The 44423-nt window shown below is 49.6% G+C and carries 47 protein-coding genes, 1 other RNA gene and 1 pseudogene; 16 read left to right on the top strand and 33 right to left on the bottom strand.

Translation table 11 applies throughout. The annotated features are described in order from the left end of the window. Positions 1–314 (top strand): DUF4870 family protein (locus MPL1_RS13675; RefSeq protein WP_009725356.1); only part of this gene is annotated, 314 nt, incomplete at its 5' end. A gap of 21 nt (positions 315–335) precedes the next feature. On the opposite strand, the gene MPL1_RS01455 is transcribed toward MPL1_RS13675, so the two are convergent. The 4 genes from MPL1_RS01455 to MPL1_RS01440 all read right to left on the bottom strand — a co-directional run bounded on the left by MPL1_RS01455 (position 336) and on the right by MPL1_RS01440 (position 3229). Continuing rightward, complete coding sequence (locus MPL1_RS01455; protein ID WP_009725355.1) at positions 336–1109, bottom strand: SDR family oxidoreductase; 774 nt, start codon at positions 1107–1109, stop codon at positions 336–338. A 39-nt stretch (positions 1110–1148) separates the two neighbouring features. Then, the gene (gene purU / locus MPL1_RS01450) at positions 1149–2006 is read right to left on the bottom strand and encodes a formyltetrahydrofolate deformylase (RefSeq protein WP_009725354.1); all 858 of its coding nucleotides are present in this window, start codon (positions 2004–2006) and stop codon (positions 1149–1151) included. A gap of 112 nt (positions 2007–2118) precedes the next feature. After that, complete coding sequence (locus tag MPL1_RS01445; RefSeq protein WP_009725353.1) at positions 2119–2469, bottom strand: nucleotide pyrophosphohydrolase; 351 nt, start codon at positions 2467–2469, stop codon at positions 2119–2121. Then, positions 2462–3229, bottom strand: coding sequence for an alpha/beta fold hydrolase (locus MPL1_RS01440; protein ID WP_009725352.1), 768 nt, complete (start codon positions 3227–3229; stop codon positions 2462–2464). Before MPL1_RS01440 ends, MPL1_RS01445 begins: the two co-directional genes overlap by 8 nt. A gap of 68 nt (positions 3230–3297) precedes the next feature. Here MPL1_RS01440 and MPL1_RS13760 point away from each other — a divergent pair, with 68 nt between their 5' ends. Next, the gene (locus MPL1_RS13760) at positions 3298–3471 is read left to right on the top strand and encodes a hypothetical protein (RefSeq protein WP_009725351.1); all 174 of its coding nucleotides are present in this window, start codon (positions 3298–3300) and stop codon (positions 3469–3471) included. 32 nt (positions 3472–3503) lie between these two features. On the opposite strand, the gene fabB is transcribed toward MPL1_RS13760, so the two are convergent. The 7 genes from fabB to MPL1_RS13995 form a co-directional block, all read right to left on the bottom strand. Beyond that, positions 3504–4727 carry a beta-ketoacyl-ACP synthase I gene (gene fabB / locus MPL1_RS01430; protein WP_009725350.1) on the bottom strand — a complete coding sequence of 408 codons (1224 nt, stop codon included), beginning with the start codon at positions 4725–4727 and terminating at the stop codon, positions 3504–3506. Between the two features lie 9 nt (positions 4728–4736). Next, the gene (fabA, locus tag MPL1_RS01425) at positions 4737–5252 is read right to left on the bottom strand and encodes a 3-hydroxyacyl-[acyl-carrier-protein] dehydratase FabA (protein ID WP_009725349.1); all 516 of its coding nucleotides are present in this window, start codon (positions 5250–5252) and stop codon (positions 4737–4739) included. 135 nt (positions 5253–5387) lie between these two features. After that, complete coding sequence (locus tag MPL1_RS01420; protein WP_009725348.1) at positions 5388–6695, bottom strand: TolC family outer membrane protein; 1308 nt, start codon at positions 6693–6695, stop codon at positions 5388–5390. 75 nt (positions 6696–6770) lie between these two features. Further along, positions 6771–7409, bottom strand: a complete 639-nt coding sequence (locus tag MPL1_RS01415; RefSeq protein WP_235045495.1) for a response regulator transcription factor — start codon at positions 7407–7409, stop codon at positions 6771–6773. A gap of 25 nt (positions 7410–7434) precedes the next feature. After that, positions 7435–8766: an HlyD family type I secretion periplasmic adaptor subunit gene (locus MPL1_RS01410; protein ID WP_009725346.1), complete on the bottom strand. Its 1332-nt coding sequence runs from the start codon at positions 8764–8766 to the stop codon at positions 7435–7437. Between the two features lie 4 nt (positions 8767–8770). Then, positions 8771–9940 carry an ATP-binding cassette domain-containing protein gene (locus MPL1_RS14000; protein WP_235045494.1) on the bottom strand — a complete coding sequence of 390 codons (1170 nt, stop codon included), beginning with the start codon at positions 9938–9940 and terminating at the stop codon, positions 8771–8773. Between the two features lie 41 nt (positions 9941–9981). After that, a complete protein-coding gene (locus MPL1_RS13995; RefSeq protein ID WP_235045493.1) occupies positions 9982–10926 on the bottom strand; it encodes a cysteine peptidase family C39 domain-containing protein in 945 nt (314 codons plus the stop codon). A gap of 145 nt (positions 10927–11071) precedes the next feature. On the opposite strand from MPL1_RS13995, the gene MPL1_RS01400 reads away from it, so the two are divergent. After that, a complete protein-coding gene (locus tag MPL1_RS01400) occupies positions 11072–11410 on the top strand; it encodes a hypothetical protein (protein ID WP_009725345.1) in 339 nt (112 codons plus the stop codon). A 13-nt stretch (positions 11411–11423) separates the two neighbouring features. Here MPL1_RS01400 and der read toward each other — a convergent pair whose 3' ends face one another. The 16 genes from der to rpsB form a co-directional block, all read right to left on the bottom strand. Continuing rightward, complete coding sequence (gene der, locus MPL1_RS01395) at positions 11424–12842, bottom strand: ribosome biogenesis GTPase Der (RefSeq protein ID WP_009725344.1); 1419 nt, start codon at positions 12840–12842, stop codon at positions 11424–11426. Between the two features lie 5 nt (positions 12843–12847). Further along, a complete protein-coding gene (gene bamB, locus MPL1_RS01390; protein WP_009725343.1) occupies positions 12848–14038 on the bottom strand; it encodes an outer membrane protein assembly factor BamB in 1191 nt (396 codons plus the stop codon). Further along, positions 14010–14651 carry a YfgM family protein gene (locus MPL1_RS01385; protein WP_009725342.1) on the bottom strand — a complete coding sequence of 214 codons (642 nt, stop codon included), beginning with the start codon at positions 14649–14651 and terminating at the stop codon, positions 14010–14012. Before MPL1_RS01385 ends, bamB begins: the two co-directional genes overlap by 29 nt. Before the next feature lie 32 nt (positions 14652–14683). Further along, positions 14684–15454 (bottom strand): acyl-ACP--UDP-N-acetylglucosamine O-acyltransferase, encoded by a 771-nt coding sequence (gene lpxA, locus MPL1_RS01380; protein ID WP_009725341.1) that lies wholly within the window; start codon positions 15452–15454, stop codon positions 14684–14686. Then, positions 15451–15900, bottom strand: a complete 450-nt coding sequence (gene fabZ, locus MPL1_RS01375) for a 3-hydroxyacyl-ACP dehydratase FabZ (RefSeq protein WP_009725340.1) — start codon at positions 15898–15900, stop codon at positions 15451–15453. Before fabZ ends, lpxA begins: the two co-directional genes overlap by 4 nt. Before the next feature lie 83 nt (positions 15901–15983). Then, positions 15984–17006 (bottom strand): UDP-3-O-(3-hydroxymyristoyl)glucosamine N-acyltransferase, encoded by a 1023-nt coding sequence (gene lpxD / locus MPL1_RS01370; protein WP_009725339.1) that lies wholly within the window; start codon positions 17004–17006, stop codon positions 15984–15986. 9 nt (positions 17007–17015) lie between these two features. Further along, entirely contained in the window at positions 17016–17528 is a 513-nt protein-coding gene (locus tag MPL1_RS01365) for an OmpH family outer membrane protein (RefSeq protein WP_009725338.1), read from the bottom strand. 21 nt (positions 17529–17549) lie between these two features. Further along, positions 17550–19850: an outer membrane protein assembly factor BamA gene (gene bamA / locus MPL1_RS01360; RefSeq protein WP_009725337.1), complete on the bottom strand. Its 2301-nt coding sequence runs from the start codon at positions 19848–19850 to the stop codon at positions 17550–17552. 58 nt (positions 19851–19908) lie between these two features. Further along, on the bottom strand, positions 19909–21246 hold the full coding sequence (rseP, locus tag MPL1_RS01355; RefSeq protein WP_009725336.1) for an RIP metalloprotease RseP: 1338 nt from the start codon (positions 21244–21246) through the stop codon (positions 19909–19911). Continuing rightward, positions 21234–22427 (bottom strand): 1-deoxy-D-xylulose-5-phosphate reductoisomerase, encoded by a 1194-nt coding sequence (ispC, locus tag MPL1_RS01350; protein ID WP_009725335.1) that lies wholly within the window; start codon positions 22425–22427, stop codon positions 21234–21236. The genes rseP and ispC overlap by 13 nt, the downstream gene beginning before the upstream one ends. Before the next feature lie 2 nt (positions 22428–22429). Continuing rightward, the gene (locus tag MPL1_RS01345; RefSeq protein WP_009725334.1) at positions 22430–23254 is read right to left on the bottom strand and encodes a phosphatidate cytidylyltransferase; all 825 of its coding nucleotides are present in this window, start codon (positions 23252–23254) and stop codon (positions 22430–22432) included. Continuing rightward, on the bottom strand, positions 23247–23990 hold the full coding sequence (locus MPL1_RS01340) for an isoprenyl transferase (protein ID WP_009725333.1): 744 nt from the start codon (positions 23988–23990) through the stop codon (positions 23247–23249). Before MPL1_RS01340 ends, MPL1_RS01345 begins: the two co-directional genes overlap by 8 nt. A gap of 27 nt (positions 23991–24017) precedes the next feature. Beyond that, the gene (gene frr, locus MPL1_RS01335; RefSeq protein ID WP_009725332.1) at positions 24018–24575 is read right to left on the bottom strand and encodes a ribosome recycling factor; all 558 of its coding nucleotides are present in this window, start codon (positions 24573–24575) and stop codon (positions 24018–24020) included. A gap of 2 nt (positions 24576–24577) precedes the next feature. After that, entirely contained in the window at positions 24578–25309 is a 732-nt protein-coding gene (gene pyrH / locus MPL1_RS01330) for a UMP kinase (RefSeq protein WP_009725331.1), read from the bottom strand. 3 nt (positions 25310–25312) lie between these two features. Continuing rightward, entirely contained in the window at positions 25313–26197 is an 885-nt protein-coding gene (tsf, locus tag MPL1_RS01325) for a translation elongation factor Ts (protein WP_009725330.1), read from the bottom strand. 107 nt (positions 26198–26304) lie between these two features. Beyond that, positions 26305–27054 (bottom strand): 30S ribosomal protein S2, encoded by a 750-nt coding sequence (rpsB, locus tag MPL1_RS01320; RefSeq protein WP_009725329.1) that lies wholly within the window; start codon positions 27052–27054, stop codon positions 26305–26307. 261 nt (positions 27055–27315) lie between these two features. Between rpsB and map the strand changes: the two are divergent. The 3 genes and pseudogenes from map to MPL1_RS01305 form a co-directional block, all read left to right on the top strand. Continuing rightward, positions 27316–28098: pseudogene (map, locus tag MPL1_RS01315) on the top strand (type I methionyl aminopeptidase); the annotation flags it as partial. Further along, positions 28099–30732, top strand: a complete 2634-nt coding sequence (gene glnD, locus MPL1_RS01310) for a [protein-PII] uridylyltransferase (RefSeq protein WP_009725327.1) — start codon at positions 28099–28101, stop codon at positions 30730–30732. 162 nt (positions 30733–30894) lie between these two features. Further along, complete coding sequence (locus MPL1_RS01305; RefSeq protein WP_009725326.1) at positions 30895–31374, top strand: BLUF domain-containing protein; 480 nt, start codon at positions 30895–30897, stop codon at positions 31372–31374. Positions 31375–31395: 21 nt separating this feature from the next. Here MPL1_RS01305 and ssrS read toward each other — a convergent pair. The 3 genes from ssrS to MPL1_RS01295 form a co-directional block, all read right to left on the bottom strand. Next, positions 31396–31576, bottom strand: a non-coding RNA gene (ssrS, locus tag MPL1_RS13355) — 6S RNA. Positions 31577–31616: 40 nt separating this feature from the next. Then, positions 31617–31922 (bottom strand): cell division protein ZapA, encoded by a 306-nt coding sequence (locus MPL1_RS01300; RefSeq protein WP_009725325.1) that lies wholly within the window; start codon positions 31920–31922, stop codon positions 31617–31619. Beyond that, entirely contained in the window at positions 31919–32128 is a 210-nt protein-coding gene (locus MPL1_RS01295) for a TIGR02449 family protein (RefSeq protein WP_009725324.1), read from the bottom strand. The genes MPL1_RS01300 and MPL1_RS01295 overlap by 4 nt, the downstream gene beginning before the upstream one ends. A 107-nt stretch (positions 32129–32235) precedes the next feature. Here MPL1_RS01295 and MPL1_RS01290 point away from each other — a divergent pair, with 107 nt between their 5' ends. Genes MPL1_RS01290 through MPL1_RS01275 form a run of 4 tightly spaced genes read left to right on the top strand, consistent with a single transcriptional unit; the run spans position 32236 to position 36489 of the window. Continuing rightward, positions 32236–32784: a UPF0149 family protein gene (locus tag MPL1_RS01290; protein WP_009725323.1), complete on the top strand. Its 549-nt coding sequence runs from the start codon at positions 32236–32238 to the stop codon at positions 32782–32784. 7 nt (positions 32785–32791) lie between these two features. After that, complete coding sequence (pepP, locus tag MPL1_RS01285) at positions 32792–34099, top strand: Xaa-Pro aminopeptidase (RefSeq protein ID WP_040576751.1); 1308 nt, start codon at positions 32792–32794, stop codon at positions 34097–34099. 9 nt (positions 34100–34108) lie between these two features. Continuing rightward, a complete protein-coding gene (gene ubiH / locus MPL1_RS01280; RefSeq protein WP_009725321.1) occupies positions 34109–35314 on the top strand; it encodes a 2-octaprenyl-6-methoxyphenyl hydroxylase in 1206 nt (401 codons plus the stop codon). Continuing rightward, on the top strand, positions 35311–36489 hold the full coding sequence (locus tag MPL1_RS01275) for a UbiH/UbiF/VisC/COQ6 family ubiquinone biosynthesis hydroxylase (RefSeq protein ID WP_009725320.1): 1179 nt from the start codon (positions 35311–35313) through the stop codon (positions 36487–36489). The genes ubiH and MPL1_RS01275 overlap by 4 nt, the downstream gene beginning before the upstream one ends. Positions 36490–36496: 7 nt before the next feature. Here MPL1_RS01275 and MPL1_RS01270 read toward each other — a convergent pair whose 3' ends face one another. Genes MPL1_RS01270 through rhlB form a run of 3 tightly spaced genes read right to left on the bottom strand, consistent with a single transcriptional unit; the run spans position 36497 to position 38814 of the window. After that, the gene (locus MPL1_RS01270) at positions 36497–37204 is read right to left on the bottom strand and encodes a hypothetical protein (protein WP_009725319.1); all 708 of its coding nucleotides are present in this window, start codon (positions 37202–37204) and stop codon (positions 36497–36499) included. Then, positions 37191–37529: a hypothetical protein gene (locus MPL1_RS01265; RefSeq protein WP_009725318.1), complete on the bottom strand. Its 339-nt coding sequence runs from the start codon at positions 37527–37529 to the stop codon at positions 37191–37193. The genes MPL1_RS01270 and MPL1_RS01265 overlap by 14 nt, the downstream gene beginning before the upstream one ends. Next, complete coding sequence (gene rhlB / locus MPL1_RS01260) at positions 37513–38814, bottom strand: ATP-dependent RNA helicase RhlB (protein ID WP_009725317.1); 1302 nt, start codon at positions 38812–38814, stop codon at positions 37513–37515. The genes MPL1_RS01265 and rhlB overlap by 17 nt, the downstream gene beginning before the upstream one ends. A 102-nt stretch (positions 38815–38916) precedes the next feature. Here rhlB and trxA point away from each other — a divergent pair, with 102 nt between their 5' ends. From trxA to MPL1_RS01230, 6 genes are all read left to right on the top strand, one after another. Next, entirely contained in the window at positions 38917–39243 is a 327-nt protein-coding gene (trxA, locus tag MPL1_RS01255; protein ID WP_009725316.1) for a thioredoxin TrxA, read from the top strand. Positions 39244–39400: 157 nt separating this feature from the next. Beyond that, positions 39401–41557 (top strand): DNA helicase II, encoded by a 2157-nt coding sequence (gene uvrD / locus MPL1_RS01250; RefSeq protein WP_009725315.1) that lies wholly within the window; start codon positions 39401–39403, stop codon positions 41555–41557. A gap of 16 nt (positions 41558–41573) precedes the next feature. Continuing rightward, positions 41574–42683: a TRAP transporter substrate-binding protein gene (locus MPL1_RS01245; protein ID WP_009725314.1), complete on the top strand. Its 1110-nt coding sequence runs from the start codon at positions 41574–41576 to the stop codon at positions 42681–42683. Beyond that, positions 42683–42934 (top strand): hypothetical protein, encoded by a 252-nt coding sequence (locus MPL1_RS01240; protein WP_009725313.1) that lies wholly within the window; start codon positions 42683–42685, stop codon positions 42932–42934. Before MPL1_RS01245 ends, MPL1_RS01240 begins: the two co-directional genes overlap by 1 nt. Next, complete coding sequence (locus MPL1_RS01235; protein WP_009725312.1) at positions 42934–43455, top strand: DUF411 domain-containing protein; 522 nt, start codon at positions 42934–42936, stop codon at positions 43453–43455. Before MPL1_RS01240 ends, MPL1_RS01235 begins: the two co-directional genes overlap by 1 nt. 5 nt (positions 43456–43460) lie before the next feature. After that, on the top strand, positions 43461–44333 hold the full coding sequence (locus MPL1_RS01230) for an EamA family transporter (protein ID WP_009725311.1): 873 nt from the start codon (positions 43461–43463) through the stop codon (positions 44331–44333). Positions 44334–44423: the final 90 nt, after the last annotated feature.

The following is a 44423-nucleotide window of genomic DNA, read 5'->3' as shown; positions in this document are numbered from 1 at the left end:
TACGGATCTGGTCTTACATCTTCTATATGGCAGGCATTATCATCTACCTGCTGACGCTGATAGGTGTCGTCGTCGCCTATACCCACAAAGCAGAGGCGCCTGATTGGCTCAAATCCCATTACGAATTTCAGATTCGTACTTTCTGGATAACCCTGTTACTGCTGATTGCAGGCTGGATGACCATGTCGATGGGTGGTATCGGATTTCTGATACTGGCCACCTGGGCAATCTGGTTGATTGTGCGCTGTGTCAGTGCCTACAAGCTGCTGAAAACCAAAACACCACATCCAGATCCGACCACACTGCTTTTCTAGCCGTCTCCCGGCTGGCGGCGTCTAGCTATCGGCACGGAAGATGGCAAACGGTCCGTTAGCTTGCTGTGTTGGCATGATTTCCATGGTGGTCACATTGACGTGTGCCGGTGTATTAACCAGCCACCAGACGGTATCTGCAATATCCTTTGCCGATAAAGCCACTGTATCGCGATAGACGCTCTGCGCTCGCGAGCTATCCTGCTTGAATCGAGTCATCGAAAATTCTGTTTCGGCATTACCCGGCTCAATGTTGGTGACACGGATTGCCGTCCCCAACAGATCTGCCCGTAAAGCCAGTGAAAACTGTCTGACAAAGGCTTTGCTGGCGCAATAAACATTACCGCCGGGGTATGGCCAGTTGCCGGCCACTGAACCGACATTGATGATATAACCATTGGCTCGCTGTTGCATTCGGGGCAATATCAATCGTGTCATATACATCAAGCCTTTGATGTTGGTATCCACCATACGCTCCCAGTCGTCCAGACTGGTTTGCCAGGCTGGTTCCAACCCCAAAGCAAGGCCAGCATTGTTGAGCAATACATCAACCTCAGCAAAGCCCTCAGGCAAGTGTTCGAACATTGCTTCACAAGCGCTACGATCACTGATATCAAAAGCTTCAATATGGGTTTGCTCAGCGCCTCCCAGCTCTGACTGCAGTTGCTGCAGTTTTTCCAAACGTCTGCCGGTCAAAATTAAACGCCAACCGGCCGCTGCAAACTGGCGGGCACAGGCCTCACCAAAGCCCGCTGTGGCACCAGTTATCAGAATTACGCGTGGAGACTGTGCTGTCATTGCTACCTCAGTTATCTACAAAAAGTTAGTTCGATAGGCTTATGCGCCCTCAGAAAACACGATAGTGCGACGGCCACTGATAATAATTCTGTGCTCGATGTGCGCCTTGACGGCTCTTGCCAGAACCAATCGCTCGATATCTTTGCCAATCATCACCAGATCTTCAGGGCTATTGTCGTGCATGACTCTTTCCACATCCTGTTCAATGATGGGGCCCTCATCCAGTTCCGCCGTTGCGTAATGCGCCGTAGCGCCTATCAGTTTGACACCACGCTCATAGGCTTGGTGATAGGGTTTTGCGCCCTGAAATGCCGGCAGGAATCCATGATGAATATTGATCACTCTTCCCCGGAATTCTTCAACAAATTGCTCTGAAAGAATTTGCATGTAACGCGCCATCACAACCAGATCAATCTGATATTCGGCAAGCAGGTTTTTTATTTGTTGCTCTTGAGCCTGTTTGGTTTCAGGAGTAATGGGCAGATGATAGAAAGGTTTGTTGAACTGTTTAGCCATTGACTCAAGATCAGCATGGTTGCCAATGATCAGCGGAATATCGCATTTCAGCTCCCCTTCCAGCTCCCTGAGCAGCAAATCATAAGGACAATGAGATGCCTTGGTGACTAGCAGGGCCACCCGGTATGGCACATTGGTGTAGCGGACCGACCAGACCAGTTTCAGTTGACTGGCAAAAGCTGCAAACTCCTGTTCCAGGGTGGCTCGGGGCATGTCGCCGTGATCTTCGAGCTTGAGTCGCATAAAGTACTGACCTTGCTCAACATCGGTGTACTGCTGGCAATGCAGAATGTTAAAGCCACGCTCAGCAAAAAAACTACTAATGCCTGCAAGTAAGCCCTTCTGGTCCTTGCACTGAATCAAAAATACAATTGCACTCATGCCAATCTGTCCAATGGTTGTCGATAGATAGAAATATTAAGAAATACATTGATTTGCTGCCCTTTGATCATCAGCAAAGCCGGAAGTTCATCCTTGTGTCGTTTTCTGTAAATTATGAATATTCGTTGTACTTGTCTGCCCGTCCCCTGACCTTATCAACCGGATACTTAGCCGCATTTTTTTTCAGCTTGTTGGCAATTACCGCATCTAGATCAATCTGCAGATCGTGGCTCAAATAGGTGAGATAAACAGCAACATCGGCAATTTCATCTTCCAGCTGCTGTCGCTTGTCAGAACTGAGCATCTGGCTGATTTCGTCATCAGTGCGCCATTGAAACCACTCCAGTAACTCGGCAGCCTCAATGGAAAGGGAAATTGCCAAATCCTTGGGTCGATGGAACTGCTCCCAGTCGCGTTCGCGGCGAAACGCGATTAATTGTTCTAGCAAGTCTTTATCAATCATCCAGAAATTGCTCCACTACCTGGCAAAAAGCTTTAGGGGCTTCGGCATGCACCCAGTGTCCAGCCTCGTCAATGACTGTGAACTCCGAATCAGGGAAACATTGACGAATTAACTGCCTGTCGGCCTCTGAAATATAGTCAGAACGACCGCCAGCAATGAAACAGCTTTTCACATCCAGTGCCTGCTCAGGCTCGACACTACTGAGAAGCGCCGCATAGTTGCAGAACAAGGCCTGCAAGTTAATGCGCCAGCGTAAGCTGCCCTCTTCATTCTTTTCCACATTCATCAACAGGAACTGTCGTACAGCAGCATCTTTGATGTCACTGGCCAATGCAGCATCAAGCTGGCTTCTCTGCTGGTACTGATCAAGGTTAAGTGACAACAGGCTTTTGAATATCCAGCTGTGCTTATCCGGATATTGTCTCGGCGCAATATCGACCACTACCATTTGCCTGACCCTGTGGGCATGTTGTCTGGCAAATTGCATGACAACCTTGCCACCAATTGAATGCCCCAGCAGATCGATTTCCTCAATCCCCAACTCATCAACAACGCGCTCAATGTCTTCAGCCATCTGGGGGTAATGTTGATCCTGATGGTGAAAAGAGCGCCCGTGATTTCTCAAATCCACAGCAATAATCTGCCGTTTTTCTGACAAGGCCTTGGTGACCGCACGCCAATTATCTGATGAACCAAACAGGCCATGAACAATCAGCAAGGGTCGACCACTACCTGTGATCTGATAAAACAATCTTTGCATGGTAGAACTATCTCATACGCTATCGGGCTATAATGCCAGATTGTATAAGACCCCCGGAGAATATGGTGATGGATGAAAGCATTTTGCTGGCAATGGTCAAGCAGTATGCAGATCGTTTTGGCATAACTTTCAGTTCGGCTCATCTCGATGACGAGGACAAGAAACAACGCTTGGTCGCACTAATGCAGGAAGCATTATCAGGCAAGCGCGGTCCGATTACCGACGCCGATCTGGAACAATAAAAAAAAAGCCACTTTTCAGTGGCTTTTTTGATTTAGTCGGCGAGCTTCTCGAATACAAGACAGGCGTTGGTACCACCAAATCCAAAGCTGTTTGACAGCACCGCTTGCAAATTGGCGCTATCGCGTCGTTGTAACACAATCGGCATATCTGCTGCTTCTGGATCCAGTGTTTCAATATTGGCAGACGCTGCAATAAAGTCTTCCTGCATCATCAGCAAGCTGTAAATCGCTTCCTGCACGCCAGCCGCGCCCAGTGAATGACCTGAAAGTGATTTAGTAGAGCCAATCCAGGGCAGCTGTTTTCCAGCAAAGGTTTTTTTGATGGCTGATAATTCGGCCAAGTCACCTACCGGTGTACTGGTGCCATGGGCATTGATGTAGTCAATACTGCCGGCACGCATCGTCGACATGGCCAGTTTCATACATCTTTCCGCCCCTTCACCTGACGGGGCTACCATGTCGTAGCCATCAGAAGTTGCGGCGTAACCGGTTAATTCTGCATATATTTTTGCCCCACGAGCTTTGGCATGTTCGTATTCTTCCAATACCAGAACACCGCCACCACCGGCAATGACAAAGCCATCACGCTCAGCATCATAGGCCCGTGAAGCTTTCTCAGGTGTCTCATTGTATTTGGTCGACAGCGCACCCATAGCGTCAAACAGGGAGCTCATTGACCAGTGTTCTTCTTCAGCACCACCAGCAAACACAATGTCCTGTTTACCCAGCTGAATCTGCTCCATCGCGTTGCCTATGCAGTGCGCGCTGGTGGCGCAAGCTGAAGACATCGAATAGTTAACACCTTTGATTTTGAATGGCGTGGCAAGACAAGCAGAAGTCGTACTGCCCATGACCTGAGTCACTCGATATGGGCCGATTCTTTTCAAGCCTTTCTCTCTGAGCACATCTGCGGCTTCCACCTGATTCGAGGATGAAGCACCGCCAGAGCCCATCACCAGACCCGTGCGAGGGTTGGAGACATCTGCTTCAGTCAGGCCAGCGTCGGCAATCGCCTGCTGCATGGAAATAAAGGCATAACCCGCGGCATCACCCATAAAGCGCAGAACCTTGCGGTCAATATGCTCTTTCAGATCGATATCTACCGTTCCAGCAACATGACTGCGAAAGCCCATATCTGCATAAGTTTGTTTGAATCGTATGCCTGTACGGCCTAATCGCAGCGATTCTGTAACAGTTTGTGCATCCAGCCCCAAACAGGAAGTGATCCCGAGGCCAGTAACGACCACACGTCTCATAACGATATCCTAAAAATCATCAGTAGAAGTAAACAGACCTACACGCAAATCTTTGGCGGTGTAGATATCTCTGCCATCAACAGACACTGTGCCATCAGCAATTGCCAACACCAGTTTGCGAGCGATAACACGCTTCAGGTCAATCCGGTAAGTGACTTTTTTTGCTGTGGGTAATACCTGGCCAGTAAATTTGACTTCTCCAGCTCCCAGAGCACGACCTCTTCCGGGATTTCCATCCCAGGCCAGAAAAAATCCCACCAGCTGCCACATTGCATCCAGCCCCAGACATCCCGGCATCACAGGATCGCCTGGGAAGTGACAATCAAAGAACCAAAGGTCTGGTTTGATATCAAGTTCGGCAATGATTTCACCTTTACCATAGGCACCGCCAGTATTGGCTATATGGGTGATGCGATCCATCATCAGCATGTTGGGGACAGGAAGTTGAGCATTGCCCGGACCGAACATCTCGCCGTGTCCGCATTGCAATAGCTCTTCGTAAGTAAAGGATGATTGCTTGCTCATGAAACCTTCTTAAAACCCCTGAAATGGGCCGACCATAATATCATGAACCCGGAGAAACATCGAAGCTCAGTCATGATTCAGGTCATAAAAAAGCCACGATTCGTTGAATCGTGGCTGCAGATTAAAAACAGTAACTCAGTTCTGATTCTGAGCGCTGATAGCGACCGCCGTATCAGGCGCTGGAACATTCAAGCTTTCCAGCAACATTCCCATGCTGTTCATGATTCGGTAATGCGAATACAGCTGATCATACTGGGCATTGGTATGCGCAATACGCGCCCGGAATACTTCGTTCTCAGAATCCAGCAAATCAAGCAGAGTACGTTGGCCCAGATTGAATTGTTGCTGGTAGGCATCACGTGATTTTTCTGCCGCCTCAACATGCTGACGCAGATAACTTAACTGGCTGTTGGCATTTTCCATGGCATTCCATGACAGTCGAACACTCTCTTCGACTTGGCGATGGGTGTTGTTGCGAATTTCGGCAGCCTGGTTGATCAGATAGGCAGTTTCCTGACGTCTGGCAGTGTCACGGCCACCGCTCAACAGGTTGTAACGAAGACGAAGCATTGCCTGCATGTCCTTGTCTCTGCCTCTTGCGCCATCAATATTGTGGTCATGGCGGCTACGAACTTCAAAGTCCACTCGGGGCATGAATGGAGCACGGGCCGTGGCATGTTGGGCATGGGCTGATTCAACATCAGATGAGGCAGCTTTGAGTGTTGGATGGTTGTTAATCGCTTGATTTACCGCTTCATCGACACTGCCAGGAATCATGGCGACCGGGGATTCAGGTAATGTCAATGATGTGGGCGCCACACCAACAACTCTCAGATATGCAGTTTCAGCATCACGAAGGTTACTCTGCTCTGCAACCAGATTAGCTTGAGCCAGTGCCAAGCGGCTCAAACTTTGTTCCATGTCTGCGCCGCGGCCAACGCCTCGCTCGCTTCTGAGCGTGATCTGATCATGCGTGCGCTGATGCGCCTCAAGGTTAGTTTGGGCAAGCTCAACCAGTGTCTGCTGTCGTAATACATTGTGATAGGCAAGCACTGCATCAAGTGCGGTGTTTTCTGCGACGCTAAACACACCATAAGAACGTGAGTCCGTGCGTGCCGTATGACGTTTGACTTCATTCGGTGTGGCAAGCCCGTCAAACAGCATTTGTCTCAACTGGATGCTTGCTTCATCTCGATTACGACTGACACTGCCATTGGTACTCGGATTATTGGTTCTTTCCCAGCCCGTTCCGACGGCTAAATCTACAGACGGTAAATAACCCGCTCTAGCCTGACTAATCTCTTGCCTGACGGCCTCGCGTTCATTGGCTGCTGCCAGAACAGATGGATTAGTGGCTATTGTATTGCTGACCGCTTCTTGCAATGTATTTGCAAAGACTGGCTGAATGGACAGCAGTATAGGTAATGTGTAGGTAGCAAGCATGTTGTGACTCCGGTGTATCTGTTTTATTTTAGGCCGAGCATAGCATAAGTAAAATTAGAGAGTTAGCTGACATTTCTACCGTAAGTCTCTAAATAGTATCGCTAAAGATAGTCGATCGGCAATTCCAAGCTTTTGAAATATTGCTGTCAAATGGGCCTTGACAGTTCGTTCAGTGATATCCATTCGTCGGGCAATCATCTTATTGGTTGCACCGTGACTCACTAACTCTGCAACTTCAAGCTCTTTAGGCGACAAGGTTTTCACCGCCTGAACTTTTTGTTTGTCCACCTGTGGCTTGAGACAAATATCATCAATCAGCCCGGAAATGACATGCCTTTCAACCCAGACTTCACCTCTGAGGATCAACTGTAAGGCTTCATGCAATTTGCTAATTGGCATGGTTTGATCAAAGTAGCCACGCGCCCCTTGCTTGAGCGCTTCGATTTGAACTTGCATTGATTGCTTTTCGCCGATGACCAGTACCCGTGTGTTGGGACTGGCGGCACGCACTTCGTTCAGCAGCTGTTTCTGACCGTTGCCGATTGACTCTTGATGACAGACCAACAATGCGGGTTCACGATCAATCGCTCTGAGCAGACTATCAATCGATTCAAAACTGACCGTCTCATAGCACTGGGCAAAACTGTCTACCTCCGCCATCTGCTGTAATAGCGCATCTGGCATTATCTGAAATAATGATGCTTTTTCAGTCACGTACGAATCCATTTGTCATGCTCACCTATCGCTCCCTCAGCGCTTCGTTTTTGGCCTTGAGGATTGGTTTCATCAAATAATCCAGGACCGTTTTTTTACCTGTCATGATGTCTACTCCCACTGTCATACCGGGAATAATCTCAAGTTGCTCGGTGTTGCGTTCAATATAATTTTTATCTGTGCGCAAGTAAATCAGATAAAAGCTTTCATCCCTGTCATTCGTGATGGTATCAGCACTGATGCGCTCCAGCGTTGCGGGCAAACCACCGTAAATTGAAAAGTCATAGGCTGTGAATTTAATCATGGCATTCTGGCCCGGCCTCAAAAAAGCAATGTCTGCCGGCCTTATCTGAGCCTCAACCAGCAGGTTGTCTTCCACTGGTACGATTTCAACCAGGTCCATACCAGGCTGCACTACCCCCCCTACCGTGTTGACCTTGAGTTGCTTGATTGTGCCTCTCACTGGCGCGCGAACATTGGTGCGAGTCACACGATCTTCCAGCGCCAGAATCGATTCCTGGGTTCTGGCCAGTTCTGCACGCACCTCACTAAGTTCATTGCCAGCATTGGCTCTGAACCGTGAGTTTGTTTCCTCGATCTTTTGGCGAACCTCATTCAGCGCCGAGCGAATTCTGGGAATCGCCAGACGGTTAGCTTCCATTTCCCCTTCAAGATCATTGACAACTCTTCGTAATCTCAACAGTTCAACTTCAGAAAGCACACCTTGCGCGACTAATGGTTCAGACATGTCCAGTTCACGCTTACTGAGCTCATAACTGCGCGTCAGCTGCTCCTGTCTTGCCTGCCGCTCGACCAGCTCTTGATTACGTTGTTGTATTTGTTGCTGCAAAACCTGAATGCTGTCATTAAGCTCGACTTGCCTTGAGCGATACAAAGCCTGCTCATTGGCAGCCAGTGCAGGTTGTGCCATAACCAGCTCCTCTGGCAAAACCAGTGGAATTCCTTCAGCCTCTGCTTCCAGTCGCGTTGTTCTGGATAACAACTCCCAGTACTTCAGTTGGCTCTCCCTGAAGGATGAAGCAAAACGCGTGTCGTCAATACGCAGCAACACTTCGCCCTGTTCGACCAGTTGGCCTTCGGCAACGGTAATTTCAGCCACAATACCGCCTTCAAGATTTTGAATAACTTGCAAGCGGCTCGATGGCACGACGCGACCTTCACCTCTTGTCACTTCATCAAGCTCGGTCACACTGGCCCACCAGCCAGCAAAGATGAAAAAAATCAGGGTGACAAACAGTAAAAGATGTCCTGCGCTATGCGTCGACTCCATCGTCGCCGCACTGACCTCGGACATAAATTCCACATCATCAGGATGACTGCGTCTGAACCAGGCCATCAGATTACCCCTTGGATACCCGAATATGGCCGCTCTTCAGTGCGGTCATGATTTGTTCCCTTGGCCCATCGGCCACCAATTTGCCCTGATCCATAACGATTATTCTGTCCACCAGACTCAACAGGGAGGCCCGGTGCGTCACCAGCAACAGCGTTTTATTCTCGAGTACTTGCGTGAGTTTGGATTTGAAACGTTCTTCGGTACTGTTATCCATGGCGTTTGTCGGTTCATCCAATACCAGCATAGGTGGATCCATCAACAGGGCTCTGGCCACCGCAATGCTCTGCCGTTGCCCTCCAGAGAGTCCTTCACCTCGCTCACCTACCTGCATATCAAACCCGGACGGATGTCGATTGACAAATTCCGTTACACCGGCAAGCTCGGCTGCTTTGAGTATCGCCTGATCGTCTGCGTAAGGCGCACCAATGGCGATATTGTCGCGAACACTGCCATAGAACAAGACAACATCCTGTGGCGCGTAACCAACACTTCGCCGCAGGTCGACGGGATCGATCTGTCTCAAATCAGTGCCGTCCAGTAAGACAGCGCCTGCATTGGGTTCATACAGACCCAGTATCAGTTTTTCAATTGAACTCTTGCCAGAACCAATACGGCCGATGATAGCGACTTTTTCACCCGGCTCGATACGAAACGAAACATTGCTCAAGGCATCAATCGGCTGTTCCGGATAACGGAAAGTCACTTCTTTGAATTGCAGCCCACCTTTAAAGGCTTCCCGGTGCAGAAACTCTCTGCCATTAGGTCTTTCTACAGGCAGATTCATCAGGGTATTGAGCGAATGTAAAGCCGCTTTTGATTGATGGTAACGACCCAGGATGCTGGCCAACTGCCCCATCGGGGCAAGCGCTCTGCCTGTCAGAATGGTGCTGGCAATCAACGCCCCCATGGTAATTTCGTTTTCGGTAATCAAAAAGACCCCGTAAACCACCACAGCAATGGTTGTCATTTGCTGAATGAATGTTGTCAGATTGACCGCCGTTGACGATAACAAGCGCGCCCGCTGACTGAACTTGGCGATAAAGCCGATATTTTGTTCCCATTTGCGCTGCACTGGTGTTTCCGCCCCCAGGCTTTTAATGGTTTCCAGCCCTGTCAAGGTCTCAATCAAGGTGGCACTCTTCTGCCCCGAGTGTCTGAATAATTGCCGAATCACCCTGCCGAGCGGGATTTGAAAAATAAAACTAATCAGGATCGTCAGCGGGATCGCAGCCAGAGGAATGTAGCGAGATCACCTGCCAGCATCCAAATCACCAGGATGAAGAGAAACGCAAAGGGCAGATCGATCAGCGTGGTCAGGGTCGCCGAGGTAAAAAAGTCCCGGAACGATTCAAATTCATGCAAATTATTGGCAAATGCGCCCACAGAGTTGGAGCGAGCCGACATCTTGATGCCCAGTACACGCTCAAAAATGGTTGCAGATAAAATGACATCCGCTTTTTTACCGGCGCTGTCGATGAAGTAGCCTCTCAGTGTTCGCAGCAGCAGCTCAAAGGTGAACACCGTGCCCACACCAATCGCCAATACCCACAATGTTTCAAGCGCGTGATTGGGCACCACACGATCATAGACATTCATGATGAATAGCGGTGAGGCCAAGGCGAACATATTGACCAGAATAGAAGCCACAAATACTTCGCTGTATATAGGCCAGAAGCGCATGATGGTGCCCCAGAACCAGTGACTTGTCCTGGGTATTACGCTGTTTTGGGTGCGTTTGTCGAACTGCTGGGCCGGTTTGATAAAAATGGCATAACCACTGTATTCCTCAGCGAGTTGCTTCAATGGAATTTCAGTTTCGGCGCCATCGGTCTCTGGAAAGATCACTCTGGCAGTTTTGCCTTTTGTTTCCAGTAAAATGCATGCCGTGGTGTTACTCAGCAGTAGCACTGCGGGCAGTACCAGATTGGAGATTTTTTTTAGCGGCCGTTTGACGACTTTGGAGCGTAGCCCGGCACGTTCTGCAGCACGACTGAATAAACCTGGCGTCAGTTTATTATCAACCAGTGGCAAACCCGCGACTAATGACTCTGCACTATGGGGCTTGTTGAGCATTTTTGACAGAATCGTCAGACATGCCAGTAAGGGATCGTCCGCAGTGTGGATACCATTCTCTGCCTGCCATGAATGCTGGCTATTCAAATTGTTATCCTGACCACTGTCCATTGCCTACGTGATGACCCCGTACAAAAATGTGATGAGTTTCACAGTTTTTTACTTTACTGTAAACAGTTACGCATCTACATTAGCTAAGAAGTACTCATTAAACAATCCATGGACCGTTCAGATGGCATACGTAAAACGAGATTCGACAGGCAAGATCCTGCAAATTTTTGACAGTCCTCAAGCGGATGCCAATGAGTTCCTCTCACTCAACTCATCAGAACTTATCGCCTTTCTGGGAGAATCAGCCCAGTCAGATTCAGCCAGAACCATCCTGAGCAGTAGTGATGCCGCCATGATACGGGTATTGGAGGACTTGATTGAAACGCTGATCGACAAAGGCGTCATTCTGTTTACCGACTTGCCCGCAGCCGCACAACAAAAGCTCACTCAGCGACAACACGTGCGCTCTCGCTTGCAAGCTTTGGAAAACCTTATGGATGAAGAACAGGATCTTTTCTGAGGAAAAGCGCTGTTTAACGCTGCTTCTTGGGTGGTAATTTGCGTCTTGGTGGACGCGTTTTGGCAGCAGGCTTTTTAACTGCCGCAGCAGGTGATACTCCCCGTCGCTCGCGGAAAGGGTTATCACCTGTTTTAAATTCAATCATCACCGGAGTGCCATCAAGCCTCAATGATTTTCTGAAAAAATTCTCCAGGTAACGACGATAGCTGTCTGGTGTTGCTTCGGTCTGATTACCGTGAATGATAATTCTTGGCGGATTTTTACCACCAAGATGCGCATAACGATATTTTATGCGGCGACCATGCACCAGAGGCGGCGGATGATCCGCTACGGCATCTTCAAGAATTCGGGTCAATCTGGAAGTCGGGGTTTTGGTCATGGCAGATTGATACGCCAAGCGAACTGATTTCAGTAACAGCCCCACCCCACTGCCATGTAATGCCGAAATAAAGTGTGTTTTGGCGTAAGACAAAAATGGCAGCCGTCTTTCAATATTGGCGGCCACCCATTCACGTTCTGTTTTGTCCAGTCCATCCCATTTATTGACCGCAATAACCAAGGCCCGACCACTCTCAACGATCAATCCGGCAAGGTGCAAATCCTGATCGACAATGCCCTCATGAGCATCTAACACCAACATCACGACGTTGGCATCTTCGAGCGCCTGCAGTGTTTTGAGGATACTGAATTTTTCCAGGGTTTCCGAAACTCTGGAACGCCGTCTGACACCCGCCGTATCAATCAGTGTGTACTGAACACCATCTTTCTCAAATGGAATGTGGATGCTGTCTCTGGTGGTTCCTGGCTCGTCAAAAGCAACAACCCGTTCTTCACCCAGTAAACGATTGATCAGTGTCGATTTACCGACATTGGGTCTGCCCAGCACCGCCAGTCGAATTTCATCATCATTGGCTTCAAGTTCTGAGGCTTCCTGAGTGACTGAGGGTATTTTGGAACTGATGCGCTGTAACAGCTCGCTGATGCCACGACCCTGAGTAGCCGAAATAACCTGTGGCGTATCCAGACCCAGTGCAAAAAACTCGGCCGCGACTATATCCCTGTGCTCGCCTTCAGTTTTGTTGATGACCAACAAGACATCTTTGCCGTCCTGCCTGAGCATGCTCGCGATACTTTGATCTGCTGCGCTCATTCCTGCTCGGCCATCGACAACAAACAGAATCAAATCTGCCGAGTCAATCGCCAAGCGGGCCTGCTTGCGCATCAACTCAGCCATATTGTCAGTCTGCTCGGTCAGACCACCAGTGTCTATCAGGATAAAGCGACAATTCTCTTCATCTACATTGCCATAGATGCGATCACGGGTCAGTCCTGCATAATCAGCAACCAGCGCATTTCTGGTGCGCGTTAATCGATTAAATAGGGTCGACTTGCCGACATTTGGACTGCCTACCAAGGCAACTACAGGCTTCATTGGGACTAAGGAATCCTTATCGCAGCAACTGTGCCGTCAGTCACAGATACATAAAGCACGCCATCAATAACTTGCGGTTGGCTACGAATTGCTGAACGTCGACTGATTTGCTGTCTTGCGACAAAACGACCATCGTCTCTTGCTATCCAGTGAAGATAGCCTTCCAGATCACCGACCACGACATAATCACCAGCCACAACAGGCGCCGTCAGATTTCGTCTCAGCAGACGAGTTTGTCGCCACAGTGAATCACCTGAGCCGTCCTGAATGGCCCAGACGTATCCAGTGTCATCGCTGATGTATACAGCTTCACCATATGCAGCATCAAGACCTCTGCGAGAAGACATTTCTCGTGTCCAGTAATTCTGACCAGTGCCGAGCGAGATAGCAGCAACATTACCTTGATGCGATACGGCATAGACAACATCGTTGATGACTTTAGGGTCACCATCAATATCAACCAAGCGCTCAAGCTCGGTTCTGCCACTGGGCACTGCCAGGGTGTTTTCCCAGACAATGCTGCCATCTCGGCTGGCAAGCGCAACCAGTCTGCCGTTGTCAAAACCGGCAATAACCACACTACCCGCAATTACCGGGGCGCTGACACCGCGCAAGCTCAGTAACGGAACGGCACGTTGATGTGTCCAAAGTACGTTTCCAGATTCAGCGGCAAGACCACTGACTCTACCATCAGCAGTTCTAACAGCAATGATGCCGTTGGCAGCGGTCGGTGGAGCCAAGACTTCACTGGTCAGCGTGCGACGCCACAGGATCTCGCCTTTTTCTGGTGTCATAGCAATAACTTCGCCGCCTTGGGTACCGACCAGAACCATGCCCTCTCCACCACCAATACCAGTGACAACAGGCACCCGAAGGTTCACACGCCATAAACGTCGGCCTGAGTCTGCAGCATGACTGCTGACTACGCCCTTGTGGTCAACTGAAAAGACCTTGCCGTCGTTGATCCATATCTGATTAAGGGAGTAGTCATCTCCGACACCGGCACCCGTGCTGGTTGACCAAATCACTTTCGGCTCGATTTCTGCTTCAAATTCCGTCAACTCTGCAGGCGGAGCCTCATAAGCCTCTTCTGCAAAAAAGTTTCTGACCGTACCGCAGCCAGTCAATGCAGACAATAAAATGGCAATTGCTATGCCATAAACCCAATTAGCTCTCATTCGCTGCAGCCACATCATCAAGTTTCATTTCCAGAATATTCTGGCGAGGTTCCCCCACAGCCAACAGTGTCAGTGCTCTCTGATAAGCCTGTTGAGCCTGTTGTTTATTACCCATGACGACATGAATATCGCCCTCAAGTTCGTGGTAGAGAGATGCAAAGCTGTCCAGGCTTGCTTTGGAAACAATATCCAGTGCAGCCTGATAATCGCCTTCTGATAATTTCAGTCGGGCCAGTCGCAGCCTGGCGATTTCAGCATAACCTTCTGGTTTTGCATTATCGGCAGCCCACTGAAGGTACTGCTCTGCCATCGCCCAGTCACCCTCGTCAGAGGCTTTTGCCGCCACTTCTACAGCAGCAAAACTGGCATAGGGTGTGCGTCTGAAATTATTGATCAGCTCCTGAGCGCCCATTTCGGCTTCTTCAAGGCGATCCTCCGCCAGCAATACCACGACCTGCTGATAGATGTTGGCAGCATTGTGCGATTGCATCTGTTGGTAGTTAAGCCAGGTGCGGCCACCAAAAAATGCCCCAACACCTAAGAGGACAGCCATCAATACTGAAAGGCCGTTTTCTCGCCACCATCGTTTGATTTCTTCTGCTTTTTCTTCATCCGATGCGTAGATATCCATCGTTACTCCTGAATTTTAATCGTCTGACGGCATCAACGAATGATGCCGCCCTTTTGTTGCTTGAGAAATTGTACGAGCAAATCTAACTCACCGTCTTCCTGCTCCAACTGCCCGATCTTTTCGATCGAGTCTTCAATCCGCAATCCAGCTCGGTAGATTAACTTGTAGGCTTGGCGAATATTGCGAATCTGGTCAGCAGTGAACTGTCGGCGTCGCAATCCTTCGACATTGACCCCTACTGGCTCGGCCATGTGACCAGATACAAGCACGTACGGCGGAATGTTTCTGGAAATAACGCTGCTCATCGCTGTAAAGGCGTGTGAACCAATATGATTGAACTGACTGACCAGACTGAAACCGCCCAGAATAACCTGGTCATCAATCGTTACATGCCCTGCCAGAGAGGCATTGTTGGCAAAGATATTTTGATTGCCAATGATGCAATCGTGGGCGATGTGTACATAAGCCATGATCCAGTTATCGTTACCGATTTTGGTGACACCACCACCACCTACCGTGCCTCGATTGATAGTCACTGACTCGCGAATCAGATTATTGTCGCCAATTTCGAGTCGCGTCGGCTCACCATGGAATTTCTTGTCCTGAGGTTCCTCGCCTATCGACGAAAACTGAAAAATCCGATTATTACGGCCAATGACGGTAGGGCCGTTTATGACGACATGTGAGGCGATCTCACAGCCAGCACCAATCTCAACATCGGCACCGATGATCGTGTAAGGCCCGACTGAGACATCCTCAGCGAGTTTCGCAGATGGGTCGATAATAGCTGTTGGGTGTATCACTTTGGCATTTCTTGATTGACGCACATGATATCAGCGCTGACAACGACCTCGCCGTCAACACTGGCTTCACCGCTGAATTTCCACAGATTTCGTTTATTCTTGATTAATTTGACTTCCAGCTTGAGCTGATCACCTGGCTCGACAGGTCTTTTGAAACGGGCGTTATCAATACCGGCGAGATAGTACAGCGCCTCATCTGAGCGAATCGCGTCCGCAGTTTTGAATGCCAAAAGGCCGGTCGCCTGAGCCAGTGCTTCCAGGATCAAAACACCCGGCATGATCACCCGCTGAGGAAAATGACCTGTGAAATGTGGTTCGTTAAACGTCACATTCTTGATGCCAACCAGATGCTCACCAGGAGTAAATTCAATCACTCTATCGATCAGCAAAAAAGGATAGCGGTGCGGCAAAAGACGCTGGATTTCATGTATGTCGATGGTGTTCAATCTCTTGTCCTTGGATAGGAATTCAGTTTAGCGCTGCCATATTACTGTGCCTCGCCGAAGCGGTAAAGCGCAGAAAAATGCCGTCAGTCCTGATTATTCAACAGTTGTTCGAGTTCTCTGACACGCTGGTGCAGTGATTCCATCTGTCGATATCGGACAACATTCTTGTGCCATTGTTTAGTCGGTTCAGCAGGAATACCAGAAGAATAGACACCCGCTTCTGTGATGGATTTTGTCACCATGGTCATCCCTGTCAGCTGCACGCCATCAGCGATGCTCAAATGCCCACCTAGTCCAGCACCACCACCAATAGCGCAATCAGCGCCAATCAGTGTACTGCCTGCGATCCCAACGCAGCCCGCGATCACCGTATTGTTGCCGATTCGACAGTTGTGACCGACCTGGATCTGGTTATCAAGCTTCACGCCATGTCCGATCACGGTATTTTCAATTGCACCACGGTCAATGGTTGTGTTGGCACCGATTTCCACATCGTCGCCAATTTCGACGCTGCCAAGTTGCGGTACGTTGATCCAGCGCCCGTTATCATTCGCTATACCAAAGCCATCGGCACCAATCACCACACCGGGATGCAGTATGACGCGATGGCCAATGCTGACACCGTGGCAGAGCGTGACATTGGCCACCAAGCGACTGCCCGCACCAATAGTGACACCTTGCTGAATGACACAACCAGGTCCTATCTCAACGTTTTCTGCAATGGTAACGTCAGCATCGATAAAAACATGGGCACCAATCTGAGCACTGTCATGAACATGACTGCGCGGATCCAGCCATGCCGTCGGATGAACACCTGCCACTACAGTCTTGGCAGGAAACAAGAAACTGGCGATTTTGGCGTAGGCAACATACGGATCTTTGACCACCAGTGCATTGCCCTCAACAGCCGCGGCATCTGCTTCTGTCACCAGCACAGCACCTGCCTGACAGTGACTTAAAAACTTTCGATACTTACTGTTGGCAAGGAAGCTTATTTTAGAGGACGATGCGCTGGAAAGCGTCGCCACACCATCAATGATGCAATCTGCGTCACCACGAATTTCAGCATCAACATGCTTGGCCAGTTCGGCAAGTGTCCAACTCATCAAAACCTCTTAGTTAGCCTTGCGTTTCAGCTCTTCCAGCACCTTGTCGGTCATATCAATGGCTTCACTCGCAAAGATCACACCCTGATACAGCACCAGGTCGTAAGAATCCTTGATTGCGAGGTCAATAATGGCTTGCGCCACTTCTTCTTCCAGCTTACGCAGTTCTTCATTTCTGCGAATCGACAAATCTTCAGCATACTCATCCTGCATGCGATTCAGTTCACGCTGATCAGAAATCAACTTTCTTTCCTGTGCTTGAACCTCATCAGAACTCAGAATCGCACGATCACGGTTCAGCTTTTGCTGCGCATCCATCAATGACTTTTGTCTGTCTTCAAGTGTGCGACTACGCGATGAGAACTCTCTTTCCAGACGTGCCAATGCCTGAGTTTTTTGTGGCGACTGATCCAGTACTACACTTGCATTGACAACACCGACTTTGATACCGGCCGCATGCACCGGATGCGTTCCGGCAACAAATAAAGCAAACAGCAAACCGATAATTTTAATATTTTTCACACTTAGCTCCACTCAAACAATTTAGAACGCTGTACCCAGAGTAAACTGGAAGACTTCGGTTTCATCACCACTTTGCTTACGCAAAGGTTTGGCCACACTGAATGCCATCGCTCCAAATGGCGAGATCCAGATGGCAGACAAGCCAGCTGAGTACCTCAGCAAATCGGCTTCGAAACTTTCTTTAACGTCATAGACGTTACCCACATCAGTAAAGGCACTCAGACGAACTGAGCGCAGATTACTGCCAACAAAAGGTACAGGGAAAATAACTTCGGCACTGCCTGTTACCAGCATATTACCGCCAATCGGCAAATCATTGCCACGATCATCAAACACCCTGCGACCCAGTGTGTTTGCCCGGAAACCACGAACACTTCGGATACCACCCGCATAGAAATTCTGGAAGAACGGGAATTCATCGGTGCTGCCATAGGCATCGCCGTAACCCAACTCACCCCTCAAAGAGAACGTGTATGTATCAGAGAGCGGATAGAACCAGCTGGTGTTATAACGCAGCTTGTAGTATTCCAGTGAGCCGATTGGCGTTGCCAATTCTGCAGTAAAGGTCTGCTCCAAACCACGTGTCGGCATGATAGCACTATCACGGGTGTCACTTGACCAACCCAAGGTCACCAGCCACGAATGAAAACGGCTGCCTTCTTTATCAATGAAGTCCTGGTAGCGCTGGATACGGTTGCCGCTCGCCTGACTTGGTAACGACACATCCGTGTTCTCGTAACCGAAGCCGACAAAGATACGGTTTGTCTCTGAAATCGGCAGGCCAAAGTTCACGTCACCACCAAAGGTATCCGTGGTGAAACGAGCAAGGTTAGCTTCGAAAGCATCTGTTTTACGGTAAAACGCATTGAAGCCTTGGCTGATACCGTCAACCGTTGCGTAAGGATTGGTATAACCAAAACTGTACTGAGTGTTGACTCGGCTGTTATTAAAACCAAAGCGGATGTGTTTACCACTTCCCAGAAAGTTACGCTGAGAAACATTAGCGTTGAAGATAATGCCTTCAGCCTGAGAATAACCAATACCTGCAGACAGGCTACCAGAAGCCATTTCGGAAACACTGACATCCAGATCAACCTGATCGGAAGTACCGGCGACAGGTACTGTTTCGACGTTGACGTCCTCAAAATAGCCAAGACGCGCTACACGCGCTCTGGAACGCTCAACCTGTTGTGTCGAAATCCAGGCAGATTCCTGTTGGCGCATTTCCTGACGCACTACTTCGTCACGGGTTTTGCTGTTACCTGTGATATTAATACGACGGACATAAGCGCGACGACCTGGATCCACAAAAAACGTCAGATTAACTTCACGATTTTCCTGATCGACTTCAGGAACAGCATTGACGTTAGCAAAAGCGTATCCATCGTTACCGAGGCGGTTTGTCAGGTTTTCGGTGCTGCGGGTAATTTCACGCAGTGAAAACACCGCATCCTGCCGAATAGTCATCAAGCCAAACAATTCCTCTTCCGGAACGATTAAGTGCCCGGCAAGGCGAACTTCGTTAATTCTGTAACGCTCACCTTCTGTGATGTTAATGGTGATGAAAATCTGTTTCTTGTCATCACTAATGGTGACTTGTGTTGACTCAATGGAAAAATCTACAAACCCCCGGTCCAGGTAAAACGAGCGAAGTGTTTCGAGATCGGCTGACAATCTCTGACGAGAGTATTGGTTGTCACGCGTGATGCGTGAAAACCAGCCACCCGTGGTGGATTCGATTTGATCAAGCAGTTCTTTTTGAGTAAACGCAGAATTACCAACAATATTAATACTGCCAATGGTGGCAACCGCGCCCTCGGTCATGGTGATACGAACACCCACCCGATTTCGGGTTAACGGGGTGACCTGTGAGTCAATCTGCACACCATATTTACCGCGGCTGAAATACTGTCTTTGCAATTCCAGTTCAACGCGTTCCAGCATTGCTTGTTCGAACACCTGGCCTTCGGCAAAACCAATCTGGCGCAGTGAACGAAGCAGTTCATTGCTGTCGATATCCTTGTTACCCACGAATTCAATACTGGAAATGGCTGGTCGCTCTGCCACCTTGATCACCAAGATACCGTCCTGACGTTCCAGCTGGACATCGCTGAAGTATTTGGATTTGAAAAGAGAACGAATGATGCCTCGCGCATCATTTTCGGTCAGCTCGTCGCCCACTCTGACCGGAAGATAGTTAAACACAGTACCTGCTGAAATACGTTGCAAGCCCTCGACCCTGATGTCTTGAATAATGAATGGTTCAGCTAACGCAACTGAAGACAGCAACCAAAAAGCCAGAAATGGGAGAAGTTTTTTCATTGTTATACTTGCAACTCAGTGGGCCGACGAAAGGGTAAGTTTACCTGCAATAGTTCCATTATCCAAACAGTCTCGACAAGTCATTAAAAAACGCAAGAAACATCAGCATCAACAGTATCATCAGGCCTACTTTATGGGCTTGAATCTGAGCCTGTTCAGACAAGGGCTTCCCCCTTAGCCACTCGATCAGATACATCATCAAGTGTCCCCCATCAAGCACAGGAATAGGCAGCAGATTGAGTATGCCCAGACTGATGCTGATCATAGCCAGAAAACCGATAAAAGCTATAGTCCCTTGTTGAGCAGAACTTCCGGCATATTGAGCGATAGTAATCGGACCACCCAGATTATCACGTGAGACTGAGCCTGTGACCATGCCCCACAGGCTGCGGCCTGTTGCAGAAATAAACTGCCAGGTTTGGGCAAAAGCAGCGGGAATCGCCGCCAACGGCCCATATCGCAACTCAGTTACCAGCTCGTCCGGCAATCTCTGTTGTTGTGGATCAATCGCAATACCAGCAAGCCCATACCCCTCTGCTGACTCAGCGGGCGTCATCTGCAATTCAAACGTCTGCCCATTCCTCTCAAGCACAATCTGCAAATCAGAATTTGCACTATCACGTATTAGCCTGACCCAGTCTTCCCACCCTTCCAGAATCTGATCATTCGCTGATAACAGACGGTCACCCGCTCGGATGCCTGCGCGATCAGCTGCACCACCAGACACCACTTCGCCGATAACAGGATCCATGGCTGGCCGATAAGGTCTAAAACCTACTCGTTGAAATAATTCTGCTGCTTCGTTCAGAGATATCTCGGGCAGGTTCAGTTGTCGTTGTTCACTGCTGCCACCGGATTTCACCTCGACGCTAACGGTTGACGCCTTTTCTGCCTCTGGCAATAGACGCTGATAGACCGCATTCCAGGTGGGTGCTGGCTTGCCATTGATGCTGACAATTTCATCGCCTGGATTAAACGAGGCATAATAGGCGGGGCTGCCTTCTGTGACTTCACCGACGACAGCTTTGAGGCCTGGAATGCCAATCACCATCATCAGCCAGTAGGCAAATACCGCAAAAATCAAGTTTGCCAGAGGCCCTGCCGAAACAATCGCAACACGATTCGCCAGCGACTGGCGGTTGAATGACTGATGCAGCAGGTCTTCAGGCACCGTACCTTCGCGTTCATCGAGCATTTTCACATAGCCACCGAGAGGTAATACTGCGATCACATACTCTGTTCCGTCCTTGCCAACTCTGCGCCAGAGCGGTCGACCAAATCCTACTGAAAATCGCAGCACTTTGACGCCACAGCGTCGTGCCACCCAGAAATGGCCAAACTCATGGACAGTGACCAAAATACCCAGCGCGATAATGAAAAAAATCAACGACTGCATAATCGATTCACATAATCAGTAGCCAGCACTCTGGCAGCGGCATCGTCTGCCAGTATTTGTGTCAGATTATCCGCCTTTGAGACTGGCAATTCATTCATCACGGATTCAATAATCACCGCGATTTGCGTGAATTTTATTTTTTCCTGTAAGAAGGCCTCAACAGCAATTTCATTGGCCGCATTCAGAATCGCCGTCGCGGTGCCGCCAATCTCCAGTGCGCGATAGGCCAGCGCCAGACAAGGAAATCTCTCAAAGTCAGCCGCCATGAAATCAAGCTGCCCCGCCTTGACCAGATCCAGTGGCTCGACTCCCGAGTCAATTCGTTCAGGCCAAGCCAGCGTATTGGCGATTGGTGTACGCATATCAGGGTTGCCCATCTGGGCAAGCACCGAGCCATCGTCGTAATCCACCATGGAGTGGATAATGCTTTGTCGATGCAGGATCACTTCTATCTGTGCACTTGGCAGGCCAAATAACCAATGAGCTTCGATGACTTCCAGCCCCTTGTTCATCATGGTGGCGGAATCTACAGAAATTTTTTGTCCCATTGACCAGTTGGGGTGAGCGACCGCCTGGGCAGGTGTCATGTGTTCCAGTTCTGACAAATCACTATCACGGAAGGGTCCGCCCGATGCGGTGAGGATGATCCGCCGGATACCCTTGTCAGCAAAGTGATAACGCTGAGTTTCTGCCACTGGCATGCATTGCCATATCGCATTATGTTCACTGTCGACAGGCAACAATATCGCACCGTGCTGCTCGACCTCATGCATGAACAAAGCACCGCTCATTACCAGCGCTTCTTTGTTTGCCAGCAAAATGCGTTTGCCCGCGCGCGCGGCCGCCAGTGTTGGCAACAAACCTGCCGCTCCGACAATCGCAGCAACCACGGTATCTACGGCACTATCGGCAGCAACCTGTTCCAGTGCGGCCTCACCAGACAATACTTCTGTGGCTAATCCGGCCTGTTTTACCGCAGCTTGCAGTTGCTCCGCTGCCTCATTATCGAGCAGTACGGCATATCGCGGCTCAAAGGTCAGGCATTGTTTGAACAGGCTATCAACCGAACGGTTGGCAGCAAGTGCATACACTTCATATTGCTCGGGGTGGCGTGACAGCACATCGAGCGTACTCAGGCCAATGGAACCGGTTGATCCCAAAATCGTGACAGCTCGACGCATCTTTACAATCCCAATAACACCAGCATTGCGGCAAATACGGGCACCGCAGCCAGCAGACTATCCAGGCGGTCCCACAGCCCACCATGCCCCGGTAGTAACTGACCGCTGTCCTTGATTGCATGAGCACGTTTGAACAAGCTCTCGAACAAATCACCAGCGATAGAAAACAATGCGGTCATCACTGCCAGCAGCCACCAATGTAATAAGCTAATGCCATCATTCAAACCAAACTGCCAGGCAGCAAATGACCATAGACTGACCAGCACCAGCGCACCCGCAACCCCTTCCCAGGTTTTGTTGGGACTAATGTGTGTGGCCAGTTTACGTTTGCCCCAACGCTTGCCGGCAAAGTAACCACCGGTATCGGCAAGCCAGACTAGTACCAATACATGCAGTAACAACCATTCGCCACCATGACGACCATGCAGCCAGACTGCTGAGTAAAAGAATACAGCGAGCACCAGCCAAGCCATTACAAGACCGAACCATCGGCTGGCAAATAATTGCTGACCAAGCTTTGGCAAAGGTTTGTGAGCACAAAGCACCACAAGCAGGGTTAAGGCCAGCCAGAGCACGCCTCCAGCAATCAATCCCGGTTCAATAGGGAAGAATAATGAACTTTGAAAGGCCGCAATAATCAGCCAGACAACCATCGCCAGCACCTTGGCAAACACTGATTGAAAACCAACGATCTGCAGCCACTCCCATGCTGTCAGCATCACAATCACCGCAAGCAGGGCCATCAGCGCAATCGTGGGTAATTTCAAAATCGCCAACACGACCAGGGGGATCAGCACCGCTGCTGTCAGTAAGCGTTGCTTAAGCATCTGATTGCTCCTGTACCTGTTCTGACGTTCTGCCAAAACGGCGTTCTCTTTTGCCAAATGAGTCTATTGCCAGGTCCAGTTCTTTAACTGAAAACTCAGGCCACAAGGTCTCGGTAAAGTACAGCTCGGTATAGGCAAGCTGCCACAGTAAAAAATTACTAATGCGCTGTTCGCCACCGGTTCGAATAAATAGATCAGGCTCGGGAAGTTGCGCGGTACTAAGTTGTTGCTCTACCCGCTTTTCGGTAATGTCTTCGATTGATATCTCACCGAGCAGAACTTGTTGCGACAGCCGTTTGACGGCCTCAGTGATATCCCACCGTCCGCCGTAGTTGGCAGCAATATTCAACACCAGGCCAGTGTTGTTGGCTGTCATGGCCTGCGCATCGTGGATTTGTTTTTGGAGTGTGCTGGAAAATTGGGCGGTGTTGCCGATGATTTGCAGCTTGATGTTGTTATCGTGAAGTCGTTTGACCTGCTCTGTCAGTGCCCTGCTGAACAAATCCATCAACAACTCAACTTCTTTGCCAGGACGACGCCAGTTTTCACTACTGAAGGCAAACAGGCTGAGCACTTTGACACCGGATGCCACGCAGTGCCTGACAATACTCTCGACTGATCTGACGCCAGCTCGATGCCCCATAAAACGGGGCTGTAATCTTTTTTTTGCCCAGCGGCCATTGCCATCCATGATAATGGCGATATGCGAGGGAATTGGGCGCGATTGCTCCTTCATCGGCTTGGCTGAACGATGAGAAGTCAACTAGACCGCCATCAAATCCGTTTCTTTTTCAGCAAGCACTTCGTCAATTTGTTTAATCACAGCGTCAGTCAGCTTCTGAATTGCATCCTCTGCGCCGCGTTGCTCGTCTTCGGAGATTTCTTTTTCCTTGAGCAAATCTTTCAGGCTGCCGTTGGCATCGCGGCGGATATTACGCACAGCGACCCGTGCATTTTCTGCTTCAGATTTAGCCACTTTGACCAAATCACGACGACGTTCCTCAGTCAGAGGCGGAATCGGAATACGAATGGTCATACCGGCACTATTGGGGTTAACGCCCAAATCGGAAGTCATGATGGCCTTTTCAATGACGGCAACCATGTTTTTTTCCCAGGGTGTGACCGTGATCGTTCTGGAATCTTCAATACCAACACTGGCCACCTGGCTCAGAGGCACATCTGAACCATAGTAAGGCACTGTGACATGATCCAGCAAACTGGTGTGTGCACGACCCGCACGAATCTTTGCCAGCGCCGTGTTCAAGGCAGCGACACTCTTTTGCATCCGATCCGCTGCGTCTTTTTTGATATCTTCAATCATGATCAGTCCTGTTTCACCAAAGTACCGACATTCTTGCCGTAAATAATCCCTGTCAGATTGCCAGGTTGATGCACATCAAACACGCGAAGCGGCATCTTTTGTTCCTGACACATCACGACTGCGGTGGTATCCATGACCGCAAGGCGATTATTGATCACCTCATCGTAACTCAGAGTCTCATAGCGTTTGGCATCTGGATTCTTGCGTGGGTCTGAATCATAGACACCATCAACCTGTGTTGCCTTGAGCATTAGCTCAGCACCTATCTCAACCGCTCTGAGACTTGCCGCAGAATCGGTTGTGAAGAATGGATTGCCTGTGCCGGCAGCAAAAATCACCACTCGACCTTTTTCAAGATGTCGTATTGCACGACGTCTCAGGTAATCCTCACAGACTTCATGAATGCGAATGGCAGACATCACACGACAGAAGGTGCCATTACGTTCCAGCGCATCTTGAAGCGCAAGTGCATTCAACACAGTGGCCAGCATGCCCATGTGATCGGCACTGACACGGTCCATACCACTGGCGGCCAAGCCTGCACCACGAAAAATATTACCACCACCGATGACAATACCGAGCTCAACACCTTGAGCGTTGAGCTCGGATATTTCTTTTGCAAAGCGGGCGATGACTTCCGGCTGGATACCGTATTCCGCATCCCCCATAAGCGCTTCACCACTAAGTTTCAGCAGTACACGCTTGTAAACCGGTTTACCACCCGCCTCTGTCATCTTTTAGTTACCCCGTGCCTGAGCCATAACCTCTTCAGCAAAGTTATCGACTTTCTTCTCGATACCTTCACCCACTTCGAAACATTCAAATGTTTCAACGCTTGCATTGGCTTGCTTGACCAGTTTTTCAACAGTGATGTCTGGGTCTTTGACAAATGCCTGACCGAGCAAACTGATTTCGTTGACAAACTTGCTCATGCGGCCTTCGATCATTTTTTCAACGATTGCTTCTGGTTTGCCACTGTCACGTGCTTGTGTGGCCACAATATCACGCTCTTTAGCCAGCAGGTCTTCTGAAATTTGATCCGCAGAAATCGCTTGTGGACGGCTGGCAGCAACATGCATAGCCAAATCACGTGCCAGATCCAGATCATTGCCAGTCAGTTTGACCATAGTGCCGATACGGTCACCGTGACGGTAGGTACCGATAATGCCGTTGTCTGCTTCGAGCAGGACAAAGCGACGCACCTGGATGTTTTCACCAATTTTAGCGATCAGTGACTGACGAACCGAATCCACAGTATCACCGTTGCTGTTCAGCGGCAGTGCAAGCAAGGCTGCCAGATCAGCAGGCTTGGCTTCGAGGACTTTTTTTGCAAGTTGCGCGACGAAATTTACAAAGTCGTCAGCCTTGGCGACAAAGTCGGTTTCTGAGTTAACCTCAAGCATGACAGCTGCGGTGTTGCTGTCATTGCTTTCGATAGCGATAACACCCTCGGCTGCGACGCGGTCAGCTTTTTTGTCTGCTTTTGCCAGACCCGCTTTACGCATTGCTTCGATTGCTGCGTCGATGTCACCATTTGCCTCAACCAACGCTTTTTTGCATTCCATCATGCCGGAGCCGGTACGCTCGCGCAGTTCTTTCACTAAAGCTGCAGTAATTGCCATTTTTTTACCCTGTATTCTGAAATTTACCAGTCAGTGCAGCAATTTACCTGCTACACATACGACACAGGCCCGCCAAAGCAGCGAGCCTGTACGTTCAAGTTCTGTTGTTATTCAGCCGCTGCCGCAGTTTCTTCGGCAACTTCAACAAACTCTTCGCCTGCATCACCAGTGGTCACTGAAGCACGACCTTCGATGATGGCGTCTGCAATGTGCGCGGTGTACAAACGAATTGCACGCATTGAGTCGTCATTACCAGGAATGACATAGTCAACACCGTCAGGATTGCTGTTGGTATCAACTATTGCAATGACTGGAATGCCCAGCTTGTTGGCTTCCTGGATAGCAATACGCTCGTGGTCAACATCGATCACAAACAATGCATCTGGCAGACCACCCATCTTCTTGATACCGCCAATACTTTTTTCGAGTTTTTCCTGCTCACGAGTCAGGTTGAGAATTTCTTTTTTCTTCAAACCTTCAGTCTTGCCAGAATCGATCATGGTCTGAATAGCTTCAAGACGCTTAATTGACTGACGGACAGTTTGAAAGTTAGTCAGCATGCCACCCAACCAGCGACGGTTGACGTATGGCATACCTGCGCGTTCTGCATCTTCACGAATCGCATCTTGAGCCGCTCTTTTAGTGCCTACAAACAGAATGCGACCCTTTTTGGAAGCAAGTTTGCTGACGAAATTGAGTGCGTCGTTGAACATTGGCAGGCTGTGTTCAAGATTGACGATATGGATGTTGTTACGCTTGCCAAAAATGAAAGGACCCATTTTTGGGTTCCAGTAACGAGTTTGGTGACCGAAATGTACGCCTGCTTCAAGCATTTGGCGCATAGAAACTTTAGCCATGGTTATTTACCTGTGTAATTAAGTTGGGGTTTAGCCTCCGTGTACCCCAGCTCCCGACCCTGCAGTCAATGACTGAGAGCACCCCGGCAACTGTGTCGGCACACGTGTGTTTTTGCCTGTGTTAAAGGCGCGCATATTATTCCACAAAAGCCAGACAAAACAAAGCTGCCGATTCAATTGCGTAAATATGGGATTGCTGACTGGAGATAGCACGGGAATTACGGCACACTATCCGCTGACTATACAACAACCCACTCCCAGGAATCAGAATCTCGAATGGCTGTTACCATCAAATCTGCCGATGAAATAGAAAAAATGCGCACCGCAGGCAAGCTGGCTGCCGAGGTGCTTACCATGATCGGTCCTCATGTCAAAGCAGGAATCACCACTGACGAGCTGAATCAGATCTGTCACGAATACATCGTGAACGTACAAGATGCCATTCCAGCACCACTCAACTATCACGGTTTTCCAAAGTCGATTTGCACCTCCGTCAACCACGTCATCTGTCATGGCATCCCTGGAGACAAAAAACTCAAAGATGGCGATATCATCAATATCGACATCACAGTGATCAAAGATGGCTACCACGGCGATACCAGTAAAATGTTTCACATCGGTGAAACTTCTATTCTGGCCAAGAGACTATGTAAAGTCGCCCATGAAGCAATGATGCTGGGCATCGAAATGGTCAAGCCCGGTGTTCGCCTCGGCGATATTGGTCACGCTATTCAACAACATGCTGAAAAAGAAAACTTTTCAGTGGTCAGAGAATACTGTGGCCATGGCATCGGCAAGGTCTTTCACGAAGAACCACAAGTCTTGCACTACGGCACACCAGGCACAGGCATGGAGCTGAGGGCAGGCATGACCTTTACCATCGAACCCATGATCAACGCTGGTAAACGACATGTCAGACAACTCCCTGACGGCTGGACCGTAGTCACCAAGGATCGTTCACTATCTGCCCAATGGGAGCACACTGTGCTGGTGACTGATGATGGTTTTGAAATTTTAACTCTGAGGCAGGAAGAACAAGATTAAATGAGCACAGACACGGCTGACTCTATCTGGCATTTTCGTACTGAAGAAACACAGAGTTATCGTTCACTGTTGAAAGTGGCGCAACAGTCACTTAAAACCATGTTTTTTGAGCAACAAGCTGATATTGCAACGCTGGTTCGGCTGCAAGCTGACTACGTTGACGAAGTGTTGGAGAAAATATGGCAAGACAATATCGACTCAACGTTGCCCGTTACGCTGATAGCAGTTGGCGGATATGGTCGTCATGAATTGTTGCCGTGGTCAGATATCGACCTGCTCATCCTGCTCGATGAGAGTGTCAGTGAGCAACCGCCAGAAGGCTTGTCATCCTTTCTAACCCAACTCTGGGACACCGGCCTGGAAATTGGCCACAGTGTGAGAACCCTGGCCGAATGTCGCCATCAGGCCGAGCTGGATATCACCATCGCCACCAACCTGCTCGAAACTCGTTACCTGTGTGGTGATCAGGCATTATTCCAGGACTTGTTACAGCTCACCGTTTCCAACAAAACATGGGATACCCAGCTATTTTTTGAACGCAAACGCCAAGAGCAGTGGCAACGACATCAGAAGTACAACGATACCGCCAATAATCTTGAACCGAATATCAAGGAATCTCCAGGTGGTCTCAGGGATATTCAGGTCATTCAATGGGTCGCCCAGCAACACTTTGGGGTTAAGGATCTGGAGGGGCTGAGACAAAAAGGCTTCCTCGCTCAAAGCGAGTTTGATGCATTGCATAACGCTCAGCTCTTTCTGTGGAAAGTGCGTTTTGCTCTACATCATCTTGCTGGCCGCAAACAGGAAAAGCTGATGATCGATTATCAGCGCGAGCTGTCAAGGTTGCTCGGCTACACCGAAACTGAAAACCGTCGCGCTGTTGAACACTTCATGAAGGACTACTACCTCTGCGCCAGAGCGGTCGGCCAGATGAACGCGCTGTTACTGCAGCTATTTGAAGAAAACATCATTCTGGCAAATGAAGCTCGACAAATCTCCACGATCAATCGCCGTTTTCAGGCTCACAATGGTTACCTCGAAACCATCAATGCCGGTATTTTTGCCTATTACCCTTACGCATTGCTTGAGGTGTTCCTGATTCTGCAACAGCACCCTGAGTTGAAGGGGATTCGAGCCGCTACCATTCGCCAGATACATGCGCATTTGCATCTCATTGATGCTCGCTTCAGAGAAGATATCAAGAATCGAAGCCTGTTTATGGAACTGGTGCGGCAACCCAACGGGGTGAGTCATGAGTTTCGTCGTATGAACCAACTCGGCGTGCTCGGCGCCTATCTGCCGGAGTTTGGTCGCATCGTTGGCCAAATGCAGCATGACTTGTTTCATGCCTACACCGTCGACGAACACACTCTGTTTCTGGTGCGAAATCTGCGTCGCTTCTCAATCCCGGATCTGAGTAACGAATTTCCACTGTGCAGTGAAGTGTTCTATCAACTTCCGAAACCCGAACTGCTCTACATTGCCGGCATTTACCACGATATTGCTAAAGGCCGTGGCGGCGATCACAGCGTGCTGGGAGTCACCGATGCCCAACAGTTCTGCAAACGACATGGCCTGAGTGACTATGACACAGCGATTGTCAGTTTTCTGGTGCGTCACCATCTAGCCATGTCTTCAACGGCGCAACGTCAGGACATCGAAGATCCTGAAGTTGTCAAAGCCTTCGCAGAGCTAGTTCAAACAACCGAGCGACTTAACTATCTCTACCTGCTGACCGTTGCCGATATTCGCGCTACCAATAACAATCTCTGGAACAGTTGGCGTGACTCCTTGCTAAAACGCCTCTACCACAGCACACGCCAATGGCTGGAACACACGGAAGCACAAGCCAAAAGCACCCGGGAGAAAAGTTACAAAAAATACCAGCAAGCAATGCAAGAGCTGGTTGATGCCGGGTGTGCCCAGGCACAACTCAGCCAGCTATGGCAACCCTACAGTCTGGATTATTTTCTTCGCCATTCTGTGGATGAAATTGTCTGGCAAACCAGTCAACGACTGGCACAACCCGACTCGTCCACACTGGTTGCAATCCGGCCGCATGGCACAACTGATACTCTGGAGTTATTTATTTTCAGTGCCGACCGACGCGGACTGTTCGCTGACATGACCGCCTGCCTTGAGCAATTACAAATCAACATCCTCGATGCAAAGATCAACACCACTCGGGATGGTAATGCCTTGAATACCTTTGTCATTCATGCTCCGGCGCAGCGCATGCAAGACATCAGTAACGCTTTGCTCAAACAACTTGCCGACAATTCTCCGCACCCTGGCTATCAACCTCAACGAATTCCCAGAACCAGTCAGCTGTTTCGCACGGAGCCTGTGATCAAACTGGCTGATAATCCAGAGCAGAACCACTCAGTGCTTGAGTTGTATACGCACGATCGTCCTGGATTACTGTCGGCCGTCGCGCAAGTATTGCTGGCGCTTGATATTCAACTTATCAACGCCAAAATGACTACGCTAGGTGATCAGGTGGAAGATGTATTTTTCATCACCACCAGTGACGGTAAAGCCCTGACTAACGAGCAACAGGACTACCTGAAAACTAAACTCACCCAACAGTTATCGGCCAAACCTGAGTCATCAGCAACCTCAATCAGTTTCTAAACGCAAAACGCCGTGTGCATAAGCGCTTGAAGTTTGGCCAGAAATGCTTGAGACTTATCCTTAATCGGTAACTCAAGCCAAGGATACACTACACTGGCTCAGCTGATACAGTTCGTCAGTGTGGCTTGTCCACGTTTCTCGATTTCAGTAGTGAGGGACTCCATGGACCAGCAACAGTTATACAAAATCATGTACATCAGCTCAGCAAGTCCAAATATGAGTATTGAGGATTTGGACAGATTGCTGGACAAATGCCGCTTCAAAAATGCTCATTTCAATATCACCGGCTATCTGCTCCATCACAATGGCCGTTTTATTCAGTTGCTTGAAGGTAAAAAGATAAGCGTCGAGTACATCTACAACACTGTCAAGATTGATTCTAGACACAACAATCTCATTGAATTGTGCGCGGAACCTATCGATTCAAGAATGTTTCCGCATTGGGAAATGGGCTTTCAGCATCTGAGCGAACAACAAATTGCTGAGATCAGTAATGCGCATCAACTGTTCGGCAATGAAATGACATCCAGCGATATTGATCGGCTATGCCGCCGTGCGCGGGCTTTTTTTGAGGCTTTTGTGCGAAGTGTGGCGGTGGTCCATGATTACAATCAGCTTCGTGATGTCATGCTGAGAGTCTGACTGAAACCAGCCAAATTGAATAAAGGCCCCACAGTGTCGATGCGAACGGGGTTCTTGAACCATCAGGTTCAAGTGGAAACCATGGTGAATCTTTGGGCTTCCCGTCAAGCGGGCTTGCACTCCCGACTCAGTGCTGATCTCCTTAGCATTTGCTTATCGGCTCAAGACACACGATGTACGCTGTCGAGCACCGCAGGGTTAGTTATATGATACCTGATCACAAGCGGTACTTGTAACGGTTTTTAGAGCTCCAACTGTCGATCTTCATCAAGAAAAGCACTGACCCGTTCCTTGAGTTGCAAGATCTTGTTGTTTATTTTTTCGATATCCTGACCTTCGTCCTGCTGCAATGTGAGCAGTTCATGCGCCAAATTCAGCGCCGCCATCACCGCAACGCGATCCAGACCAACCACTTTACCCGTAGCTCGGATTTTTTCCATGTTCTGATGAACCATTCGAGCTGAGGCGATCAGAGCTTCTCGTTCTTCCTCAGGACAGGCAACCTGATACTCCTTGCCAAGGATACTGACTACAACCGGCACACTCATAATTCGTTATCCAGCTCTTTGAGGCGACTGACCATTTTTTCAATACGCCGACGCGCCGTATCCGTTTTTTCCAGCAACTGGGCTCTCTCGCTCAGCCACGCGGCCTGTTGCGATCTCAGTAGCATGTTTTCCTCGCGCAGCCGACGGCTTGCTCGCAACAGTTCATCTACTTGCTGTTCCAATTGTTGGATCGCGTTTTTATCCATTAATATGCGTTCAAAGCTGTGCGAAAATAATGCCTAACTATAGACGGGGCCCGTAGAGCGGGTCAACAACTGTCATAATATGTTTTTTTATTTCAGGTGCCAGATTAATGTCCGAACTGTATTTTCCCTCACTGTCTCCCGAGAACATGGCAGGTGATGGCCCATCTACCCAGGCAGAATTGCAAGGCGCACTGTGTGGATTGCTTTGCATGAATGCCAAGGCAAATCGTACCGACTGGTTTCGCCAGTTATTCGAGGATTTTCATCCTGGAGAAGACGAGATCAATGCCCTGACGCAACTTTTTGATCAGACAATTCAGGCACTTAACAGCCCGGAATACGATTTCAAACTGGCTTTCCCGGAAGACAGTTTTCCACTGGCTTCCAGACTGATTGCCATGGCCGACTGGTGTCAGGGATTGATTTATGGTCTGGGCGCATCCGGTCTGACCGATGAAACTGATCTGTCCGCAGATAGTCAGGAATATATCGTTGATGTCATCAAAATCAGCCAAATCGCCGATGTCGATTTGAGCAACGCTGATGAAGATGAAGCCAACTTTGAGGAACTGACCGAATATTTGCGCATGGGATTATTTGTCCTATACAGCGAACTTCAACCTGAAGATCCGACACAAAGCATCACTGAACACTAGGCCCTAAATGACTAAACCGGAATATCGTCGACGCAGAGCACGCCTTATGGAAATCATGGGGCCAGATTCTATTGCCATTCTGCCCAACTCACCGGTTGCTCCCCGCAATCGAGATGTGGATTATCCTTATCGCAGTGACAGTAATTTTTTCTATCTAAGCGGCTTTGATGAACCAGAATCGGTGATTGTACTGATTCCCGGAAGAGCGCATGGTGAGTTTCTGCTGTTTTGCCGCGAACGGGACTTGAGCAAGGAAATCTGGGACGGCTATCGCGCTGGCCAGGAAGGTGCCGTCCACAATTTTGCTGCGGATGATTCATACCCCATCACCGATCTTGACGATATTTTACCTGGGCTGATGGAGAACAAGGAAAAAGTCTATTACACCATGGGCAATCAGCCGTCTTTTGACCAGCGTATGGTCAATTGGCTGAATCATCTGCGTCAGGCTTCACGCAGTGGCAAGCATTCTCCAACAGAAATCATCGAGCTGGAACACTGCCTCAATGAATTGAGACTGTTCAAAAGCAGTCAGGAAATAAAAGCCATGAGACAGGCAGCCGATGCTTCCGTGGCAGCACATATCCGGGCAATGCAATTCACTCGACCTGGCCGCTGGGAATATGAAGTAGAGGCTGAACTCATCCATGAATTCATGCGTCACGGTTGTCGCTCCCCTGCCTATCCATCAATTGTGGGTGGTGGTGAAAATGGCTGCATCCTGCACTACATCGAAAACAACAAAAAACTCAAAAACAATGACTTACTGCTGATCGACGCTGGCGCAGAATACCAGTGCTATGCCGCAGACATCACCAGGACTTTTCCGGTTAATGGTAAATTCACCAAACCACAGCGTGATCTATACACGGTTGTTCTGGAAGCTCAAAAAGCAGCCATTGCTGCAGTGAAACCTGGCAATCACTGGAATCAGCCTCACGAAGTGGCGGTCGATATTCTCACCCAGGGACTTATCGATCTTGGACTGCTCAAAGGCAATCATGCACAGCTTGTCGAAGAAGAGGCTTACCGTGAGTTTTACATGCACCGAACCGGCCACTGGCTTGGCATGGATGTACACGATGTGGGTGACTATAAGGTCGGCGGTGAATGGCGACTGCTGGAACCCGGCATGGTGCTCACTATTGAGCCAGGTCTATATATTCGAAATCCAGAACATATCGACAGCAAATGGCACTTCACGGGTATTCGCATTGAAGACGACGTGCTGGTCACCAAAGAGGGGCATGAAGTGCTAACCTCAGGTGCGCCCAAAGAAATTGATGAGATTGAAGCCGTCATGGCCTGTGCCTGAGACAAAACAATGAAAACTACAGAGTTTGATGTTGTCATCGTTGGCGGCGGATTCGTCGGAGCAACACTTGCGCTGGCACTGCAGCAGACTTCGTTACGGGTGGCGCTTGTTGAGTCAGGCGCACTGGAAACGGATGGACAGCCCGGCTTTGATGATCGCGGCATCGCGCTGGCTTATGGATCTCAACGCATATTGCAAACATTGCAGCTCTGGCCAGACCTTGCGCAACATGCCTGCGAGATCCTCAATATCCATATTTCAGACAAAGGCCATTTTGGAGTTACCCGACTATCGGCTGCAGAGCTAGCTGTGCCGGCGCTGGGTCAAGTCATCACAGCCAAGGCCATGGGGCAGGTGCTTAACAAGCATCTGCTGGCAAGCACATCACTGAGTCTGTTTTGTCCTAACAGCGTCATCGCACTTGAAACAAACCTCCGTCAAGTAAACATCACACTTGATGATCAACGTCAGCTTAGTGCAAAACTAGTGGTTGCTGCGGATGGCCAGTTCTCACACATCAGGCAATTGCTTGATCTGGGAACACAACAGACCCGTTACGGACAAACGGCTATTACCGGCAATATTGTCTGTGAGAGGCCCCACAATCACCGAGCTTTTGAACGCTTTACCGACACCGGCCCAATCGCATTACTGCCCATGACTCAACAACGAATGAGTCTGGTGTGGACTGTCAAAGATGCTGACGTTGATTCCATTACGGCCATGGATGATGAACAGTTCCTGCAAAGCCTGCAGCAACGTTTTGGCTATCGACTGGGTAAATTTCTGCAAATCGGCGAGCGGCAGCATTATCCACTGAGTCTGATGCGCGTTGATGCACCCGTGCAACCCAGAACAGTGCTGATTGGCAATGCTGCACACAGTGTTCACCCGGTTGCCGGACAGGGATTTAATCTGGGTCTACGAGATGTCGCCGTACTGGCCGAAATGCTCGCCGAGCAGACCGGTGATTGTGGAGATGCACGCCTGCTACATGACTATCAACAACAACGACAGCCAGATCAGGACAAGGTCATCAACAATACCGACCGACTGGTGAAAATTTTCAGCAATCACAATCCAATACTCGGCCACGGGCGAGCTTCGGCGCTAAGCCTGCTTAATATGCTGCCGCCGTTAAAACATTGTCTGGCCAATACCAGTATGGGATTAGCTGGCCGTCAAGCCAAGCTCAGCAGAGGATTGCCACTGTGACAGAGCAATTCGATATCGTCATTGTTGGTGGCGGCATGGTAGGTGCTTCGCTGGCTCTCTTACTGGCCAAACACAACACATTGAAAATAGCTGTTGTCGAAAAAGCCCCACACCCGGCTATGGCATCAAACGGCCCGCCTCGCGTCAGTGCCATCAATCTGCATAGCCAGCAAATCCTCGAATCCATTGGCGTCTGGCAACAACTGGATCCGCAGAAAATCGGCCCTTATCAGCGCATGTCTATCTGGGAAAAAACGGACAGCTTGCTGGAATTCGAAGCTGCCGACTCAGGTTTGGCCTGGTTGGGTCACATTGTCGAAAACGATACTATCCAAAACTCGGCCATGCAGCTTTGCCAGCAACATCCTGATATTACGGTCTACTGCCCTGCTGTTCCGAGCACATTTGAAGACAATGTGTTGACCTTACAGGATGAGCTGAAGCTCACCGCTAAACTGTTTGTTGCCGCCGATGGAGCACAGTCTCAGATTCGCGATTGGGCAGGTATTCAAAGTCATGGCTGGGATTACCAGCAATCAGGATTAGTCTGTTCGGTACAGACAGCACAGTCGCATCAAATGACAGCCCGGCAGAAATTTATGCCGAGTGGCCCGCTGGCTTTTTTGCCGCTGAGAGATCCACACCAATGTTCCATTGTCTGGAGCTTACCCACCGCGCAAGCCGAACAAATGCTCGAACTCTCCGAATCCGAGTTTTCTGCCCTGCTGGAAAAAAATCTCGATAGTCAGCTCGGCAAAGTCAGTGTCATCAGTGCGCGCGCGGCTTTTCCTCTGAAACTTCGCCACAGTGAACGCTATGTGCAGCCGGGTTTGGCTCTGGTCGGTGATGCCGCTCACACCATACATCCACTGGCAGGACAAGGCGTGAATATTGGTTTGCTGGATGCACAAGCGCTGGCGGAGGTTGTCAATCAGGCAGCTCAATCCGGGCGCCAGATAGGCAGTCTGCACACGCTTGGCAAATATCAAAGACGTCGCCGGGCTGATAACCTGCTGATGCAGTTAAGCATGGATGGCTTTCATCGACTGTTTGGCTGCCAGCTACCGGGATTCTCCAAGTTGCGCAGCTTTGGCATGTCTCAATTACATAAACAGCAGACATTGAAAAACCTGCTGATACAGCATGCTGCCGGTCACAGAATATTCGGCAGCTGATCGCGGCTTATATCGGTAAAAACATTACCGTTGCTGTTTTGACCACCATCGTTTTAATCAAGCGTCCGGTCTTGTGTGAGATAATCTCGGCAAGATTATCCTGAGTCGCAATCATCTGCCCGAACAGGCGTTGATAACTCAAGTTACGCTGTTCATCCTCCAAGCTGTCACTCAATAACAACAAACGACCATCGGCATCACGTCGCTCGGCCAGCAACCAGGCTGCAATTTCGATATTACGGGCGCTATTGTAGAGTTTTTGCTCATCGGCCTGAGTCAGATAATAGAACTCGGTTCGATTGTCATAAGACGCCATCAGCATCCGTCGCAAACCGATGGTGAAAGCCAGCACACGATCACCTTCATAACTCGGCTCCAGTGATAACCGAATCAAATCAGTCGGATCAGCCATTTCCAACCCGGGAAAAACATGATCAAAGCGTTTGGCAAAAATTCTGTCGACGCTCTCGCGCGTATCACGAATATCTCGATCGTGACGCTCAGACGGGTTGCGCAAATACAGCTTGTACATCATCAGTTTCAGATCACTCATCAACCTTTGTTGATGAATTTCTATCACTTCATCGATATCACTTTTGGCAAACCGGGACAAACCCGATGAGCTCTGCTGAGCGCCGCTGCCACCATGACCGCCTTGTGTAGCACAGCCCGGTAGTATCAATAAAAAAATCAGCAGCAGACTACACCGACTCATCGACAATCCTCCCTGAATTATTACTCTCCAATGGCATGCTCGCCACTTGAACATATTGTTTAACCGCCGACGGCAAAGGATTATCTGTGCTGGCGGATTGCTGTGCTGACAGTGTGGCAAAAGCCCGAACAAATCTTACTTCACGGGCAGATGATTCATCGGTGATGGCATTGACCACCGACGTGGTGCTTCGGGTCTCGGTAGCTAAAGGTGTTTTTGAGACTACTTCCGGCTGATACACAACAGGAAGCTTGGCTGCCGTCTGTTTATCATTGACCCCGGCAACTGTCGCAGGCAGAAATACTGGATTATTGTTGATCTGCATCCGTCAGATTGGCTTTTTCTTCTGACGTTCGACTTCTGCGAGGTCGACGTTTCTTACTGTTTGCCTGCGTGTCGCGGCCATTTCTTGGTGGCCGGTGCTTCTCTGGCTTTACCGCAGGCAAAGGAGTTTCAAGCTGTTCATCACTACTGGCGGCTACCGGAAGTTTGTGTTTGATGTAACTCTCGATATCGGGAAGTGAAAATACGTATTCTTCGCAGGCAAAGCTGATAGCAACACCACTGGCACCAGCACGCGCCGTTCGCCCGGTTCGATGCACATAATCCTCTGGATCCTGAGGTAAATCGTAGTTGAATACATGACTCACCTCGGGAATATGCAAGCCCCTTGCCGCCACATCAGTAGCAACCAGGAAGGGAAAATCCCCATCCTGAAAGTGCTGCAACAACCGTTCACGTTTTTTCTGTGGCACATCGCCAGACAACAAAGCAGCCTTGTAGCCATTACCTTCAAGATAGCCCCAGACCTTTTCGGCAATATGCTTGGTGTTTACAAACACAATCGAGCGCAGCGGCTGAATACGCTTGGTTAGCGCCAGCAGCAGAGGAATTTTTTCTTCATTGGCCGGGTAATAGACCCATTCTTCGATGCGATCTCCGAGCATTTTTTCCGGCTCAACCCGAATTTTTTCTGGGTTGTTCATATGCTCATAGGCCAGCTCGGTCACCCGATAGCTGAGTGTTGCTGAAAACAGCATGCCGAGTCGCTGGCTGGGGTTGGGAATACGACGCAGAAAATATCGAATGTCCTTGATAAAGCCCAGATCAAACATTCGATCCGCTTCATCCAACACAATCGCCTGAATCTGCTTAAGGCTGAAAACATGTTGCCGGTGATAGTCCAGCAACCGTCCTGGAGTGCCGATCAAAATATCGCATCCCTGAGTAATCTGGTCTCGCTGACGCTGATAATCCTTACCGCCGTGCGCCAGCGCAATCCGCAACCCGGCACTTGAGTTGAGGATTTCAGCATCTTTGGCAATCTGGATGGCCAATTCACGCGTTGGGGCCAATATCAAGGCTCTGGGTTGTTTTTGCGGTTCAGCGCTATCTTCTAAAAGTCGTTGAAATGTCGCCAGCAGAAATGCAATGGTTTTTCCGGTTCCGGTCTGGGCCTGACCTGCAACATCACGCCCCGCCAACAACAAAGGAAGCGTTTGAGCTTGGATGGGTGTACAAAACTCAAAGCCGGCATGCGCCAGATCTTGCTGCAAATCAGAATGAAGTGGCAGCTCAGAAAATCTCTGTCCGGTCAGGTGTGTTGTCATAGAAATACTTGCATTACCGTTACTGATAGGAAAAAATGATAGCCACTATGGGTCGCCGTGAGTATAACGGCCCCGTACTTTATATACCACTGGAGATAAAAAATGAGCGAAAACGTCACCAACGTGACTGATGGCGACTTTGACAGTCAAGTATTGCAATCTGACTTGCCAGTGCTGGTTGACTACTGGGCTGAATGGTGCGGCCCGTGCAAAATGATCGCCCCGGTGCTCGAGGAAATTGGTGCTGAATACGCCGGCAAACTTAAAGTTTGCAAACTGAACATCGACGAGAACCCTGATACCCCACCTCGTTATGGCATTCGTGGCATTCCAACGCTGATGCTGTTCAAAGATGGTGAGGTTGAAGCCACAAAAGTCGGTGCATTAACCAAATCCCAACTTGCTGCCTTTCTGGACAGCAACATCTGATCTCCTTCACAGGTCGGCAACACGTTTGCCGACCTGTCCTTATATCCAGGTCTGTGATTTTTTTGACTCGGTCGGGTCTATGTTCCCAACATCCGACACAAGCACATGATCCTGTCGATACAATGCCTTCTCTCAATCGCGAATAATTACCTGCCCGATGGATGTTTCTGAACTACTCGATGATCTGAATAAGCCACAACGACAGGCAGTGGCAGCGCCACCGGGGCACGCCCGTATTCTGGCGGGTGCAGGTAGTGGTAAAACACGTGTTTTGGTCCATAGAATCGCCTGGTTGATTCAAGCTGAAGGCTTTGCGCCTGCCAACATTCTTGCTGTCACTTTTACCAATAAAGCTGCCGCTGAGATGCGTGGCCGAATTGAAAACATGCTGGGTTACCCCATCGGCGGCATGTGGGTTGGCACCTTTCATGGGCTAGCTCACCGGTTACTGCGTGCCCACTGGCAAGATGTCGATTTACCTCAGAGCTTTCAGATTCTGGATTCAGATGATCAGCTGCGCATGCTCAAACGAGTGATTCGCGCCATGGATCTTGATGAACAGCAATGGCCTGCCAAACAGGCCCAGTGGTTTATCAATGCACAAAAGGATGAAGGACTGCGTGCCAAGCATATTCAGGCCGGTCATGATCCCTACTCGCAAAAAATGCTTGCCATCTACGCGGCTTATGAATCTAGCTGCCAGCGAGCAGGCGTGGTGGACTTTGCAGAACTGCTGCTTCGCTGTCACGAACTCTGGCTGAAAAGACCCGATATTCTGGCCATTTATCAGCAACGATTTCGACAGATACTAGTCGATGAATTTCAGGATACCAACACGATTCAATATGCCTGGCTGCGCTTACTGGCGGGCGACAGCGGTCATTTGTTTATTGTTGGCGATGACGATCAGTCGATTTATGGCTGGCGTGGTGCCCGTATCGAAAATATTCAGAAATTCCATCAGGACTACCCTGACGCAGACACCATTCGGCTGGAGCAAAACTACCGTTCTACCGGCAATATTCTTGCCGCGGCCAATGCGGTCATCGCCAATAATCGCGAACGTCTTGGCAAGGCTCTCTGGACCGAAGATGCTGATGGTGAACAGGTTCAGCTCTATCACGCCTACAACGAACGTGATGAAGCAGCCTTTATTGTTCAGCAAATTGCAGAATGGATTCAACAAGGCGGACAACGCTCTGAAACAGCCGTTCTGTATCGCTCCAATGCACAATCAAGGGTGATTGAAGAAGCATTGCTGCAGGCCAATATGCCCTATCGGGTCTATGGCGGACTGCGTTTTTTTGAACGCGCCGAAATCAAAGACGTGTTGGCCTATTTACGTTTGATTGCCAATCGACTCGACGATGCTGCCTTTGAACGCGTCGTCAATACACCGACTCGAGGCATTGGCGCGGCCACCATGGGGCAATGTCGGCAACATGCCCGAGAGCTCAATCTTTCACTGTGGCAAGCAGCCACAGAAATGCTTCAGGAAAAACGTTTACCAGCCAGAGCGGCCAATGCACTGAATCAATTTCTTACGCTGGTGGACTCACTGACACCTGTCGATTCGTCGATTACCTTGCACGAACTCACTGCATTAGTGATTGACGAGTCCGGCTTAAGAAGCTTTTTTGGCAAGGACAGTTCAGAAAAAGGTCAGGGGCGAATCGAGAACCTTGATGAGCTTATTAACGCAACCCGCGAATTCACGGCGCCTGAAGAGGCCGAGGCAATGACACCACTGGATGCCTTCCTGTCACATGCAGCGCTGGAAGCAGGTGAAAATCAGGGAAATAAATGGGACGACTGTGTACAGCTGATGACCTTGCACTCCGCCAAAGGCCTCGAATTTCCACTGGTATTCATGCCTGGCATGGAAGAAGGTTTGTTTCCGGGACAAAAGTCCATTGATGATCCGGCAAGACTGGCCGAAGAGCGCCGCCTTTGCTATGTCGGCATGACCCGTGCCCGTCAGCGACTGACACTGCTCTATACTGAAAACCGTTTCCTGTATGGACAGGGAATGCTGCAACGCCCGTCACGGTTCATCAGTGAAATACCGGCTGAACAACTCCACGAAGTCAGAGCCCGCCAGCATTCCAGCCACACAGGCCTCGCCGCCAAAGCGAACACTGACAGTAGTCTGAGCGACATTCGTCAGGGACAGCAGGTCATGCACACCAAGTTTGGTCCTGGCGTTATTATTGACAGTGAAGGCACGGGCAGCCATGCTCGCGTTCAGGTAAATTTCAAACATGCTGGCACCAAATGGTTGGTACTGGCCTATGCCAAGCTCGAATTTTTGTGATTGCAGGATACTGTCAATGTTGAAAACCCTGTTTAAACGATACTTTTTTATCATGGCTCTCGGTGTTATCACGACGCTCGGCTTGACCGCCTGTGGTGCTCCTGGCACCAGTGCTTTTGATGATGATATCGACATGAGCAAAGTTTATCGCTGGAAAATGGTCACCGCCTGGCCGCCCGGATTCCCGGTGTTGCAGGAAGGTGCTGAGCGCTTTGCCGAGAATCTGCGAGTGATGTCTAACGGCAGGCTCGATATTCGTGTCTATGCCGGTGGTGAACTCATTCCAGCCTTGCAGACCTTTGATGCTGTCTCACAAGGCACCATCGAAATGGGTCATAGCAGTGCCTATTACTGGGCCGGTAAGGTTCCAGAAGCGCAGTTTTTCTCAACCGTTCCATTTGGCATGACCGCGCGAGGCATGAATGCCTGGCTGTATCACGGTGGTGGACTGGAGCTTTGGGAGGAAGTCTATGCCCCGTTCAATATCGTGCCAATGCCCATCGGTAACACCGGTTTTCAAATGGGCGGCTGGTTCAATAAAAAAATCAACTCAATTGACGACCTGCAAGGTCTGAAAATGCGTATTCCTGGGCTTGGCGGCAAAGTGTTTGCCAGAGCAGGCGGAAATCCGGTGCTGCTAGCTGGCAGTGAAGTCTATATGGCGCTGGAACGCAACAATATCGATGCTGCCGAATGGATAGCGCCCTATCACGATGTCCGGCTTGGATTGCACCGGGCAGCCAAGTTTTACTACTACCCAGGCTGGCAGGAACCTGGTCCAGTGCTGGAATTAATGATCAACAAACACGCCTGGGACAGCCTGCCAAGTGACTTGCAGGCGCTGGTTCGCACTGCCGCCATGGCCGAAAACACCCGCAGCCATGCCGAAATGGAATATCACAACATGGCAGCACTGGCGGAGTTACGTAAACGTCAGGACATTGAAATATTGCCTTTCCCGCACGAAGTCTTGCAAAAACTGCATACGCTGACCGACGAAGCCCTGCAGGAAGAAGCTGCCAACAATCCAAGATTCAAGCGAGTCTATGAAGCCTACCAGGCATTTATGGAAGCTGATGAGGATTGGTCAAACATCTCTGAAAGTGCTTTCCTGAACCTGAAATAATGATTTATCTGATTTTCAGTCGAGAAGGCTACGATTCCATCCAGGCAGCGCTGTTGGAACAACAAGCAGCGCTGTGGCTCAATCCTGAACTGTTGCAGCCAGAGGAGATCGCGCAACTGACCACACACGGCATCGATGTTCAATTATTACCGGAATCAGTAAAACCCGGCGATGAAAAAGCAATGTTGGCCGCACTTGATTACGTCGAACAACACGGCAATGACCCAGACATCATGGTTGAATACCTCTAATGAAACTGCTGATTACCACCGTTATTTTTTTATTTGCTCTGCCAGTTCAGCTTCTGGCATCCGACTGGCAATCCGCCACGATTGAGCTTGAACAGCCTGCAGAAATTATCGTTTACCGAAGCCCGGACTGCGTTTGCTGTCACAAATGGATCGACCATCTCGAACAGCATCAATTCAGCGTCATTGATGAACTCAGACATGACATGTTCTCAGTCAAGCAGGAACTTGGCCTGCCATTGCATGTAGCCTCATGTCATACCGCCGTGGTGAATGGTTATTTGATTGAAGGCCATGTGCCTGCGGACGATATCAAACGCCTGATTCGCGATGCCCCCACCTCAATCAAAGCGCTGTCAGTACCAGAAATGCCAGTTGGTACACCGGGTATGGAAATGGGCGCCCGCAAAGATGATTTTGCGGTGATCGCCATAGATCACCATGACCAAAGCAGTATTTACAACGTATACACCGTCAATCCTTTCACCATGAACTATCAGTCTGCCCTTGCAGACACTGATTAATCTGCATGGAGCTTTTGCTGGTCCTTGCGCGGATTGGTTCCGCTGCGGTTGCCAATGTATTTCAGAAACAATTAGCCAACAATAAACTGCACCCGCTGTTTATTGTCATGAGTAGTTATGGCTTATTGACACTGTTCTGCCTGCCACTGCTCTGGTGGCTACCCATTGCCTCGCTTGATAGCACGTTTTGGCTAAACATCATCCTGGCTGCCATGCTGGATATGGCAGGCACACTTTTTTTGGTGATGTCCTTATCACGCACCGATTTATCAGTATTCGGGCCACTCAACGCTTATAAAGTAGTGATTTCAATGCTGCTGGCGATGCTGCTGCTCAATGAAATCCCCAACCTGCAAGGACTGATTGGTGTGCTGATTATCATTGGCGGCAGCTTTTTGTTGATGCCCGCCAGCAGCACAGCCTCGGGCAACAGGATCTGGCAGTTACTCAGTGACCGTGGCGTGCAATATCGCTTCCTGTCGATTGCACTGTTCTCCATTGGCACTTTACCGTTGAAAAATGCCGTCGTCAGCGGTGGTGCGCTGGCAACAACTGTTTTCTGGTGCCTGTTTGGTCTGCCCCTGGCAGTGCTTGTTTATCAGTGTTTTTCGTCCCATTCGTGGCGCAATGACACTATTCATTTTGCTCAGCAACGCTATGCTTTGCTTGGATTAGCCATGCTAATTCTGGTCATGCAGTTCACCACGCTGCTGTTATTGTCAAAAATGTTGATAGCCTATGCGCTGGCCCTGTTTCAGCTAAGCATGGTGTTGCAAGTATTTCTGGGGGCCAGAATCTTCCGCGAAGCACATTTTCGCAGCCGAATGATGGCTTGTCTGGTGATGGTGATGGGCAGTCTGCTGGTACTTTATGCCTGAGCCTCATTGAGTTCGGTCAAGGTCAGGGCAGGTTGAAAAACAGAGATTTTTTGCCTCTGRCACTGTTATGATTTTCTGATTATCCGCCTC

Origin of the sequence: Methylophaga lonarensis MPL (assembly GCF_000349205.1) — a bacterium.
Lineage (GTDB): Bacteria > Pseudomonadota > Gammaproteobacteria > Nitrosococcales > Methylophagaceae > Methylophaga > Methylophaga lonarensis.
This window is presented reverse-complemented; position numbering and strand designations above follow the sequence as displayed.

Excerpts from the sequence above, each read along its gene's own strand:
- fabB (WP_009725350.1), bottom strand. The coding sequence starts at position 4,727 with ATGAGACGTGTGGTCGTTACTGGCCTCGGGATCACTTCCTGTTTGGGG.
- pyrH (WP_009725331.1), bottom strand. The coding sequence starts at position 25,309 with ATGACAGAGGCGGGTGGTAAACCGGTTTACAAGCGTGTACTGCTGAAA.
- fabA (WP_009725349.1), bottom strand. The coding sequence starts at position 5,252 with ATGAGCAAGCAATCATCCTTTACTTACGAAGAGCTATTGCAATGCGGA.
- tsf (WP_009725330.1), bottom strand. The coding sequence starts at position 26,197 with ATGGCAATTACTGCAGCTTTAGTGAAAGAACTGCGCGAGCGTACCGGC.
- MPL1_RS01340 (WP_009725333.1), bottom strand. The coding sequence starts at position 23,990 with ATGAAGGAGCAATCGCGCCCAATTCCCTCGCATATCGCCATTATCATG.
- MPL1_RS01265 (WP_009725318.1), bottom strand. The coding sequence starts at position 37,529 with ATGCAGATCAACAATAATCCAGTATTTCTGCCTGCGACAGTTGCCGGG.
- uvrD (WP_009725315.1), top strand. The coding sequence starts at position 39,401 with ATGGATGTTTCTGAACTACTCGATGATCTGAATAAGCCACAACGACAG.
- rpsB (WP_009725329.1), bottom strand. The coding sequence starts at position 27,054 with ATGGCTAAAGTTTCTATGCGCCAAATGCTTGAAGCAGGCGTACATTTC.
- purU (WP_009725354.1), bottom strand. The coding sequence starts at position 2,006 with ATGAGTGCAATTGTATTTTTGATTCAGTGCAAGGACCAGAAGGGCTTA.
- pepP (WP_040576751.1), top strand. The coding sequence starts at position 32,792 with ATGACTAAACCGGAATATCGTCGACGCAGAGCACGCCTTATGGAAATC.
- ispC (WP_009725335.1), bottom strand. The coding sequence starts at position 22,427 with ATGCGTCGAGCTGTCACGATTTTGGGATCAACCGGTTCCATTGGCCTG.
- MPL1_RS01410 (WP_009725346.1), bottom strand. The coding sequence starts at position 8,766 with ATGGCCTGGTTCAGACGCAGTCATCCTGATGATGTGGAATTTATGTCC.
- MPL1_RS01235 (WP_009725312.1), top strand. The coding sequence starts at position 42,934 with ATGAAACTGCTGATTACCACCGTTATTTTTTTATTTGCTCTGCCAGTT.
- MPL1_RS01420 (WP_009725348.1), bottom strand. The coding sequence starts at position 6,695 with ATGCTTGCTACCTACACATTACCTATACTGCTGTCCATTCAGCCAGTC.
- glnD (WP_009725327.1), top strand. The coding sequence starts at position 28,099 with ATGAGCACAGACACGGCTGACTCTATCTGGCATTTTCGTACTGAAGAA.
- ubiH (WP_009725321.1), top strand. The coding sequence starts at position 34,109 with ATGAAAACTACAGAGTTTGATGTTGTCATCGTTGGCGGCGGATTCGTC.
- bamA (WP_009725337.1), bottom strand. The coding sequence starts at position 19,850 with ATGAAAAAACTTCTCCCATTTCTGGCTTTTTGGTTGCTGTCTTCAGTT.
- trxA (WP_009725316.1), top strand. The coding sequence starts at position 38,917 with ATGAGCGAAAACGTCACCAACGTGACTGATGGCGACTTTGACAGTCAA.
- rhlB (WP_009725317.1), bottom strand. The coding sequence starts at position 38,814 with ATGACAACACACCTGACCGGACAGAGATTTTCTGAGCTGCCACTTCAT.
- MPL1_RS01385 (WP_009725342.1), bottom strand. The coding sequence starts at position 14,651 with ATGGATATCTACGCATCGGATGAAGAAAAAGCAGAAGAAATCAAACGA.
- MPL1_RS01305 (WP_009725326.1), top strand. The coding sequence starts at position 30,895 with ATGGACCAGCAACAGTTATACAAAATCATGTACATCAGCTCAGCAAGT.
- MPL1_RS01300 (WP_009725325.1), bottom strand. The coding sequence starts at position 31,922 with ATGAGTGTGCCGGTTGTAGTCAGTATCCTTGGCAAGGAGTATCAGGTT.
- MPL1_RS01245 (WP_009725314.1), top strand. The coding sequence starts at position 41,574 with ATGTTGAAAACCCTGTTTAAACGATACTTTTTTATCATGGCTCTCGGT.
- MPL1_RS01290 (WP_009725323.1), top strand. The coding sequence starts at position 32,236 with ATGTCCGAACTGTATTTTCCCTCACTGTCTCCCGAGAACATGGCAGGT.
- MPL1_RS01455 (WP_009725355.1), bottom strand. The coding sequence starts at position 1,109 with ATGACAGCACAGTCTCCACGCGTAATTCTGATAACTGGTGCCACAGCG.
- frr (WP_009725332.1), bottom strand. The coding sequence starts at position 24,575 with ATGATTGAAGATATCAAAAAAGACGCAGCGGATCGGATGCAAAAGAGT.
- MPL1_RS13760 (WP_009725351.1), top strand. The coding sequence starts at position 3,298 with ATGGATGAAAGCATTTTGCTGGCAATGGTCAAGCAGTATGCAGATCGT.
- MPL1_RS01440 (WP_009725352.1), bottom strand. The coding sequence starts at position 3,229 with ATGCAAAGATTGTTTTATCAGATCACAGGTAGTGGTCGACCCTTGCTG.
- lpxD (WP_009725339.1), bottom strand. The coding sequence starts at position 17,006 with ATGAGTTGGACACTTGCCGAACTGGCCAAGCATGTTGATGCTGAAATT.
- der (WP_009725344.1), bottom strand. The coding sequence starts at position 12,842 with ATGAAGCCTGTAGTTGCCTTGGTAGGCAGTCCAAATGTCGGCAAGTCG.
- bamB (WP_009725343.1), bottom strand. The coding sequence starts at position 14,038 with ATGATGTGGCTGCAGCGAATGAGAGCTAATTGGGTTTATGGCATAGCA.
- MPL1_RS01230 (WP_009725311.1), top strand. The coding sequence starts at position 43,461 with ATGGAGCTTTTGCTGGTCCTTGCGCGGATTGGTTCCGCTGCGGTTGCC.
- MPL1_RS01445 (WP_009725353.1), bottom strand. The coding sequence starts at position 2,469 with ATGATTGATAAAGACTTGCTAGAACAATTAATCGCGTTTCGCCGCGAA.
- MPL1_RS01240 (WP_009725313.1), top strand. The coding sequence starts at position 42,683 with ATGATTTATCTGATTTTCAGTCGAGAAGGCTACGATTCCATCCAGGCA.
- MPL1_RS01400 (WP_009725345.1), top strand. The coding sequence starts at position 11,072 with ATGGCATACGTAAAACGAGATTCGACAGGCAAGATCCTGCAAATTTTT.
- MPL1_RS01270 (WP_009725319.1), bottom strand. The coding sequence starts at position 37,204 with ATGAGTCGGTGTAGTCTGCTGCTGATTTTTTTATTGATACTACCGGGC.
- rseP (WP_009725336.1), bottom strand. The coding sequence starts at position 21,246 with ATGCAGTCGTTGATTTTTTTCATTATCGCGCTGGGTATTTTGGTCACT.
- MPL1_RS01345 (WP_009725334.1), bottom strand. The coding sequence starts at position 23,254 with ATGCTTAAGCAACGCTTACTGACAGCAGCGGTGCTGATCCCCCTGGTC.
- MPL1_RS01295 (WP_009725324.1), bottom strand. The coding sequence starts at position 32,128 with ATGGATAAAAACGCGATCCAACAATTGGAACAGCAAGTAGATGAACTG.